This is a genomic window from Cohnella lubricantis, assembly GCF_014212015.1.
Lineage (GTDB): Bacteria > Bacillota > Bacilli > Paenibacillales > Paenibacillaceae > Cohnella > Cohnella lubricantis.
In genome coordinates, this window is record NZ_JACJVN010000080.1 from 1 (window position 1) to 46,915 (window position 46,915).

The 46,915-nt window shown below is 59.6% G+C and carries 42 protein-coding genes, 7 tRNA genes and 2 pseudogenes; 10 read left to right on the forward strand and 41 right to left on the reverse strand.

Translation table 11 applies throughout. The annotated features are described in order from the left end of the window. The 3 genes and pseudogenes from rnr to H4Q31_RS18695 all read right to left on the reverse strand — a co-directional run. A partial coding sequence (rnr, locus tag H4Q31_RS18685; protein ID WP_185180619.1) for a ribonuclease R occupies window positions 1-2,242 on the reverse strand: 2,242 nt, incomplete at its 3' end. A gap of 174 nt (window positions 2,243-2,416) precedes the next feature. Continuing rightward, complete coding sequence (secG, locus tag H4Q31_RS18690) at window positions 2,417-2,653, reverse strand: preprotein translocase subunit SecG (protein WP_185180583.1); 237 nt, start codon at window positions 2,651-2,653, stop codon at window positions 2,417-2,419. Between the two features lie 83 nt (window positions 2,654-2,736). Next, a pseudogene (locus H4Q31_RS18695) lies at window positions 2,737-3,725 on the reverse strand (helix-turn-helix transcriptional regulator). A gap of 99 nt (window positions 3,726-3,824) precedes the next feature. Between H4Q31_RS18695 and H4Q31_RS18700 the strand changes: the two are divergent. Further along, window positions 3,825-5,015 (forward strand): MFS transporter, encoded by a 1,191-nt coding sequence (locus H4Q31_RS18700; protein WP_185180584.1) that lies wholly within the window; start codon window positions 3,825-3,827, stop codon window positions 5,013-5,015. A 452-nt stretch (window positions 5,016-5,467) separates the two neighbouring features. On the opposite strand, the gene H4Q31_RS18705 is transcribed toward H4Q31_RS18700, so the two are convergent. Beyond that, window positions 5,468-6,229: a sugar phosphate isomerase/epimerase family protein gene (locus H4Q31_RS18705; protein WP_185180585.1), complete on the reverse strand. Its 762-nt coding sequence runs from the start codon at window positions 6,227-6,229 to the stop codon at window positions 5,468-5,470. Between the two features lie 205 nt (window positions 6,230-6,434). Between H4Q31_RS18705 and H4Q31_RS18710 the strand changes: the two genes are divergently transcribed. From H4Q31_RS18710 to H4Q31_RS18730, 5 genes are all read left to right on the forward strand, one after another. Next, window positions 6,435-7,109 (forward strand): response regulator transcription factor, encoded by a 675-nt coding sequence (locus tag H4Q31_RS18710; RefSeq protein ID WP_185180586.1) that lies wholly within the window; start codon window positions 6,435-6,437, stop codon window positions 7,107-7,109. Beyond that, on the forward strand, window positions 7,106-8,482 hold the full coding sequence (locus H4Q31_RS18715) for a HAMP domain-containing sensor histidine kinase (RefSeq protein ID WP_185180587.1): 1,377 nt from the start codon (window positions 7,106-7,108) through the stop codon (window positions 8,480-8,482). Before H4Q31_RS18710 ends, H4Q31_RS18715 begins: the two co-directional genes overlap by 4 nt. 184 nt (window positions 8,483-8,666) lie before the next feature. Then, on the forward strand, window positions 8,667-9,599 hold the full coding sequence (locus tag H4Q31_RS18720) for an ABC transporter ATP-binding protein (RefSeq protein ID WP_376698271.1): 933 nt from the start codon (window positions 8,667-8,669) through the stop codon (window positions 9,597-9,599). After that, a complete protein-coding gene (locus H4Q31_RS18725; RefSeq protein ID WP_185180588.1) occupies window positions 9,599-10,330 on the forward strand; it encodes an ABC transporter permease in 732 nt (243 codons plus the stop codon). The genes H4Q31_RS18720 and H4Q31_RS18725 overlap by 1 nt, the downstream gene beginning before the upstream one ends. Next, on the forward strand, window positions 10,331-11,056 hold the full coding sequence (locus tag H4Q31_RS18730) for an ABC transporter permease (protein ID WP_185180589.1): 726 nt from the start codon (window positions 10,331-10,333) through the stop codon (window positions 11,054-11,056). 36 nt (window positions 11,057-11,092) lie between these two features. Here H4Q31_RS18730 and H4Q31_RS18735 read toward each other — a convergent pair whose 3' ends face one another. The 7 genes from H4Q31_RS18735 to H4Q31_RS18765 form a co-directional block, all read right to left on the reverse strand. Next, window positions 11,093-11,701 (reverse strand): C40 family peptidase, encoded by a 609-nt coding sequence (locus H4Q31_RS18735; RefSeq protein ID WP_185180590.1) that lies wholly within the window; start codon window positions 11,699-11,701, stop codon window positions 11,093-11,095. Between the two features lie 243 nt (window positions 11,702-11,944). Continuing rightward, window positions 11,945-13,237 (reverse strand): phosphopyruvate hydratase, encoded by a 1,293-nt coding sequence (gene eno / locus H4Q31_RS18740; RefSeq protein ID WP_185180591.1) that lies wholly within the window; start codon window positions 13,235-13,237, stop codon window positions 11,945-11,947. 642 nt (window positions 13,238-13,879) lie between these two features. Next, entirely contained in the window at window positions 13,880-15,415 is a 1,536-nt protein-coding gene (gene gpmI, locus H4Q31_RS18745) for a 2,3-bisphosphoglycerate-independent phosphoglycerate mutase (RefSeq protein ID WP_185180592.1), read from the reverse strand. Between the two features lies 1 nt (window position 15,416). Further along, window positions 15,417-16,172: a triose-phosphate isomerase gene (gene tpiA / locus H4Q31_RS18750; protein ID WP_185180593.1), complete on the reverse strand. Its 756-nt coding sequence runs from the start codon at window positions 16,170-16,172 to the stop codon at window positions 15,417-15,419. Window positions 16,173-16,183: 11 nt separating this feature from the next. Further along, window positions 16,184-17,365 carry a phosphoglycerate kinase gene (locus tag H4Q31_RS18755; RefSeq protein ID WP_185180594.1) on the reverse strand — a complete coding sequence of 394 codons (1,182 nt, stop codon included), beginning with the start codon at window positions 17,363-17,365 and terminating at the stop codon, window positions 16,184-16,186. Between the two features lie 102 nt (window positions 17,366-17,467). Continuing rightward, window positions 17,468-18,475, reverse strand: coding sequence for a type I glyceraldehyde-3-phosphate dehydrogenase (gene gap / locus H4Q31_RS18760; protein WP_185180595.1), 1,008 nt, complete (start codon window positions 18,473-18,475; stop codon window positions 17,468-17,470). 130 nt (window positions 18,476-18,605) lie between these two features. Next, window positions 18,606-19,628: a sugar-binding transcriptional regulator gene (locus H4Q31_RS18765; protein WP_185180596.1), complete on the reverse strand. Its 1,023-nt coding sequence runs from the start codon at window positions 19,626-19,628 to the stop codon at window positions 18,606-18,608. A 294-nt stretch (window positions 19,629-19,922) separates the two neighbouring features. On the opposite strand from H4Q31_RS18765, the gene H4Q31_RS18770 reads away from it, so the two are divergent. The 4 genes and pseudogenes from H4Q31_RS18770 to H4Q31_RS18785 all read left to right on the forward strand — a co-directional run bounded on the left by H4Q31_RS18770 (window position 19,923) and on the right by H4Q31_RS18785 (window position 22,622). Next, a tRNA-Arg gene (locus H4Q31_RS18770) sits at window positions 19,923-19,997 on the forward strand. 122 nt (window positions 19,998-20,119) lie between these two features. Next, window positions 20,120-20,710 (forward strand): annotated as a pseudogene (gene clpP, locus H4Q31_RS18775) (ATP-dependent Clp endopeptidase proteolytic subunit ClpP); the annotation flags it as partial. A 217-nt stretch (window positions 20,711-20,927) separates the two neighbouring features. After that, complete coding sequence (sda, locus tag H4Q31_RS21695) at window positions 20,928-21,197, forward strand: sporulation histidine kinase inhibitor Sda (protein ID WP_245347488.1); 270 nt, start codon at window positions 20,928-20,930, stop codon at window positions 21,195-21,197. A gap of 171 nt (window positions 21,198-21,368) precedes the next feature. Next, window positions 21,369-22,622 carry an MDR family MFS transporter gene (locus tag H4Q31_RS18785; RefSeq protein WP_185180598.1) on the forward strand — a complete coding sequence of 418 codons (1,254 nt, stop codon included), beginning with the start codon at window positions 21,369-21,371 and terminating at the stop codon, window positions 22,620-22,622. Between the two features lie 94 nt (window positions 22,623-22,716). Here the strand turns inward: H4Q31_RS18785 and H4Q31_RS18790 are convergent, their stop codons facing one another. The 30 genes from H4Q31_RS18790 to H4Q31_RS18935 form a co-directional block, all read right to left on the reverse strand. Continuing rightward, window positions 22,717-23,484 carry an SIMPL domain-containing protein gene (locus H4Q31_RS18790; protein WP_185180599.1) on the reverse strand — a complete coding sequence of 256 codons (768 nt, stop codon included), beginning with the start codon at window positions 23,482-23,484 and terminating at the stop codon, window positions 22,717-22,719. Window positions 23,485-23,654: 170 nt separating this feature from the next. Continuing rightward, window positions 23,655-23,924 (reverse strand): HPr family phosphocarrier protein, encoded by a 270-nt coding sequence (locus H4Q31_RS18795; protein ID WP_027092613.1) that lies wholly within the window; start codon window positions 23,922-23,924, stop codon window positions 23,655-23,657. Window positions 23,925-24,027: 103 nt separating this feature from the next. Then, window positions 24,028-24,963 carry a DNA-binding protein WhiA gene (gene whiA, locus H4Q31_RS18800; protein WP_185180600.1) on the reverse strand — a complete coding sequence of 312 codons (936 nt, stop codon included), beginning with the start codon at window positions 24,961-24,963 and terminating at the stop codon, window positions 24,028-24,030. 6 nt (window positions 24,964-24,969) lie between these two features. After that, window positions 24,970-25,971, reverse strand: a complete 1,002-nt coding sequence (gene mgfK / locus H4Q31_RS18805) for a gluconeogenesis morphogenetic factor MgfK (protein WP_281064878.1) — start codon at window positions 25,969-25,971, stop codon at window positions 24,970-24,972. A gap of 9 nt (window positions 25,972-25,980) precedes the next feature. After that, window positions 25,981-26,871, reverse strand: coding sequence for an RNase adapter RapZ (gene rapZ / locus H4Q31_RS18810; protein ID WP_185180601.1), 891 nt, complete (start codon window positions 26,869-26,871; stop codon window positions 25,981-25,983). Window positions 26,872-26,973: 102 nt separating this feature from the next. After that, a complete protein-coding gene (locus tag H4Q31_RS18815) occupies window positions 26,974-27,924 on the reverse strand; it encodes an ROK family glucokinase (RefSeq protein ID WP_185180602.1) in 951 nt (316 codons plus the stop codon). 115 nt (window positions 27,925-28,039) lie between these two features. Beyond that, complete coding sequence (trxB, locus tag H4Q31_RS18820) at window positions 28,040-28,990, reverse strand: thioredoxin-disulfide reductase (RefSeq protein WP_185180603.1); 951 nt, start codon at window positions 28,988-28,990, stop codon at window positions 28,040-28,042. A 68-nt stretch (window positions 28,991-29,058) separates the two neighbouring features. Then, window positions 29,059-30,807 carry a tetratricopeptide repeat protein gene (locus H4Q31_RS18825; protein WP_185180604.1) on the reverse strand — a complete coding sequence of 583 codons (1,749 nt, stop codon included), beginning with the start codon at window positions 30,805-30,807 and terminating at the stop codon, window positions 29,059-29,061. A 158-nt stretch (window positions 30,808-30,965) separates the two neighbouring features. Continuing rightward, window positions 30,966-31,943, reverse strand: coding sequence for a ribose-phosphate diphosphokinase (locus H4Q31_RS18830; RefSeq protein WP_245347489.1), 978 nt, complete (start codon window positions 31,941-31,943; stop codon window positions 30,966-30,968). Between the two features lie 95 nt (window positions 31,944-32,038). Next, window positions 32,039-32,698 (reverse strand): bifunctional phosphoribosyl-AMP cyclohydrolase/phosphoribosyl-ATP diphosphatase HisIE, encoded by a 660-nt coding sequence (gene hisIE, locus H4Q31_RS18835; protein WP_185180605.1) that lies wholly within the window; start codon window positions 32,696-32,698, stop codon window positions 32,039-32,041. Beyond that, a complete protein-coding gene (hisF, locus tag H4Q31_RS18840) occupies window positions 32,695-33,453 on the reverse strand; it encodes an imidazole glycerol phosphate synthase subunit HisF (RefSeq protein WP_185180606.1) in 759 nt (252 codons plus the stop codon). The genes hisIE and hisF overlap by 4 nt, the downstream gene beginning before the upstream one ends. A 13-nt stretch (window positions 33,454-33,466) precedes the next feature. Further along, the gene (gene hisA, locus H4Q31_RS18845; protein ID WP_185180607.1) at window positions 33,467-34,234 is read right to left on the reverse strand and encodes a phosphoribosylformimino-5-aminoimidazole carboxamide ribotide isomerase; all 768 of its coding nucleotides are present in this window, start codon (window positions 34,232-34,234) and stop codon (window positions 33,467-33,469) included. A gap of 61 nt (window positions 34,235-34,295) precedes the next feature. Further along, the gene (gene hisH / locus H4Q31_RS18850) at window positions 34,296-34,919 is read right to left on the reverse strand and encodes an imidazole glycerol phosphate synthase subunit HisH (RefSeq protein ID WP_185180608.1); all 624 of its coding nucleotides are present in this window, start codon (window positions 34,917-34,919) and stop codon (window positions 34,296-34,298) included. A gap of 1 nt (window position 34,920) precedes the next feature. Continuing rightward, the gene (gene hisB, locus H4Q31_RS18855; RefSeq protein WP_185180609.1) at window positions 34,921-35,529 is read right to left on the reverse strand and encodes an imidazoleglycerol-phosphate dehydratase HisB; all 609 of its coding nucleotides are present in this window, start codon (window positions 35,527-35,529) and stop codon (window positions 34,921-34,923) included. Then, window positions 35,526-36,815 (reverse strand): histidinol dehydrogenase, encoded by a 1,290-nt coding sequence (gene hisD / locus H4Q31_RS18860; RefSeq protein WP_185180610.1) that lies wholly within the window; start codon window positions 36,813-36,815, stop codon window positions 35,526-35,528. The genes hisB and hisD overlap by 4 nt, the downstream gene beginning before the upstream one ends. A 230-nt stretch (window positions 36,816-37,045) precedes the next feature. Continuing rightward, on the reverse strand, window positions 37,046-37,714 hold the full coding sequence (hisG, locus tag H4Q31_RS18865) for an ATP phosphoribosyltransferase (protein WP_245347490.1): 669 nt from the start codon (window positions 37,712-37,714) through the stop codon (window positions 37,046-37,048). After that, window positions 37,711-38,937 carry an ATP phosphoribosyltransferase regulatory subunit gene (locus H4Q31_RS18870; protein ID WP_185180611.1) on the reverse strand — a complete coding sequence of 409 codons (1,227 nt, stop codon included), beginning with the start codon at window positions 38,935-38,937 and terminating at the stop codon, window positions 37,711-37,713. Before H4Q31_RS18870 ends, hisG begins: the two co-directional genes overlap by 4 nt. A 361-nt stretch (window positions 38,938-39,298) precedes the next feature. Further along, a complete protein-coding gene (locus tag H4Q31_RS18875) occupies window positions 39,299-39,781 on the reverse strand; it encodes an acyltransferase (protein ID WP_185180612.1) in 483 nt (160 codons plus the stop codon). Window positions 39,782-39,785: 4 nt separating this feature from the next. Beyond that, window positions 39,786-40,442 (reverse strand): pyrophosphatase PpaX, encoded by a 657-nt coding sequence (gene ppaX / locus H4Q31_RS18880; protein WP_185180613.1) that lies wholly within the window; start codon window positions 40,440-40,442, stop codon window positions 39,786-39,788. A gap of 45 nt (window positions 40,443-40,487) precedes the next feature. Then, the gene (gene lgt, locus H4Q31_RS18885) at window positions 40,488-41,504 is read right to left on the reverse strand and encodes a prolipoprotein diacylglyceryl transferase (RefSeq protein ID WP_185180614.1); all 1,017 of its coding nucleotides are present in this window, start codon (window positions 41,502-41,504) and stop codon (window positions 40,488-40,490) included. A gap of 51 nt (window positions 41,505-41,555) precedes the next feature. After that, complete coding sequence (gene hprK, locus H4Q31_RS18890; protein ID WP_185180615.1) at window positions 41,556-42,488, reverse strand: HPr(Ser) kinase/phosphatase; 933 nt, start codon at window positions 42,486-42,488, stop codon at window positions 41,556-41,558. Window positions 42,489-42,650: 162 nt separating this feature from the next. After that, entirely contained in the window at window positions 42,651-43,772 is a 1,122-nt protein-coding gene (locus H4Q31_RS18895; protein ID WP_185180616.1) for an ABC transporter ATP-binding protein, read from the reverse strand. A 90-nt stretch (window positions 43,773-43,862) separates the two neighbouring features. Next, window positions 43,863-44,957 (reverse strand): PucR family transcriptional regulator, encoded by a 1,095-nt coding sequence (locus H4Q31_RS18900; RefSeq protein WP_185180617.1) that lies wholly within the window; start codon window positions 44,955-44,957, stop codon window positions 43,863-43,865. Window positions 44,958-45,031: 74 nt separating this feature from the next. Then, window positions 45,032-45,979, reverse strand: a complete 948-nt coding sequence (locus H4Q31_RS18905; protein WP_185180618.1) for an MraY family glycosyltransferase — start codon at window positions 45,977-45,979, stop codon at window positions 45,032-45,034. Between the two features lie 152 nt (window positions 45,980-46,131). Continuing rightward, window positions 46,132-46,207 (reverse strand) — tRNA-Lys (locus H4Q31_RS18910). Between the two features lie 69 nt (window positions 46,208-46,276). Then, window positions 46,277-46,360, reverse strand: a tRNA-Tyr gene (locus H4Q31_RS18915). 57 nt (window positions 46,361-46,417) lie between these two features. Then, window positions 46,418-46,493: transfer RNA gene (locus tag H4Q31_RS18920), tRNA-Phe, on the reverse strand. 35 nt (window positions 46,494-46,528) lie between these two features. Then, window positions 46,529-46,605: transfer RNA gene (locus H4Q31_RS18925), tRNA-Asp, on the reverse strand. Between the two features lie 37 nt (window positions 46,606-46,642). Continuing rightward, window positions 46,643-46,718: transfer RNA gene (locus H4Q31_RS18930), tRNA-Val, on the reverse strand. Between the two features lie 20 nt (window positions 46,719-46,738). Beyond that, a tRNA-Met gene (locus H4Q31_RS18935) sits at window positions 46,739-46,815 on the reverse strand. Window positions 46,816-46,915 lie beyond the last annotated feature (100 nt).

Consider the following 46,915-nt stretch of genomic DNA (forward strand, 5'->3'; position numbering starts at 1 on the left):
CGGCCGCATCGCTGCGGCGCCCGCGCTTGCCGCGCCGCCCGCCGCCGCCTGCGGCGCCAAAGCCGCCGCGGCCCTCAAGCCACTTGACCGGCCCGGCTCCGCGCGGGCGCATGTCCACCATCTCGAAGTCGATGGCGTATTCCGCCATATTGACGCGCGCTACGCGGATGCGAACCTCGTCGCCGATCCGGTACACCTTCGACGTCCGTTCGCCGATGAGCGCCATATGCAGCTCGTGGAAATGGTAGTAGTCGTCCGACATATCGCTAAGCCGGATCAGCCCTTCCACCGTATTGTCCAATTCCACGAACATGCCGAAGCCCGTCACGCCGCTGATGATGCCGTCGAATTCCTCGCCGATCTTATCGAGCATGAACTCAGCCTTCTTCAGCTTCGTCGTGTCCCGCTCCGCGTCAACGGCGATGCGTTCGCGCTCCGATGACTGCTGGGCGATGTCCGGCATGCGCGCGCCCAGCGCTTCCATCCGCGCCTCCGGCAGCATGCCGCCGTTCTCCAGCACCTCCCGAATGACCCGGTGAATGACCAAGTCCGGGTAGCGGCGAATCGGCGACGTGAAGTGCGTGTAGAATTCCGCAGCCAAGCCGAAGTGGCCCAGGCTCTGCGAATCGTACTTCGCCTGCTTCATCGAGCGCAGCATCATCGTGCTGAGCACAGTCTCTTCCTTCGTGTCCTTGATCTCCTCGAGAAGCGTCTGCAGCGCCTGCGGATGCACCGAGTTGCCTTTGCCCTTGATCGCATACCCGAAGTTCGCCGCGAACTGCATGAACGTCATCAGCTTCTCGCTGCTCGGCTCCTCGTGAATCCGATACACGAACGGCACCTTCAGCCAGTGGAAGTGCTCTGCCACCGTCTCGTTCGCCGCCAGCATGAACTCCTCGATGATCTGCTCCGCGATGGACCGCTCCCGCTTCACAATATCGACCGGCTTGCCCTCGCTGTCCACGATGACCTTCGACTCCTGGAAGTCGAAGTCGATCGCGCCGCGGCGCATTCGCATGCTGCGAAGCCCCATCGCCAGATCGCGCATCTGCTGGAACGTCTCCACGAGCGGCGCATAGCGTTCCATCAGCTCGGGATCCTCTTCCGTGAGGATCTTCCGGACATTCGTGTAGGTCATTCGTTCCGTCGTCTTAATGACGCTGGTGAAAATGTCATAGCGAACCCGCCGCATCGACTGCGGTTCGAACTCCATCTCGCACGACAGCGTCAGCCGGTCCACCTGCGGATTCAGCGAGCAGATGCCGTTTGACAGCCGGTGCGGCAGCATCGGAATGACGCGGTCGACCAGATACACGCTGCAGCCGCGGTTGTAGGCTTCTTGGTCCAGCTGCGACTTCTCGCGCACGTAATACCCGACGTCCGCGATATGCACGCCCAAGAGGTAGTTGCCGTTCGGCAGCCGCTCCACGTTCACCGCGTCGTCCAGATCCTTCGCATCCTCGCCGTCGATCGTCACGATCGTCTTGCCCCGCAGATCTCGGCGGCCTTGGGCGGCGATCTCTTCCTCCGAGATCGAATCCGGCGCCGCTTCGGCTTCCGCCATCACTTCTTCGGGGAAGCTCTCCGGCAAGCCGTGCTTGCGGATAATGCTCAAGATGTCGACGCCGGGATCGTCTTTATGACCGAGAATCTCAATGATTTCGCCTTCGGCCGCCGAGCGGCCTTCCGGATAATGAATAATGCTCGCGACGACCTTCTGGCCGCTCACCGCTCCGAGGAAGTTCTCGCGCCGAATGAACAGATCCTTGTTGATTCGCTTGTCGTCCGGGATCACGAAGCCGTAGCTCTCGTGATTCTCGAACTGCCCGACGATCTGCGTCACCGCACGCTTCACGATGCGCACGATCTCGCCTTCCAGCTTGCCGCTCTCGCTCTTCGACGTGACGCGCCCGAGGACGATGTCCCCGTTCATGGCGCTCTTCAGGTCGTTCGCGTGAATGTACAAGTCCGGATGGTCCGGCTCGTCCGGGATGAGGAAAGCAAATCCCTTCGGATGCGCCTGCAGCCGGCCTCTCAGCAGATTCATCCGCTCCGGCACGCCGTAGCGCTCCGTGCGGGTTCGCATGATTTTCCCCTCTTGTTCCAGCTCCGTCAGAAGCTTCAGGAAGTCTTTAAATTCAACGGCACCTTCGATGCCGAAGTGCTTCTCCAGCTCTTGGTACGTCATCGGCTTGTACGCGTTCTCGCGCATGAAGCCCAGCAGCTCCTGCTCCGTACACAATGCCACCCGCATCACCTCAATCCTGCTTCTAGTATATACGCTTTTGCTGCGCGGCAACCGGGATACCCGTCATGGCCGGTTAGGGAACAATTGCCTATGCACATGAAAAATTATCCAATCAGTTGACGTAAAAAAAGCGGGAAGCCGCCGCCTCCCGCTCTCGGTATTCGCTTATTAAGATTTAACGACCCATGCGACCACGAGCGCCAGTACGAAGAACCCGACAGCCAATGCGATCGTCATGCGCTGCAGGAACAGGTCCATGCCGCGAGCTTTCTGCTTGCCGAACAAGTGCTCAGCGCCGCCGGAGATGGCACCCGACAGACCCGCGCTCTTGCCGCGCTGCAACAGGACAACGCCGATCAGACCGAGCGAGAAAATAATCAGCAAAATTTTCAAAGCGATTTCCATTGCTTCCACCCCCCACAATAAACCGCGAAACCTGCAAGAACAGTATTCCTATTGTACCATACCCGCCAATGGGTGACAACCTCTTACAATTCTGTTCCAGGCAAGCGATATCGCTCGGCTAGAACGGCCAATTGCCGGCGAATCTCGGCTGCGAGCTCGGGCGGACTTTCCAGCGAGGCTTCTTCGCCAAGGCCGATGAAGAATTTGGCATAGAACGGGATGTCCCGCTTCGGCCAGCGGCCCTCCAGCCGGCCGGTCCCGTCCGGCCGCATATGCAAGCTGGAAGCGAGCCAGATCTCGCCTTCGCAGCGCTGCACGCCTTCTCGCGTCAGCTCTGCCCGGATGAAGAAGGTGTCGTCACCCGCTTCCTCCGCATCGGCCTGCGCGAAGGAGCGCCAGTTGCCGAGGTGGACGATCCGATCCGCCGCCAGCGGCTCGGCCGCACCGCCTGTCTCGACCGCGCTCGCCTCCAGAACTCGGTCGCAGCGGAACACGCGGTAATCCTCGCGGCTGAAGCAGTAGGCAGGGCAGTACCACAGCCCGCCGTTCGCATAGATGCCGACCGGCCGAATCTGACGGCAGGTGCGCTCGCGGCCGATTCGTATTCGATGGCCAGCGTCTTCCCATAGATCGCCGCGTCCAGCAGCACGGGAAGGAGCGGCGCTTCCCGCTTCCAAGGCGGCGTGATGAAGTCGACCCGATCCTTCATCGAATCGATCCGGTCGCGCAGGTCTCCCGGCAGGTGCAGGTAGAACTTGTTCAGCGCCGAGGACGATTCCGTCTCGAACGGGAGCGACACGTAGTGCCGCAGCGCGTGCACCGCGAAGAACATCGCCACCGCCTCTTCCTCGGTGAAGGCGATCGGCGGCAGCACCCGCTCGCGCACGACTTGGTAGCCGCCGTGCGGGCCCGGCTCCGCGTAGAGCGGCACGCCAAGCTCGCTTAGCTCCTGCAGATCGCGCATGATCGTCCGCGCCGAGACGCCGAACTCGTCCGCCAGCTCGCGCACCTTGAACCGCCGCTTGCGATTGACGGTCAGCATAAGCTCCATCAGGCGCTTTGATTTGGACATCACGTTCCTTCAACCTCATTTCCGAATCTATGACAAGAGTTGTCACCAATATGCGCTACAGTCAGAGCATAAGACATCGAATGGAGGATATCAATTGTTATGGCAACCTTTCGACTGACTGCCGTGTTCTTCCTCATTATGTTCGTGATCGGAACGGATACGTTCCTGATCTCGCCGCTGATCCCGACGCTTCAGAACGAGCTGAACGTACCGACCGGGAGCGCCGGCTGGATGATCGGCGCGTATACGCTCGGCTCGACAGTGCTTGCGCTCGTCTCCGGGCCGCTGTCCGACGGCATGAACCGCAAGCGCGTGCTGATCGCCGGATTAACTTGCTTCGCCATCTCGACTGCCCTGTGCGGTATCGCGACCGACTTCTGGACGATGTGCCTGTTCCGCTTGCTGGCCGGGATCAGCGCCGCGTTCACGACGCCGCAGGTGTGGGCCGGCGTGCCGACGCTGTTCCCGCCGGCGAAGATTCCGCGCATGATGGGTGTTATCTTCGCCGGACTCGCGGCTTCTCAGGCGCTCGGCGTACCGATCGGCAGCTTGCTGGCGACCGTGCATTGGTCCTTCCCCTTCTTCGCCATCGGCTTCATCTCGCTGCTTCTGGCGGTCTGCGCCCTGTTCGCGGTTCCCGACATGAAGCCGAGACCGGCGTCGGGGCTGCCCGCCTTGCTATTGGGGCGTTACATCCCCCTTGTGAAGAGCGGCCGGGCGAGAGGCGGCTTCCTTGGCTACTTCCTCATCCATCTGGGGAGCGCTTCGGCGTTCGCCTTCCTGGGCAAATGGATGGCCGACCGCTTCGGCCTCTCGGTAGGGGAGACGGGCTACGTGATCATCGGCCTCGGCCTTGGCAATCTGCTGGGCAGCCTGCTGAGCGGCTATGTCGTCAAGAAGCTGAACCCGCTCCGGACGACGACGGCAGCGCTTCTCTTCCTCGCCGCACTGTATGCCGCACTGCCGCATGCCGCTTCAGCCGGCCTAGTGTCCGCGATCTTCTTCATCCTGTTCGCCGTGCTCGGTGTTCTGTTCCCGCTGGTCGTGGCCATGCTGAACTCGCTGAACGCCCAGGTCCGGGGGACGATCTCGAGCTTGTCCACCTCCATGATGAATGGGGCGACGACCGCAGGCGCATGGATCGCCGGTATGCTGTACGCCGGATTCGGCGGCTACGAGAGCATCGGCCTCTTCTCCGCCGGCTGCTTCCTTGCTTCGTTAATCACGCTAATCATTAGCGGCATGATGCGTCCCGAAGCCAAAGAACGCGCCGAAGTCCAAGCCACTTAGGTGATTGCGGCATCTCCCTCTCGGCCCGCGGAATCGCGGCATCTATCCCCTCCGTCGAGGCTGACGCTATTGTTATTTGTACACTTATTTTGAGCTCAGACGGGCGTTAGGCGGCATCTTGTTGCAAATCTGCAACAATTCAAGAGCACCCCCCCCAACACCGGCCCTCCTCGGAAAAATAAGTGTACCCCGTACAACTAGACCGCCGAATGGGTAAGATCCAGCCTAATTAGTTGTAGCAAATACAACTAGCAGGCGCTCATGCAACCCAGTGGACACACACGCACTACCAAAGCGGCCTCAGCCCATAAGCCCCCCGCTGAGGTATGGGGATAAGCCCGTAAAAGTGCCCGAACCAGGACATCTCCCTCCAGCCGCCCCCGCAACGCACGAAAGCCCGGGGCGGGTCTCCCGCCTCGGGCTTCTTATGCGCTCGCGCATCGCGCTGCCGATTAGATCCAGCCGCGCTCCTTGAACCAAGCATAGTTCAGCTTCGCGCTCTCGAGTGAGCCTACGTCATATTGCTCCTGCTCGATGATGACATATTCGGTGCCGGACGCTTCACAGGCGGCCAGCGCAGCATCCCAATCGACCGAACCGCTGCCGATCTCTGTGTCCTGGCCGTCTTCCTTGAAGTCCTTCGCGTGAACGACAGGCACCCGCCCCGCGTACTTCTTCACGTAGGCGGCCGGATCTTCGCCGCCGACCCTCACCCAGCCGAGATCGAATTCCATGAACATCAGCTCGGGGGAGATGCGCGAGAGCAGCAGGTCGATCGCCGGCGTGCCGTTTACTTTTTGGAACTCGAATGCATGGTTGTGATAGCCGAACGCGAGGCCCCCTTCGGTGACGATCCGAGCCGCCTCTTCCAGCCGATCCGCCATACGGGCTACATCGTCCTCCGTCGGGTTGTCGCCCAGCGGGTAATAAGGCACGATATATCGCTTCAGTCCGAGCTCCTGCGCATATTCGAGCTGCCGCTTCACTTGCTCCGCTACCGGCTCCTGCGCATTCAAGCCAATATGCGCAGAAGGCGCGTTAAGCCCCGCGTCCGCCAGCGCCGCCTTCAATTCGCGTGCCGATACGTCGTAATAGCCCGCCAATTCTACGTTGCGATAGCCGATGCCGGCGATCTGCCGGATCGTGCCCAGATAGTCTTGCGCGCACAAATCCCGCACGGAATACATTTGAATGCCTACTTGAGGTTTAGCCATCGATCATGCACCACCTTATCCGATATGGCAATACTTCCTTATTATATCGGAATCGCTTTCAAGCAGGCATGGCTGATTTTGCCTTGTTCTTATGGCATGTTGGTCGGTGCCCCCGAAGACGCTGTTTAAACGAAATTTAACTTCCCTTAAGCGGAAGCGTTCCTCTATCATGGGATAGAACAAGTTTTGGAAGCGAGGTGTCCCTATGGCCAGAAGGGTGCTATATATCGAAGACGATGCCGACATCGGCAAGTGGGTGAAGGAAGATCTGGAGCGCCGCGGTTACGAGGTTGACTGGCTCGTCTCGGGCGAAGAGGCGGCGGCACGGGTCGCGCAGGCCGACCTGGTCGTGCTTGACGTGATGCTGCCTGGGCTCGACGGCTTCACGGTCGGGCGGCGGCTGAAGAAGGAAGCGCCGAACGTTCCGATTCTAATGCTGTCCGCCCGCACGGCGGTGGACGACAAGCTTCAGGGGCTGCAATTCGCGGACGACTACCTGACGAAGCCGTTCCATCCGGACGAACTGGCCGCGAGGCTGGAGGTGCTGCAGCGGCGGGCCGGCCTGTCCTCGGGCGAGCCGCTCGTATGCGCGCATCTGCTCATTCATCCGGAGCAGCAGCGTGTCGTCGACAGCCGCACGGGGGAGGAGATCTCCCTGACGGCGAAGCAGCTGCAAATTCTGTTCTACTTCCTTCGCAATCGCGGACAGATTCTGACGAAGGAGCAAATCTATGAAGCCGTGTGGGGCGAGCCCTACATGGACGGCGACAAGACCGTCAACGTGCACATCCGTTACTTGCGGGAGCGCATTGAGCTCGACCCGAGCGATCCTCGCATCATCGAGACGATCCGCGGCATCGGCTACCGGGTGCGGCCATGAAGCAGAAGAGACGGCGGCTTAGCCTGCGCAACTCGCTGCTCACCAAGTACTTCTTAATCGTCTTATCCGCGATGCTGATTCTCCCGATCGGCTTTCCAGCCATTCTGGTCGTCATGACGCTGCAAGCTCATGGAGGAGATCGCCTGGCAGACGGCGTTTACAACTCCAGCGCGCTAGAGAAGATGTGGCACGCCGAAGCCGCCAAGCTTGCTGATGCCTCGCCGGAGTCGGTCGACGAGGCACTGCGCCGGTTGAAGGAGCAGTATCCCAAAGCCGCGATGTTCTGGGTCGATCAGACGGGCGCAACGCGGCTCAAGCTGCCGCAGACGCTCGAATTGCCCTCCGAATGGAGCGTCCCCTATACGATCCAGTTCATGAAGGAGGCGTCGAGCGGCAGCGGCAATTATTCGGTCGTAGCCTTCCTCGGCGACCAGCCGGAGACCGGCAGCTTCATGACGCTTCAGATTCCGCGGTCGGAGATGCCGAAGGCGGGATCGCCGTTTAACGCCCGCTCTACCGCGATTCTATACTCGAGCCTCCTGGCTGTGCTCGGCTTGTTCTTGTTCATCTCGCTGCTCTTCTTCTATCGTATTCGCAAGCGGCTGGTTCGTCTGGAGACCGCCATGACGACGCCAGCCGAGACAGGCATCCCGTCGCCGGTCGCCGCGCAGCGGCTGGACGAGATCGGGCGGCTCGAGCATGCGTTCAACGACATGATCGCGAAGCTCGAGCGCAGCCGCGAACGCGAAGCGCAGGAAGAGGCGCTGCGGCGCGATCTGATCGCCAAGCTGTCGCACGACCTGCGTACGCCGCTCACCGCCATTCGCGGACACGCCTTCGGCCTGCAGCAGGAGGCCTTGAGCGAGAAGGGCCGCGAATCGCTCGCCCTGATCGATCGGAAGATTGATTCCTTGGGCCGGCTCATCGACAATCTGTTCTCGTTCACGCTGCTTGCCTCCGGCCAGTATCCTTACAAGCCGCAGCGCGTAGACATCGTCCGGATGGCAAGGACGCAATTGGCCGGCTGGTACCCCGCCTTCGAGCAGGAAGGCTTCGAGATTGACTCCGACCTGCCGGAGGAGGCCGTCTATTGGGAGGTCGATACGCAATGGCTGGAGCGCGTGCTGGACAACTACTTGCAGAACGTGCTGCGCCATGCGAAGTCGGGACGCTGCGTCGCGCTTCGCGTATTCGCCGAGGCCGGCGGGAGGATCGTCGTCGCCGACCGCGGGCCGGGCATGAACGCCGAATCGATGGAGAAGGGCGCGGGCATCGGCCTCTCCATCGCCGCGCTTATGCTCAAGGACATGAAGCTGCGCAGCGTCGTGCGGAGCGGGCCTCTGGGCACGGAAGTGCATATCAGCCGGCTCTGATCGTCATGGCCCGGCCAGCATCCCCCAGATTAAGCCCCCGCACCGGGGCTTTTTCTTTTGTTCGCCCCCATACTTTTCAAGCCATTCCATTTGTTCGGCCCCATACTTTTTAAACCAATCTTAACCTTGCCCCTCCCCTTGCTTTAAACTTGGCATTCTAAGATGGAGTACGAGGTGAAGAGAGATGACATTGACAATGAACACGGAACTAATATTAGAGACGCAAGGCTTAACGAAGAGATTAGGCGGCAAGCCGGTCGTGAACGGCGTTAATCTTCAGATCGGGCGCGGGGACATCTACGGCTTCCTCGGCCCGAACGGCGCGGGCAAGACGACGACGATCCGCATGCTGCTCGGACTGGCCCGGCCGACGAACGGCGCGATCCGCATCTTCGGCAAGGATATCCGCAAGGAGCGGCTGGCGATTCTGCGCAAGGTCGGCTCGCTCGTCGAATATCCGTCTTATTACGGCCACCTGAACGCGGTCGAGAATCTAGAGGCCGTCCGCCGTCTCCTCCCCGGCGTGCCGAAGTCGCGGATCGACGAGGTGCTGTCGATCGTGCGCCTGACGAATGACGCGCGCCGCGCGGTCAAAGGCTACTCGCTCGGCATGAAGCAGCGCCTCGGCATCGCCACCGCGCTCCTCGGCGACCCGGAGCTGCTCATTCTGGACGAACCCACCAACGGCCTCGACCCAGCGGGCATTCAGGAGATTCGCGAGCTCATCAAGAGCCTGCCGAAGACGAGCGGCGTGACGATCCTCATCTCCAGCCACTTGCTCTCTGAAGTCGAGCAGATGGCCACGCGGGTGGGCATTATCGCCAAAGGCAATCTCATCTATCAAGACAGCATCGAACGGCTGCGCGAGCAGGCGCAGGGCCGCATACGGCTCGGCGTGAGCGATCCCGAATCGGCCTGGCAGATGCTGCTCTCCTACGGCTATCCGGCGGAATGGGACCGTTCGAAGCTGACCGTCGGGCAGACTGACGACCGCACCGTCGCCAGCATCGTGTCGCGGCTCGTCAACCATCATTTTCAAGTGTATCGGGTGGAGGAGGAGCATGCGTCGCTGGAGAGCATCTTCCTCGAGATGACCGGATCGGAGGGGAGCCTGTAATGCTGCTGCGCATTCTCTCCTCCGAATTGCTGAAGATCCGCCGCAAGCTCATCTGGTTCCTCGTCGTGCTCGGCCCGCTCGGCGCCGTCGGCCTGCAGATCGTTAACTACGGCCTGCGCTGGGACTATCTGGTGCGTCCGGAGAAAGCGTCCGAACTGTGGAGCGACGCCATTCAAAGCGTTGAGAGCCTCGCGCTCCCCGCGCTGCTGATCGGCCTCGCCATTATCGCCTCCATGACAGCGGGTATCGAACATCAGATGAACGCTTGGAAAATGACGCTGGCGCTCCCGGTCAAGAAGCGCCACGTCTTCGCCGGCAAGTTCCTGCTGACCTCGCTGCTGCTGCTCGTCTCCTGTGTGCTGCTGGCTATCTTCACCTATATATTCGGCTCCGTTCTCAACTCCATGATCGGCCTTCACGGACCCGTGCCGTTCGGCGAGCTGCTGCGCGCTTCCTTCTATCCGTATCTGGCCGCCATGCCGCTCATCGCGCTGCAATCCTGGCTGTCCGTCACGATGCACAACCAGGCCGTGCCGCTGACCGTCGGCATCGTCGGCATGATCGTTACGATGTTCGGCGCCTACCGGTTCCCTGACTGGGTTCCCTACAAGTGGCCGGCGCTCGTGAACACCTGGCCCCATCCGCTCTATGCTGTCGGCGCCGGCCTCGCGCTCGGATCTATCGTGCTCCTGCTCGGCATGGGCGAGTTCGTTCGAAAGGATGTGAAGTAGATGATTCGCATGTTCCGCTCGGAATGGCTGAAGATCCGCCGTTCCGTCCTCTGGCTGCTCGCGGTCGTCAGTCCGCTGCTCGCCGGCTTGTTCGGCCTGTTCGGCGCCGAGAACGAAGGCGACTTCCCATGGCAGGAGGCGCTGTCCCTCATGTCCGTGCTGCACGCCATGCTGTTCCTGCCGCTATTGACCGGCGTATTCGCGGCTGTCGTCTGCCGCTACGAGCATGGCGGCGGCGGCTGGAAAGCGATGCTTGCCATGCCCGTGAAGCGAACGCACGTCTTCTGCGCCAAGTTCGCCGTCGTCATGCTTCTGCTGGCCTTGACGCAGCTGCTGCTCCTGGCCGCGCTGCTCATCGTCGGCTTCGCGCACGGCTTCACGAGCCCGATCCCGTGGCACGATCTGCTCGTCTCCTTCGGCGGAGGCTGGGTCGCCTGCCTGCCGCTCGCCGCCCTGCAGCTGTTCGTGTCCATCGCGTTCCAGAGCTTTGCCGCGCCGCTGGCAGTCAACGTCATCCTGACGCTGCCGAACATCATGGTCTTGAACTCGGCGAAGTACGCCCCGTATGATCCATGGGCGCAGCCGATGCTCGCCATGCTTCCGCGGGGCAGCATGGCTGCCAGCGCGCTTAACCTGTCGCTGGAGACGCTCTACCTCGTCGTGCTCGGCAGCTTCTGCGTCTTCTTCGCGGCGGGATTGACGTACTTCAACCGCAGAGCGGCATGACAATAGAGCAGTCCGGTTCCCCCGGACTGCTCCAGTTTATGCGGTGATCAAGCAAGACGCCGCAACGACCGATGCTTTTCGATCGCCTAGCAATGGGTAGTCATACAGGCAGCCTTCATAGATCTTCTCGAACACCGGGTGGCGGAAGAAGTCGTCAGGCGTGACCAGCGCCGCCGGCCGTTCCCAGAGCGGCATGCCAGATTGTGCCAGCGCCTCGGCTACGAATTGGGAGCAGAAGTAGGCGTTCTTGCGCTTGAAGTCGAGCCCCACCAGCACGCCCAGCAATCCGAATAGGTTATACCGATAATCCTCCCGATTCCGCTGGAACAGCTGCAGCACCCGAATCGCCTCCGCCCGCTGCTGCTTCGACACCCGCATGCGGAGCAGCACGCAGCGCGTGTTCGGGTAGCAGCTGTAAGTCCCCTCATAGACGTCCTCTTCGACGAAGCCGGCATCCCATGCGTTCGTCGGGCGCTTGCGGCCGAAGCTGTACAGTTGGTTCAATCCGGCATCGAGCGCCAGCGACGCATGATTATACGGCGCGGACGTGAACCGCTTGATCAGCGTCGTGAACAAAGTGCCGGTGTCCGTCAGCAGCACGTATATGCTGTTATCCGCATCCTCTATAGACTGAATCCGAGTCATGTCAATCACCTCGAATTTAGCTTATCAGACGCCGCGGATGGCGAGACCAATCCTCGGTTCTGGTTCGGATTAGACTTTAGTCGGGGAATAGCGCCGGATCTGTCGCCTATAGCGCTGCAACGATATGGACAACTAATCGCTATGAGGCGCCAGTTGCTGACACAGCAACCAGAGAGGGCGGTCCCCCAGGTCCAAGACCTATGGGAACCGCCCTCTTCTATGCCTATATGCTAAACGCAGCCCTTACTTGAACTTGCGCAGGTTGTAGAACGCGGACTTGCCGGCGTAGATCGCCGTGGAGCCCAGACGGTCTTCCAGACGGAGCAGCTGATTGTACTTCGCCACGCGATCCGTACGGGACGGAGCGCCCGTCTTGATCTGGCCAGCGTTCGTCGCAACCGCGATGTCGGCGATCGTGCTGTCTTCAGATTCGCCGGAACGGTGAGAGATAACGGCCGTGTAGCCGGCACGCTTCGCCATCTCGATCGCGTCGAACGTCTCGGTCAAGGAACCGATCTGGTTCACCTTCACGAGGATCGAGTTCGCGATCCCCTTGTCGATGCCGGTGGACAGGCGCTCGGTGTTGGTGACGAACAGGTCGTCGCCGACGAGCTGCACTTTGCCGCCCAGACGCTCGGTCAGCAGCTTCCAGCCTTCCCAGTCGTCTTCGGAGCAGCCGTCTTCGATCGTGATCAGCGGGTACTTGTTCACCCAGCTCTCGAGCAGGTCAACGAACTCGGCGGAGGTGAAGGACTTGCCTTCGCCTTCGAGGTGGTACTTGCCGTCCTTGTAGAACTCGGTGGAAGCGACGTCCATGCCCAGGAACACGTCGACGCCCGGCTTGTAGCCGGCTTTCTCGATCGCTTCGATGATCGTGGAGAGCGCTTCTTCGTTGGAGCCGAAGTTCGGCGCGAAGCCGCCTTCGTCGCCGACAGCCGTATTCAGGCCTTTCGCCTTCAGAACGGACTTCAGCGAGTGGAAGATCTCAGCGCCGGTACGAAGAGCTTCCTTGAATGTAGGAGCGCCGACCGGCAGCACCATGAATTCTTGCACGTCGACGTTGTTGTCGGCGTGAGCGCCGCCATTGACGATGTTCATCATCGGTACCGGCAGCGTCTTGGCGTTGAAGCCGCCCAGGTAAGCGGACAGCGGCATGTCGAGCGCATTGGCTGCAGCGCGGGCGACGGCGATGGAGACCGCAAGGATCGCGTTAGCGCCCAGCTTGCCCTTGTTCGGCGTGCCGTCCAGTTCGATCATCTTGCGGTCGATCGCCACTTGGTCCAGCGCGTCGTAGCCGATGATCTCAGGCGCGATGATGGCGTTGACGTTCTCGACTGCCTTCTCAACGCCCTTGCCCAGGTAACGATTCTTGTCGCCGTCGCGAAGCTCTACCGCTTCGTATGCGCCGGTGGAAGCGCCGGAAGGAACGATAGCGCTGCCGAAGCCGCCGGACTCGAGGGTAACTTCTACTTCAACGGTCGGATTGCCGCGGGAGTCGAGCACTTCACGAGCATAGATATCAGAGATGATCGTCATAAGTATACACTCCTTAATTATTAATCTGATTGAACCTTCATACGGTGAAAAAGATGTTGTGCGCCGCCGCCAGCCTCATGCCTCGCCCGTAAGCCGGCGAGCTTCCGCCGCTCTGTAACCCGATATTTCCGGCTTACAGAGCTCTCGCGGCGCTTCCGCCGCTCTGTAACCCGATATTTCCGGCTTACAGTACTCTTGCGGCGCTTCCGCCGCTCTGTAACCCGACTTTTCCGGCTTACAGTGCTCTTGCGGCGCTTCCGCTCCTCTGTAACCCGATATTTCCGGCTTACAGTGCTCTTGCAGCGCTTCCGCTCCGCTGTAACCCGACTTTTCCGGCTTACAGTGCTCTCGCGGCGCTTCCGCTCCTCTGTAACCCGACTTTTCCGGCTTACAGTGCTCTCGCGGCGCTTCCGCCGCTCTGTAACCCGACTTTTCCGGCTTACAGTGCTCTTGCGGCGCTTCCGCCGCTCTGTAACCCGATATTTCCGGCTTACAGAGCTTTTGCGGCGCTTCCGCTCCTCTGTAACCCGACTTTTCCGGCTTACAGAGCTCTTGCAGCGCTTCCGCCGCTCTGTAACCCGACTTTTCCGGCTTACAGCAGCAGCGGCAGTGGGGAAGCAGCGGCGCCAGCTGGCCGACGCCCTACTGAACCAGCGTCTTGCCGGTCATTTCCTTCGGCTGCGGCAGCTCGAGCAGCGTCAGCATCGTCGGCGCTACGTCGGCGAGGATGCCGCCTTCGCGCAGCGTCACGCCTTGCTTCGTCACGATGCACGGCACCGGATTGGTCGTGTGCGCCGTGAACGGACGGCCTTGGTCGTCGATGACCATGTCGGCGTTGCCGTGGTCGGCGATGATGACGGCGACGCCGCCCTTCGCCACGATGGCATCGACGACGCGCCCGAGACACTCGTCCGTCGCTTCAACCGCCTTGATCGTCGGCTCCAGCATGCCGGAGTGCCCGACCATGTCCGGGTTCGCGAAGTTCAGGATGATCGCGTCGTGCTTCTCCGCCTCGATCTCCTTCACCGCCGCATCCGCCACTTCATACGCGCTCATCTCCGGCTGCAGGTCATAAGTAGCGACCTTCGGCGAATTGATGAGGATGCGCGTCTCGCCCGGGAGCTGCACGTCACGGCCGCCGCTGAAGAAGAAGGTGACGTGCGGGTACTTCTCCGTCTCGGCGATGCGAAGCTGCGTCTTGCCTTGCTGCACGAGCACTTCGCCGAGCGTGTTGTCGAGCTCCTTCGGCTTGTAGGCGACGAAGCCGCCGACCGATTCGGAGAACAGCGTCAAGCAGACGAAGTACAGGTTCTTCGGGAACTTGTCGCCGCGGTCGAAGCCGCGGAAGTCTTCGTTGGTGAACACGTTCGACAGCTGAATCGCACGGTCCGGACGGAAGTTGAAGAACACGACCGCATCCTCCGCTTCGACCAGCCCGACCGGTTTGCCGTCTTCGCCTACGATAACGGTCGGCATAACGAATTCGTCCATGACCGACTTCTCGTAAGACTCCTTAACCGCTTGGATCGGGTCCTGATAAGCCGGGCCTTCGCCATAGACCATGGCGCGGTACGACTTCTCCACGCGTTCCCACCGCTTGTCGCGGTCCATCGCGTAGTAGCGGCCTTGGACCGTTGCGATCCGGCCGATGCCAATCTCCTTGATTCTCTCCTGAAGCTGCGTCAGATAACCAACCGCGCTGTCCGGCGCCACATCGCGTCCGTCGAGGAACGCGTGGATGTACACTTCGGACAGCCCTTCCTTCTTCGCGAGCTCGAGCAGCGCGAAGCAGTGCGCGATGTGGCTGTGCACGCCGCCGTCGGAGAGCAGGCCGTACAGGTGCAGCTTCTTGCCGTTCTGCTTGGCGTGGCGAACCGCGCCAAGCAACGTTTCATTTTCATAAAAATCGCCTTCCCGAATCGACTTCGTAATCCGGGTCAGGTCTTGATACACGATGCGTCCCGCGCCGATGTTCAGGTGGCCGACTTCCGAGTTGCCCATCTGCCCTTCCGGCAGGCCGACCGCTTCCCCTTGCGCCGTCAATTGCGTATGGGGATAAGTCGACCATAGACGGTCGAAGTTCGGCTTCTTCGCTTGAGCAACGGCGTTGCCGTGCGTCTCCTCGCGAAGGCCGAAGCCATCAAGAATAATTAGCGCTACCGGTTTAGGTGCCGCCATCTTACTTTGCCCCCTCGACCAGGGCTGCATAGGAATCCGGCTCCAGGCTGGCGCCGCCCACGAGAGCGCCGTCGATGTCGGACTGGCCGAGGTACTCGGCCACATTGTTCGGCTTCACGCTGCCGCCGTACTGGATCCGTACCTTCGCCGCGACTTCCGCGCCGTACAAGCCGCTCACGACGCTGCGAATAGAAGCGATCGCTTCGTTCGCATCCGTCGCCGTCGACGACTTGCCGGTGCCGATCGCCCAGATCGGCTCGTACGCGATGACGACCTGCGCCGCTTGTTCGGCGGTCAGGCCCGCCAGAGCCGCTTCCGTCTGCACCCGGTTCACTTCATTGGTCTTGCCAGCCTCGCGTTCTTCCAGCTTCTCGCCGACGCATAGAATCGGAATCAAGCCATGCTTGAAGGCCGCGTGAAGCTTCTTATTAACTGTCTCGTCCGTCTCATTGAAATACTGACGGCGCTCGGAGTGCCCGACGATCACATAGGTCACGCCGAGATCCTTGAGCATGACGCCGCTGATCTCGCCCGTGAACGCGCCGTTGTCTTCATAATGAAGGTTCTGCGCGCCGACCTTCAGCGACGTCCCCTTCACCGCTTCCACTAGAGCCGGAAGCGCGGTGAACGGAGCGCAGATGACGCTCTCGACGCCGGCGACTTCCGCCTTGCCCTTCACGCCGTTCACGAAAGCGACTGCTTCGGAGACGGTTTTGAACATTTTCCAGTTGCCTGCGATTATCGGAGTTCTGCTCATCGGATTCGACCTCACTTATCGTTAAGTGCTACAACTCCCGGAAGGGCTTTGCCTTCCATGAATTCAAGCGATGCGCCGCCGCCGGTAGAGATGTGGTCCATCTCGCCCGCAAGCTTGAACTTCTCGGCTGCCGCCGCGGAGTCGCCGCCGCCGATAACCGTGTAAGCCGAAGTCTCGGCGCAGGCTTGCGCTACAGCGCGAGTGCCGTTCGAGAAGGCATCCACTTCGAATACGCCCATCGGTCCGTTCCAGACGACAAGCTTGGAATTCTTGATGACGTCCGCATAGATCTCGCGCGTCTTCGGCCCGATGTCGACGCCTTCCTTGTTCGCCGGAATGCCGTCAATGCCGACGACTTCCATGCCCACCGGCTCCTTGAAGCTCTCCGAGACGACGATGTCCGACGGCAGGTACAGCTTCTTGCCCATCTTCTTCGCCTTCTCCACGAATTCCTTCACCGTCTCCAGCTTGGAATCGTCGCACAGAGAGAGGCCGATCTCATGGCCTTGCGACTTGAAGAACGTATAGGAGATGCCGCCGCCGATGATGATGTTGTCCGCGATCTCGATCATCTTGTTGATGACGTCGATCTTGTCCTTCACCTTGGAGCCGCCGACGATCGCCGTGAACGGACGCTCCGGGTTGTTCAGCGCCTTGCCGAGCACGTCCAGCTCCTTCTCCATCAGGAGGCCGGAGACAGCCGGCAAGTGATGCGCGATGCCTTCGGTCGAAGCGTGTGCGCGGTGAGCGGCGCCGAAGGCGTCGTTGACGAAGATGTCCGCGAGGGACGCGAACGCCTTCGCCAGCTCCGGATCGTTCTTCTCTTCGCCTTCATAGAAGCGAACGTTCTCGAGCAGCAGCACGTCGCCCTCGTTCAGCGCATCCGCCTTCGCTTGCGCGTCCGGGCCGATCGCCTCGTTCGCTTTGGCTACCGGCTTGCCGAGCAGCTCGGACAAGCGAGCGGCTGCCGGCGTCAGGCGCAGCTCTTCCACGACTTGGCCCTTCGGGCGGCCGAGATGGCTCGCCAGGATGATCTTGGCGCCGCGCTCGATCAGATACTTGATCGTCGGCAGCGTCTCGCGGATCCGGGTATCGTCGGTGATCGCTCCGTTCTCGAGCGGTACGTTAAAGTCGACACGGACGAACACTTTCTTGCCAGTCACATCGATATCGCGAATGCTCTTCTTGTTCATGGTCAGCTCTCCTTCGGCAGGTTCTACTCTATCCTTAACGGACTTAAAGAGGAGCGCGTGGACTCCTCTTTAAATGGCCGTTCTGCGGAATATGCTCTAGTCTTACAGACCTTTGCTGGCGATGTACGAAGCCAGGTCGACGACGCGGTTCGAGTAGCCCCACTCGTTGTCGTACCAGGAGACGACTTTGACCATGTTGCCTTCCACGACCATCGTGGACAGCGCGTCGATCGTGGAGGAAGCCGGATCGCTGTTGTAGTCGCTCGAGACGAGCGGCTCGTCGGAGTAGTTCAGGATACCCTTCAGCGGGCCTTCGGAAGCAGCCTTCAGCGCGGCATTCACTTCTTCAGCCGTGACGGATACTTTCAGCTCGGCTACCAGGTCGGTAACGGAGACGTTCTTCGTCGGCACGCGCATCGACATGCCGTTCAGCTTGCCCTTCAGCTCCGGCAGAACCAGGCCGATTGCCTTGGCCGCGCCCGTGGAAGACGGGATGATGTTCTCGGCCGCAGCGCGAGCGCGGCGCAGATCCTTGTGCGGCAGGTCGAGCACTTGCTGGTCGTTCGTGTAGGAGTGAACGGTCGTCATCATGCCCTTGACGATACCGAACTTCTCATGCAGCACCTTGGTGAACGGAGCCAGGCAGTTCGTCGTGCAGGAAGCGTTGGAGATGATCGTGTGGGAAGCCGCGTCATACTTGTCTTCGTTAACGCCCATAACGATCGTGATGTCTTCGTTCGTCGCCGGAGCGGAGATGATAACCTTCTTCGCGCCGCCCTTCAGGTGGGCTTCGGCCTTCGACTTCTCAGTGAAGATACCCGTAGACTCAACGACGATCTCGGCGCCGACGGAAGCCCAAGGCAGGTTAGCCGGGTCGCGCTCCGCGAATACTTTGATCGTCTTGCCGTTCACGACCAGCGCGCCATCCGCTACTTCTACCGTTGCCTTCAGGCGGCCGTGCGTCGTGTCATATTTAAGCAAATGAGCGAGCGTATCGACGTTCGTCAAGTCATTGATTGCAACCACTTCTACGTTCGGGTTGTTCAAGGAAGCACGGAATACGTTGCGGCCGATTCGTCCAAATCCGTTGATACCGATCTTAACACTCATGAATGGTTCCTCCTTGGAAAATCCTTGTTTTAATTTGATCTATAAGAGGCGCATTAATGCGCCAAGACCACATGGATCGCATGCCAATTCTTCTTCGGTCTCGCGCGGGGACGCGCGCAAGGCCCATCGATTAAGCGCGGCGCAGCGCTTCCTCCGCCGCGGCTTCGTCCGTCACGAGCACGTCGTCGTGGCCGAATCGCATTACCGAGGCGATCGCTTCGCCCTTGCTTCGTCCGCCGGCCAATCCGATGACCGTGCCTGCGGCTTCGATATCCTCGAGCCGCAGACCCGCCGTTACCATCCGGTGAACGACTCGGCCCTCCCGGTCGAAGTAGTATCCGAACGCTTCCGCCAGCGCGCCGTCTCGGATCAACTCATCGATCGTCTCCTGGCTCAGCTTCCGCCGCCGGGCCATCGTTGCCGCATCGCCGATGCCGTGGACGACGATGCGGGCGGACCGGATCATGTCGACGACTTCCCGGACGTTCGGCTCCTGCATGATGCTCTGATAGGCATCTTCGCTGAGATGGTCCGGCACGTGCAGCATCCGATACCGTGCGCCCGTTCGCTTGGCGAGCTCCGAGGCGATGGTGTTCGCCTGATAGTCGACGCTCTCGCCCAGGCCGCCTCGGGCAGGCACGAACCAGTTGTCCTTCATCGGTGCGCTCACCTTGAGGTGGGCGGCCATCCGGGCCATCGTCGTGCCGCCCATGACAGCGACGATATCGCCTGGCTCCATCGATTGGGCGAGCACGCGGCTGCCCGCGCGCCCAATCTCCCGCTTCACGTCGTCGGATTCGTCCGAATCGCCGGCTACGATGACGACCTTGCGCAGACCGAACTTCAGGCGAACCGCCTCTTCGAGCTCGGACAAGCCGAACAGTTCCTTGACGAGCGGCTCCAGCTCTTCGAGCAGCCGCCGGCCGGCTTCGCTAAGCGTTACGCCGGATGTGCCGGCATCGAGAAGCCCCTGCTCCCTCAGCAGATCAAGCTCGGCCCGGAGCGTTCTCTCCGTCAGATCCAAGCTGGCGGCTAGGCTGCGCCGTCCCATCGTTCCTGCGACGAAGATGCGGTGGAGAATCTTGTACCGCTTCTCCATGACTTGCACTAGGTCGGGAACGAGCTTCTTCTGAATATGAAGGATGTCCCGCAAAAGTTAGGCCCCCCTTTGCCGGTTGGCCTCGGCATGTATGCAAGCGATAGCTGGACGCTTTATGTCCCGCCACACCCATTTAAGTCCCACAACCACATTTTAACGAAACCTCCCTTCTTATGCAAGGGACGCCTTCAAATATTTGCCCTCTTTTCATTTTCGGATTCGTATTGCTTTTTACACCTCGATCGCCTATAATAATTTTTGCTGTCCTTTAACACAGCAGTTACTGGCAACTAAGCAGTTACTGGCAACAGAGCAGTTAATGCCTGCATGCCATTGACAGCTATCCATGCGCCCGTGGTCCAACGGATATGACGCAGGCCTCCGGAGCCTGAGATTGGGGTTCGATTCCCTACGGGCGCGCCATATAATCGACACAGACGAAGCGATCGCTGATGCGGCCGCTTTTTTTTGATCTCGTCGGTTTGACTTTCTTTGACTTTTGTTTGCCAATCCTATAAAATGAGGAAACTAACCATTCGAAGGAGGGTTCCCGTATGAGTTTCGTCCCAATGGTCATTGAACAGAACAATCGCGGAGAACGGGCCTACGATATTTATTCCCGTCTACTGAAGGATCGCATCATCTTCCTGGGCACCGGCGTTAACGATGTCGTCGCCAACTCGATCATCGCCCAGATGCTGTTCCTGGCTGCCGATGACCCGGAGAAGGACATCAGCCTCTACATCAACTCCCCTGGGGGTTCGATCACGGCCGGCATGGCAATCTACGACACGATGCAATTCATTAAGCCCGATGTGTCGACGATCTGCGTGGGCATGGCCGCCTCCATGGGCGCCTTCCTGCTGGCTGCCGGAGCCAAAGGCAAGCGCTATGCGCTGCCGAACAGCGAAGTGATGATCCATCAGCCGCTCGGCGGGGCGGAGGGTCAAGCGAGCGACATCGAGATTCGCGCGCGCCGCATCCTCAAGCTGCGAGACAAGCTGAACCTTATTCTGTCCGAACGCACCGGCCAGCCGCTCGAGAAGATCGAGAAGGATACCGACCGAGACAACTTCATGGATGCCGAAGAAGCGAGAGCCTACGGACTCGTCGATAAGGTTATCGAGAAGCTGTAAGAGCCGCCAGCTATCCTATCCAAGAAGGCCCCTTCAAGCGCGTTCGCCGCTTGCCAAGGGGCCTTTACCACACTTATCTCATTCTGTCAACAGAAATTCAAAGCTCTGAATCCCCCCTCTTCGAAATCAACTACACATGGTATGCTACTAAGTGAACATTCCATAAACAACCATATCTAGCTGTGGTCTAGAAATACCGCAAAGGGGGGATCCCCGTATGAGTCGCTCATCCTATTCACTCCGGCTCGTCTCAAGCGAGAAGAAGGCTTCGAGGCCGTTATTCAGCGAACCGCAGGACGCAGACACATCATCGAATATGTTCTCCGCGCGCAGCCTCAGCGACAAGGCATTGCTGCTTCGTCCGCTTAAAGACGAACATCTGCTGGAAGTCTATCGCGAAGCCAAGAAGATGAATCTGTCTTCTGAATTCATCGAGCTTCTTGAAGAAGCGATTGAGATGCGTGAGTTGGGCCGTTTAAAGGCATAACAAGCACGAATTAGAGTACGAATGCGCATAAGCGCCTTCCTGACGGAGGGCGCTATTTTGTTTGTTCCGCATCCGGATTCGGCCGGCGATCAATCATCATTCTCCTTCTTGTATCTGAATAGAGGCGCGTTGTATGATGGATGAACACTTGCCTCTTGGAGCTAACATCTCATGAAATTTAAAGATTGGGACCTTAATCTTAAGATCCGGTTGGGCGGAGAAGCCGCCACTAACCTTCTGTTCTGGACGTTCTACCCGTTCTTGTCCATCTACTTCGCAGAGTCGTTCGGCAAGAGCTGGGCGGGCCTTCTGCTCGTCTTCTCGCAGATTCTCTCGGTGTTCGCCAACCTCATCGGCGGTTATTGCGCGGACCGCTTCGGCCGCAAGCGGATGATGGTGATCGCCACGGCCGGACAGAGCTTCGGCTACGGCCTCTTCGCGTTGGCGGCGACGCCTTGGATCGACTGGCCGGCGGCCAGCTTCGCCGGCTTCTCCATCTCGAGCCTGTTCGGTGCGATCTATTGGCCCGCCAGCCAGGCGATGGTGGCGGATGTCGTCCCGGAGAAGGAACAGTCCCATGTCTTCGCCATCTTCTATACGTCGACGAACATGGCCGTCGTTCTCGGCCCGCTGATCGGCACTCAGCTGTACGTGAATTATCCGTTCGCCGTGCTGGGAGCGGCAGCCGTCGTCTGCGCGCTGATCTCCATCGTCCTGGGCCACATGCTGACCGAGACTCGGCCTCGCGGCAAGGAGGCTGTCTCTTCCGCGAGCGTCAGCTGGCGGGGCGCCGTCTGGAACCAGCTGCGGCAATACCGCATCATCGCGTCCGACCGGGTGTTCCTGATGTATATCACGGGCGGAATCTTGGTGGCTCAGACCTTCATGCAGCTGGACCTGCTGTTCCCTGTCTATCTGGAGGATACCATTCGATCGGTCGCCTTCCTGAACTGGCAGCTGACCGGCGAAGGCCTGTTCGGCATTATCGTCTCGGAGAACGGCCTGATGGTCGTCCTGTTCACCGTTCTAGTCACCCGGATCATGAACGGGCTGCGAGACCGCTATGCGTTCATCGGAGGCTCTCTTATATTCGCGGCCGGCATCTACTTGTTCAGCCAAGCATCCGGCTTCTGGGGCTTCTTCGCCGTCATGGCTGTGTTCACGCTGGCCGAGCTAATGACCGCCGGGCTGCAGCAGACGTTCATCGCGCGGCTCGCGCCGGAGCATATGCGCGGCCAATACTACGCAGCGGCGAGCCTTCGTTACACGATCGGCCGCACGATCGCGCCGCTGTCGATTCCGCTCGGCGAGTGGATTGGCTACAAGCCGACCTTCCTCGCGCTGGCCGTGTTAGCGGTCCTATCCGCCGTCGTCTACAACCAGATGTTCAACTGGCACGAGCAGCCGGCGAGAAGCACATCATAGCATCATTGTTCGCGATACGCCAATTACGCCAAGCGGCCGTCCCGAGCCAGATCAGGTAGACCCGGCGGGACGGCCGCTTGCTTTTTCGACCCGATTACTTCATCTCATACTGCACAGTGACGCTCGTTCGAATCTCGATCTGCCCGCCCTGAACCGAAGTAGAGGCTGCCGAAGCGGCTGCATCGAACGACAGCTTGGCGCTCTCCGCGCGCACCAAGGACGGAATCTCCGCTGCGTCTCCCTGCACGATATTGAGAACCGCACCCAGCTGCCGCTTCGCCGAGGAAGCCAGCACGCCTGCCTTCGCGTCCGCGTTCTCCATCGCCTGCTTGAGCGCCTCCAGCTCGTATTGCTCCTGCTTCTCCGTCCCGAAGCTGACACCGTTCATCCGGTTCGCTCCCGCGGCCGACAGCGCATCCAGCAGCTTGCCGATCTCCTCCAGCTTCCGGTAAGCGACCTGCACCGTGTGATCGGCCACATAGCCCTTCAGCACTTGGCCTTCCTTCTCGGTGTAGTTATACTCCGGCTGCACGTTGAAGCTCGTCGTCTGCACGTCCTTCTTGTCCATAGCATACGTCTCATAGAGCGTCTTCTCCACAGCTGCGAATTGATCCGCGTTCGCCTGTTGAGCCTCTTGGGCCGTCTTGCCGCGCGTCTCCACCGTGAACGTCACATAGGCGACGTCCGGTTCGACCTTAATCGATCCCTCGGCGCCTACCGTAATGGTGTTCAAAGCCGAATTCGCGGTCTCTGCCGACACGGAAGCCGCCTCCCCTCTGTCGCCGAATCCGATCCAGCCTACCAGCATCGCAGCTGCGATAAGTGCCGCAATCGGCAATCCTCTTCTCCAGACCATCGCCATTCATCCCCTTCCAACGTTTGTCTTCTCGACGCCGCTCTTAGGCGAAAGGTTGCATGTACTATCCGATTCTATCCGAAAATCACTGCTTGCAAGCAATCCCGAATAGACTCGGTTAATACGCCCCGCAGAAACGCAAAAAGCTCCCTTCCGGGAGCTTCGAGCTTCAGTTCTTATTGGTTCTCGAGTTCTTCCTTGCTGACTAATTGGACTAAAGCGGTTACAGCTTGCTCGGCGTCCGAACCTTCCGCGCTGATGGACACCTCGGTGCCCGAGCTGATCGCCAAGCTCATGATGCCCATGATGCTCTTGGCGTTAACCTTCTTGTCGTCCTTCTCCACGAAGACGTCGGAGGAGAATTTATTGGCTTCTTGAACGAATAAAGCCGCCGGCCTGGCGTGAAGCCCCGTTTTTAGCCGAACAACCACGGGCTGTTTGGTCATGGAACGGATACCCCCTATCTTTGTTCATCAATCCCCTAATCGGGACTCGCCGTGCATGGTCTGCTTTCTATTATATCTTGTTGTCAAGCTTTTCGCCATACGCTTATGCGCCGCCGTTCCGGATTTTTTCTGCCCACTCGTCTATCTTCCGCAGACGATGGTTGACGCCGGACTTGCTGACTTGGCCCTTCAGCATGTCTCCGACCTCCTTCAGATTCAGATCCGGATGCTTCAATCGAATCTCAGCGACCTCCCGCAGCTTATCAGGCAAGTTCTCCAGACCGACTTCCTTCTCCAGCAGCTTAATGTTGTCGATCTGGCGTACGGCCGCTCCGATCGTCTTGTTCAAATTCGCGGTCTCGCAATTGACGATCCGGTTGACCGAATTGCGCATGTCCCGCATGATCCGGACGTCCTCGAACTTGAACAAGGCCTGGTGCGCGCCGATGATACTCAGGAATTCGATGATCTTCTCGCCTTCCTTGATGTAGAGAATGAACCCCTTCTTGCGTTCGATGAATCTAGCGTTCAACTGGAACTTGTTCGCCAGCTCGACGAGCGCCCGGCAGTGCTCCTCGTACATCGACGCAATCTCCAGATGATAGGAGGACCCTTCGGGATTGTTCACCGAGCCGCCAGCCAAGAATGCGCCTCTTAGATATGCCCGCTTGCAGCAAGGCTTGCGGATCAAGTCCTTGTCGATCGACGATTGGAACAGGAATCCCGTGCTCGTAATCTTAAGCTCCGCCAGCAGCTGCTCGACCCCGACCGGAACGCGCACAATGTATACATTGTTCTTCTTGAGCCGCATCTTCTTGCGGACGAGCAGCTCCGTCGGAACCGCATAATGCCGCTTGAGCAGCGTATACATCCGCCTTGCGATCGCGGCATTCTCGGTGGAGATGTCGAGAACAATCCGTTTGTTGGTCAGTTGCACGGAACCGTTCATGCGAATGAGCGCGGATAACTCCGCCTTCTCGCAGCACGGCTCCGCTTCGGCCATCGTCAACTCTTTCTTCGTTTGCGCCGCGAAGGACACCGCATCTTACCCCTTTCTTTGCACCCAATCCGTCACCAACTGGTAGATGTGCTGGCTAAGCTTGGAAGCGTCATGGCGAAGATAGGTTCTAAACAGCACCAACGTATCGGCGATAACCTTGTAGCCTCGCCTGGTTACCTCGTCCATGTCGACGAGCACCGCTTTGGAGCCCTTCTCCGCGTACATCGAGTGAACTTGCTCCGGAATCTCTCCGTCATTCACAATGACATAATCGAATATCGGATGCCCGATATGAGCTTGTATGGCATCCAGATGATTGCTGACGCTATAGTCGTCGGTCTCTCCAGGCTGTGTCATCACGTTGCATACGAAAATCTTGATCGCATCGCTGTTCACGATCGCTTCCGCCAATTTGGGCACGAGCAGATTGGGGATGATGCTCGTGTACAAGCTGCCCGGCCCCATCAGAATCGCATCTGCCTGTTCAATCGCCCCTACCGCTTCCGGCAGCGGATCCACATCTGGCGGCTCAATGAACACCCGCTTGATCGCCCCGCCGGCCTTCGGAATGGACGACTCACCTACGACGACGCTGCCGTCCGACATCTCCGCCTTCAGTACAATCGCTTGATTCGCCGCGGGAAGCACGCGGCCGCGGACGGCCAGAACCCGGCTCAGCTCGCGAATGCCTGTCACGAAGTCGCCCGAGATGTCGGTCATCGCCGCTATGATCAGGTTGCCCAGGCTGTGCCCGGCCAACCCTTTACCATTGTTGAAGCGATAGGAGAGCATCTCGGCGAGCAGCGGTTCGGCGTCGGCGAGCGCCGCCAGCACGCTGCGGATATCACCCGGGGGCGGCATCTGCAGCTCTTCTCGCAGAATGCCGGAGCTTCCGCCATCATCGGCGACCGTCACGATAGCCGTTATGTCGAGAGGCTGCTGCTTCAACCCTCGCAGCATGACCGATAGGCCGGTCCCTCCCCCGATGACGACAATGCGGGGCAATCTGCCCAATATATTCAAGGAAGCGCTTGGCTTCGGACTCATCCCTTCACCTCATCCATGACGATCGCGATCGGAGTCGCGGTGGCTGACTTTGACCGCCTCCGTCTCGCTCGCGCCGAGCATTCGCCCGAGGTACTCGGCGAGGGCGACCGAGCGATGCTTCCCTCCGGTACAGCCGATTCCGATAATCACCTGGCTCTTGCCTTCCTTGTGATAGAGCGGAATCAGATATTGCAGCATATCCAGCAGCTTGCCTAGGAACGTCTGCGTCTCTTGCCACTTCATCACGTAGTCGTACACTTCCGCATCCTGGCCTGTCTTCGGCCGAAGATGTTCTACGTAATGAGGATTGGGCAGGAACCGAACATCGAAGATCAGGTCCGCGTCGATCGGGACGCCATATTTGAACCCGAACGAGATGACGTTGATCGACATCGTGCTACGATCGAGGTTGGAGAATCGGGATACGATCCGCTCCTTAAGCTGGGCCGGCTTCAGGCTGCTCGTATCGATCACCTGCGTAGCCCAGCCCTTCAGATCTTCCAGCAGCTTACGCTCCGAATGAATGCCGTCCAGGAGGTTGCCGTCCGGGGCGAGCGGATGGCGCCGGCGGCTCTCCTTGTAGCGCTGCACCAAGACGCTGTCCGTCGCATCCAGGAACAGAATCTCGTAATGGATAGTGAAGTGCTCGCGCATATAGCCGAGCGATTCGGACAGCGCCGTGAAGAACTCCCTGCCGCGAAGATCGATGACGAGCGCCACCTTGCCGATTCGGCCCTGCGATTGATCGATCAACTCGGCGAACTTCGGAATGAGCACCGGCGGAAGATTATCGACGCAGAAGTAGCCGAGGTCTTCCATGCTCTGAACCGCTATCGTCTTGCCGGCTCCGGACATGCCTGTGATGATGACCAACGTCGGCTTGGTTATGATCGTATCCATGAGTCCGTCCTTCCTTTCTCAGATAAGCCTCCGATAGTCATAAATCCTTAAATAGAGAAGGCGCCCGAACACCGAGTCTCTCGGCGTAGCAGGCGCCAATGATCATGCGCGAAGGAACAGCCCCGCCGCGCCGACGACTCCCGCGTTGTTGCCCAATTCTGCCGCGACGATATCGACGCCTTCATGCGCTCTTTGCGGAGACAGCTTGCAGAAGACTTCCCGGATTTGTTCGAACAGGAATTCTCCTGCCTTGCTCACTCCGCCTCCTAGAATGAATCGCTGCGGATTGACGACAACAGCTACCGCCGCCATCGACTTGCCGAGATAGAAGGCCGCACGGGTGACGATACGGGCAGCCACTTCGTCGCCCGCCTTGGCTGCGTCGAATACTTCCTTCGCCATAATCTTCTCGACCGCGGCGAGAGAGGTTCTGTCACCGCGCGCTACCGCATCCTTCGCCATGCGGATAATACCCGTCGCGGAGGATACCGTCTCCAGGCAGCCGGATTGTCCGCAGTTGCATTGGATTGCTTCGAGATCCGGCACGACGGACATATGCCCGAGCTCGCCGGCCATGCCGCTGAAGCCTTCGATCAAGCGGCCTCCGACGATAATGCCGCCGCCGACGCCGGTGCCCAACGTGTAGCAGACGCAATCGCTCACACCTTTGCCAGCGCCGCCCCAAGCTTCGCCGAGTGCGGCTACATTGGCGTCGTTGTTGATCTTGACCGGTTTGCCGATCTTGTCTTCCATGATCTGCTTGACCGGGACGTCCCGGAACGGAAGATTCGCGCTGAAGTTAATGATTCCGTTCGGTATGTCAAGGAACCCTGCGATGCCGATGCCGACCCCTTGAACCTGCTCCCACTCCGGCGTACCGGGAGGAACAAGTTCCTTCACGTAAGCCGCAATGTTGTTCAGAACCGTCTCGCTTCCTCCGTCCGCTTGGGTCGGGCCCTCATGCGTGCGAAGGAGCTCGCCTTCGGCATTGCACAGCCCAACTTTAATAGCGGTACCGCCAAGATCTACGCCAATGTATAAAGCTTGAGACATAATGATGGACACCTCGAGATCGTAATGGGATTGCCTAAATCATGATGATAGATGAATCGTCTGAATAATTGTCCGTTCAACAAATCCGAGCTTAGCTATGCCATGCAGGCCAAGTTCAGTTAAGCGATACGCTCCAGTCCTGCGCAGCAGCCCCTTCGAGGAACTTCTCGCAATCCAGCGCAGCCATACAGCCGCTGCCGGCTGCCGTAATGGCTTGGCGATATTTCGTGTCTTGGACATCGCCGCAAGCGAAGACGCCAGGAATGTTCGTCTCCGTAGAACCTGGCTTCGTTAAGATATAACCATGCTCATCGGTCTCCACTTGCCCGCCGAGGAACTTCGTATTCGGCGTATGGCCGATCGCGATGAAGACCCCGTTCGCCTCGAGAATCTCTTCTTCGCCCGTCTCATTGTTCCGCACTTTGAGGCCGGTAACGCCCATCCCGTTCGCCACGACTTCCAGCGGCGTGCGGTTGAGGCCCCATTTGATCTTCTCGTTCTCCTTCGCGCGGTCCTGCATGATCTTGGAGGCGCGCAGCTCGTCGCGGCGGTGAACCAACGTCAATTCGGAAGCGAAGCGCGTCAGGAAGTTCGCTTCCTCCATCGCGGAGTCTCCGCCGCCGACGACGATAATCTTCTTCCCGCGGAAGAAGAAGCCGTCGCAGGTCGCGCACGTGCTGACGCCGCGGCCGACATTATCCTTCTCGCCCGGAATGCCCAAGTACTTAGCGGATGCACCCGTGGAGATGATGAGCGTCTCGGCTTCCAGCGTCTCGCCGCCTTCCAGCGACAGCTTGAACGGCCGCTTGGACAGCTCGACGGAATTGACCCAGCCAGTGCGGAATTGAGCGCCGAAGCGTTCTGCCTGCTTGCGCATGTTGTCCATGAGTTCAGGACCCATGATGCCGCCAGGGAAGCCAGGGAAGTTCTCGACCTCCGTCGTCGTCGTCAATTGGCCGCCCGGCTCCGGGCCTTCGATGACGAGCGGGTTCAGGTTCGCGCGCGCGAGATAGATTGCAGCCGTCAGTCCGGACGGGCCGGTTCCGATTACGATGGATTTGTACATGTTGTCAGTTCCTCCTCAAGCCTATATCATCGAAGTTCGCGTGTTTAACTACATTATCAACCTTGCGGTTAATTCTCCGGATACGCCGACAGCTTCATCGACAGCTCCAGCTTCTCGCGTATGCCGCATACTTCGTCGATCCGGTTCGCATATCGGCTGATGCTCGCCTGCGAAGCTTCGTACCGGCTCACCAAGTCGGCGTACGTAATGATTCGGCGATGCATCTTCGCCGTCCAATATTCGAGCGCAGCCGCCCATCCAGCTGCATTGTGAAGCTTCGGAACGTTCGGGTAGACGCGGGACAGATAATCGACCCACAGCGTCATCAAGTCATGCTGCTGCACGACGTCGTAACGTTCTGCCATCTGCTCCATCGCGATCTCCAGCACCGATTGCCAAGCGCTGTCCCAGACGGGCAGTCTGGCCGACTTGCGGCGCGGCTCCAGCGTCAGCATGCGTCCGCCGAACGCGACGTTCAGCGGATCCTGGATCCCGATCGAACGGAGCACGAGCACCGCCACCCGCTTCAGCTCGTCCTCCTCCTCCGGATCGGCGAGGAACCCTTTGAGCGCTTCGATGACTTCATCGTCTGCGACCAAGCCGAGCGCTTGAATCACCTGCATCTTCGTGCGGCGGTCGCCGTGGCGAAGCGCCCAGAAGAACGAAGAGCGAATGAGCGGATCCTGCTTCATCTCGCCCGGCACCAGCTCCGGCGATTGCTCCCACTTGCGGAACTGCTCGTCGAACGGCAAGTGGTAATGATAATGCGCAGGAGGAGAGCACTCGCCTTCTCTCATGAGCGCAAGCCTCTTCAGATAGAACGGCGGCACCTCCGACTGCGAATCCAACCGCTGCGCTTGAAGCCAATAGCGCTCAGCATCGTCGTAGCGCCCGATATTAGCGGCGGCCACGGCGGCGAAGTGGTGCAGGCTGGGCTCGCCAGACAGCTCGCCCGTGCGCAGCAGCCGGCGGAAGTGGCGGTACGCTCCCTCATGTTCGCCGACGATGCCGAGTGTCGTGGCCAGCTTGAAGACATGCTCCGGATGGAACGGGATCGTCTTCCGCAGCAGCTCGAGGAGCCCGTTGAGCTCCGGGGATTGATTGGAATGCTGGTAGAAGATCGCCAGATTGCACAGCGCGTGCAGGTTGCCCGGCTCCGCCTCGAGTACGGCGGAGATCGTCTGGATCGACTTATCGAACAGTCCCATATAGTAGTATGCCAATCCCAAATTGTTGCGCGCCGCGAGAAAGTCCGGCTGCCGCTCGATAATTTCTTCCAGAATGCGCACCGCCTCCGCGAATCGGCCCGCTTCCAGCAGCTCCCTTGCTTTGTCATGCGCGTAGACGTTCTCTTTGGACTTGATCGTCGACAGCTTCGTCGGCCGATTCAGCTCGTAATGGAGCAGATCGAGCAGTTCGTCCGCTTCGTCCAGGAATTGCCCTTCTGCATCCGTCTCGAGGTAGCGCACCAAGGCGTCCTCTGCCGCTTCGTACAATTCCATATTCGCGTAGTTGTTCGCCAGATAGTAATAGCATTCCGTCATCGCCGGATCAATCCGGTCCAGCACCGAACGGAGCACGTCGTTGGACTCCTCATAGCGGCCCATCTCCGACAGGATGCCGGCCATGTTGCAATGGTTCACCGGGTTGTCCGGTTCATACTCGACCGCGCGGCGGAAGTACTTCAGTGCCTTGTCGTAATGGAACCGATCCAGCGATTGGACAGCTCTCTCGAAGAAGAAAGTGGCGTCCAGCGAGAAAGGAATCACTTTCGGCCGTTTAGTGTTCGCCGCCTGCTTGCGCTTGCGCGGATTCATAGGCAAGGCACCTCCCCGGTTGTCGTCTCATTCCTTGTTCCTGCCTAAACTTCCGGCCTCTATGCCGGATACGTCAACCCGATTATACCACAGCGTTCGCAACCATAAAACAAAAACGCCGCTTGAGCGGCGTTCGCCTCAAGCGGCGCAGGGGACGTCTACACCCCTTTGTTCTTAAACAGCGTGCTGATCGATCCGCCTTCCATGATGATGCGGATCGCTTCCGCAAGCATCGGCGCGACGGACAGCAGCTTGAAGCGCGACGGCCGATCGCCCGGCAGCAGGATGGAGTCGGTCACGATAACCTCCCGAATGCTCGGATGGTCGAGCTTGCGCAGCGCATCCCCCGAGAAGAGAGGATGAGTCGCGCAGACGAACACGTCCTCCGCCCCTCGCTCCTTCAAGCTCTCGACGACATTCACGATCGTCGTGCCCGTATCGATCAGGTCTTCGATGATAATCGGCGTCTGCCCTTCCACGTCCCCGATCACATGCGTAATGACCGATTCGTTGTGCGCGGGCCGCTTCTTGATCATGATCGCGAACGGAGAATCGAGCTGGTTCGCCAGCTTCTCCGCCGTAGAGGCTCGTCCCGCGTCCGGCGAGACGACGACCGGATGGCGGATGTCCTTGGCCTTCAAGTAATCGCTGATCAGGTCCAGCGCTGTGAGGTGATCCACCGGAATGTTGAAGAATCCTTGAATCGCCGCGGCGTGCAGATCAATCGTCACGATCCGGTTCGCGCCGACCGTCGTCAGGACGTCCGCCACCATCTTCGCCGAGATCGGCTCTCGAGGCGCTGCCTTCCGCTCCTGCCGGGCATACCCGTAATACGGCAGCACGACGTTAATCGTTCGGGCGGAAGCCCGCTTCGCCGCATCGATCATGACCAGCAATTCGACGAAATACTCGTTGATCGGATGCGATAAAGATTGCACGAGGAACACGTCGCAATTGCGGATCGACTCCTCATAGTTAACGTACACTTCTCCGCTCTTGAAACGGGATAGATTAATCTTCCCGAGCGACACTCCGAGGTGATCGGCGATGTTCTCTGCCAACAACGGATTCGAGGATCCCGAGAAAATGCGAAGCTTGCTGCTGCTGTACATGCGCCCCTCCAATGGATCGGTCATTCTCGCCGGTTTACACCCTTTTTACACAATTCGACTTTATTATACATGAGATCAGCGCGTTTTCCAAAGCAAATCCAGTTCGGGACCGTGCCGGCTTATTTATCCTTCACGGGCTTCCGATGGCGGAATTCGAGCTCCTTCAGCACGTCGTCGAGCGGAATCTCTTGTTCGCGCAGCAGCACCATCAAGTGGAAGATCAGGTCGGCCGCCTCGCAGCGAATCTCCGCCTTGTCGCCGTTCTTCCCGCCGATGATGACCTCCGCCGATTCCTCGCCGATCTTCTTCAGAATCTTGTCTAGTCCCTTGTCGAAAAGGTACGTCGTATAAGAGCCCTCCGGGCGCTCGGCTTGGCGCTTCGCGATCGTCTCCTCGAGCGAGCTCAGCGGCGCGAAGCGGTCCGGCTGCGGCAGCTTATCCTGCGGCAGTTCGCCGTCCGCGTCGCGGTAGAAGCAGCTGTACGCGCCGGTATGGCAAGCCGCGCCGTTCTGCCGCACCTGCACGAGCAGCGTATCCCCGTCGCAATCGTAGCGCAGCGATTCGATCTGCTGCGTATGGCCGCTCGTCCCACCCTTGTGCCACAGCTCGCTCCGCGATCGGCTCCAGAACCACGTCTCGCCGCTCTCGAGCGACTTCTGCAGCGATTCCCGGTTCATATAGGCCAGCATCAGCACTTCCTTGCTGACCGCGTCTTGTACGATGGCGGGCACGAGCCCGTCGTCATTCCATTTGATTTGCTCCGCGATCGGTTGCGTCATCTTACGTTCACTCCTTGCTCTCTCAGCAGGTTCTTGACCTCCCGGATCGTCACTTCTTTGTAGTGGAAAATGCTTGCGGCAAGCGCCGCGTCGGCCTGGCCTTCACGGAACGCCTCGGCGAAATGCGCTGCATTGCCAGCGCCGCCCGATGCGATGACGGGAATGCCGACTGCGCTCGACACCGCGCGAGTCAGCGCGAGGTCGAAGCCGTCCTTCGTGCCGTCCGCGTCCATGCTCGTCAGCAGCAGCTCGCCCGCGCCGCGGCGCTCGGCTTCCTTCGCCCACTCCAGCGCCTTGATGCCCGTCGGGTTCCGGCCGCCGTGGGTGAACACTTCCCATTCGCCCCACTCGGCGTTGAACCGCGCGTCGATGGCGACGACGATGCACTGCGAGCCGAAGATCCGCGCCCCTTCCGTGATCAGGTCCGGATTCCGAATAGCCGCCGTATTAATGCCGGTCTTGTCCGCGCCCGCGCGCAACAGCCGCTTCATGTCGTCCGTGGACGAGATGCCCCCGCCGACGGTGAACGGGATCGTAATCTCGCCCGCCGTGCGCCGCACGACCTCGATCATCGTGGCGCGCCCCTCGACCGAAGCCGAGATGTCGAGGAACACGAGCTCGTCCGCCCCCTCGCGGTCATAGAGGGCGGCCAGCTCGACCGGATCGCCGGCGTCGCGCAGATTGACGAAGTTGACGCCCTTCACGACGCGGCCGTCCTTGACGTCCAGGCAGGGAATGACTCTTTTGGCTAACATATAGGTCCTCCTTCTATCGCGGCAGCGGCGGATTGCAATAGTCCACGACTTCGCGATAAGGCAGCGTTCCGCCGAAGATGTCGAGCGCGCTGCCGATCGTAATGTCCAGCTTGCCGCCGGTCAGCTCGCGGAACCGCGCCAAGTCGCCAATCGAGCGAGCGCCTCCCGCGTAGGTCGCCGGTATGCGCGCCCACTCGGCCAGCTTCGCCGCGAGCTTCTCCTGCACGCCTTCCCGCTTCCCCTCAACGTCGACCGCATGGATCAGGAACTCGTCGCAATATTGTTCGAGCTCCCGCACCGTGCGCTCGTTCACTTCCAGGTCGCTGAACGTCGTCCATTGGTTCGTCACGACGTACCACTTGCCGTCCCGCTCCTTGCAGCTCAGATCGAGCACAAGGCGCTCCTTGCCGGCTTCGGAGGCGATCCGCCGCAGATTATCCAGGTGCAGCTGCCCGTCGCGGAAGACGTACGATGTGACGATGACGTGCGACGCCCCTGCGCCCAGGTACTCCGCCGCGTTCTCGGCCGTGATGCCGCCGCCGATCTGCAAGCCTCCAGGGTATGCGCGAAGCGCGGACAGCGCCGCGTCCCGGTTGCCGCCGCCGAGCATGATGATGTGCCCGCCGGTCAGCCCGTCCTCCCGGTATAGGGAGGCGTAATAGGCTGCGTCGCGCTCGGAGACGAAGTTCTCTATAACTTTCGAGGCGTCCGCTTGCAGCGTCTCGCCGACGATCTGCTTCACTTTGCCTTGGTGAATATCGATGCAAGGTCTGAATCGCAAGGCTCTCAGCCCTTCTTCCATTTTCTAGTGAAGCCTGGCCATGGCAGCACGCTCCTCGTCTCTATGCGCGTGCCGCCGCCGCTTGATCCACCAATGCGGCGAAGCGGCCGAGAAGCGCCATGCCGAGCTCTCCGCTTTTCTCCGGGTGGAACTGCATGCCGTACACTGAGCCGCGCCCGACGATCGCCGTCACCGGACGGTGATAGTCCGTCGTCGCGAGCAGATCCTCGCGCCGCTCCGGCAGCGCGTGATAGGAATGCACGAAGTAGACGTGTCCCGGCTCAAGCCCTTCGAACAGCGGGCTTGGCTGCGTGAAGCTCAGCTCATTCCAGCCCATATGGGGCACCTTGAAGCTGCCTTGGAACCGCACGACGCGCCCCGGCAGCAGCCCGAGCCCTTCGTGCTTGCCATGCTCTTCGCTCTCGTCGAACAACAGCTGCATGCCCAGGCAGATGCCCAGCAGCGGCTTGCCCGACGCAGCGTACTGCTTCACGACGGCATCCAGCCCCGTGTCGCGCAGATTGCTCATCGCGTCCCCGAATGCGCCAACGCCCGGCAGGATCGCCCCGTCCGCCGCCAGAATCTCCTCCGGCTTCGACGTGACGGCCGCCTCGCAGCCGAGCCGCTCCAGCGCTTTGCCCACGCTGTGCAAGTTGCCCATGCCGTAATCGATGATCGCGATCATCTTACAGCACTCCCTTCGTGGAGGGCACGCCTTTCACGCGGGGGTCGATCGCCGTCGCCTCGTCAATCGCACGTCCAAGCGCTTTGAATACCGCCTCAATCATATGGTGCGTATTGCGCCCATAGTGCACGATGACGTGCAGCGTAATCCGCGCTTCGAGCGCGAACTTCCACAGGAACTCATGCACGAGCTCCGTGCTGAAGCTGCCGACCTGCGCCGACGGATACTCCGCCCGGTATTCGAAGTGCGGCCGGTTGCTCACGTCGATGACGACCTGCGCCAGCGCTTCGTCCATCGGCACGAACACGCTTGCGTAACGCTTGATGCCGGCCTTGTCGCCCAGCGCCTCGCGCAGCGTCTGGCCGAGACAGATGCCGATATCCTCCACCGTGTGGTGGTCGTCGATGTCCACGTCCCCGCGCGCTTCCACGGTCAGATCGAACTGTCCGTGCTTGGCGAACAGGTCCAGCATATGATTCAGGAAGGGTACATCCGTCTCGATGTTCACCGAGCCCGTACCGTCCAAGCCGAAGCTCAGCTTGATATCCGTCTCATTCGTCTTCCGGGCGACTTCGGCCATACGGCTGCCCGCGCCTGCTGCTTGCGTCATTGCGCTTCTCCACCTTCCAATCGGATCTCAACCGCTCTCGCGTGGGCCTCCAGCCCTTCGTGCCTAGCCAGCGTGGCGATACCCGCCGCGTCCCGCAGCAGCGCCTCCCGGCTGTACCGGATCAAGCTCGACTTCTTCAAGAAGTCGTCCACGTTCAGCGGCGAAGAGAACCGTGCAGTTCCATTCGTCGGCAAAATGTGGTTGGGTCCGGCGAAGTAATCGCCCACCGGTTCAGAGCTATACGCGCCGAGGAAGATGGCGCCCGCATTCTCGATGCCCCCGAGCAGCGCCAGCGGGTCCTCGGTGATCACTTCCAAGTGCTCCGGCGCGAGCTTATTCACGACCGACACGCCTTCGGCCAGGTCGGCTACCGTCAGAATCGCGCCGTACATCTCCAGCGACGCCCGCGCGATATCGACGCGCGGCAGCGTCGCCACTTGGCGCTCCAGCTCGGCTGCGACCGCTTGCGCCAGCTTGCGGGATGGCGTCACGAGCACCGCCGACGCCATCTCGTCATGCTCCGCCTGCGACAGCAGATCCGCGGCCACATAGCGCGGATCGGCGCTGTCGTCGGCGAGCACGACGATCTCGCTCGGCCCGGCGATGCTGTCGATGTCGACCGCGCCGAACACGGCGCGCTTCGCCAGAGCGACATAGATGTTGCCGGGCCCGCAGATCTTATCGACGGCGGGAATGCTCGCCGTCCCGTATGCCAGCGCGGCCACCGCCTGCGCGCCGCCGACCCGGTACATCTCGGTCACGCCCGCTTCCGCGGCCGCGACCAGGATGTACGGGTCGATGCCTTCCCGGCCGCCGGTAGACGGCGGCGTGACAAGCACAATCTCCGGCACGCCGGCGACCTTGGCCGGCAGCACGTTCATGAGCACCGACGACGGATACGCCGCCTTGCCGCCCGGCACATACAAGCCGACCCGCTTCAGCGGGCGGATCGCGATGCCAAGCATCGTCCCGTCGGGCTGCACATCCATCCAAGACGAACGCTTCTGCTTCTCATGGAATGTCGTGATGTTCGCCGCCGCCTGCCGCAGCGCCGTTAGAAAATCCGGCTCCACCCGATCGTAAGCCGCCGCAATCTCCTCCGGCGTTACGCGCAGCTGTGCCGGGCTCAGCTTCACCTTGTCGTGCTGCTCGGTGTACCGCAGAAGCGCCGCATCGCCTTCGCGGCGAACCGCTTCGACGATCTCCTTCACCGCCGCATTCTGCTCGGGGGAGCCGTATTCGCTCTCCCGCTCCAGCTTGAAGCCCGCTGCCGATCCTATATACATCTCCGCTTGACCTCCCTCGGCGACAGTTCCATCCTCACCGTACGCCTTTATCTCTCATGCAAACTGCTGCACCCGGTTCTTAATGAGACAAACCTTCAGCCTCGCTAATACCTCGACATGGCCATCCCGGTTACAGAGCCGCCTTAGCTGCCTCGCGACTCGTAACCCGACAATTCCGGTTTACGCAGCCGTCGTTATATGTTCATCGGGCGAACGATCATCCGCCCTAACTATCCCCGCGCCGCGATCCGCTGTCCCAGCCGGTCGCACAGCTCCTGAATCGCTTGGTTCTTCAGCCGGTAGCTGACGCGATTGGCGATCAAGCGGCTCGTCACTTGGAACAGCGTCTCCATCTCAACAAGCCCGTTCTCCTTCAGCGTCTGCCCCGTCTCGACCATATCCACGATCCGGTCGGCAAGGCCGATGAGCGGCGCCAGCTCGATCGAGCCGTTCAGCTTGATGACCTCCACCTGCTGACCGCCCTCGCGGAAGTACTGCGACGCCACGCTCGGGTACTTCGTCGCCACACGAGGATACATGACTGGCTTCCAGCCAGGCAAGCCGATCACGGACATACGGCACCTCGCGATGCCGAGATCGATGAGCTCATAGACGTCTTTGTTCTCCTCCATCAGCACATCCTTGCCAACGATGCCGATATCCGCTACACCGTATTCCACGTATGTCGGCACGTCCACCGGCTTCGCCATGATGAACTCCATGTTCGCTTCCGGCACCGGAATGATCAGCTTGCGCGAATCGTCGAAGTCCTCCGGAATCAGCAGTCCCGCCTCCCGGAACAGCTTGCTCGCTTGCTTATAGATACGCCCCTTGGGCATCGCTACCTTCAATACACTATCGCCAGCCGTCTTCTCCATCATGCGGTCATTCCCCGTCATGGCCGCGCCTCCTCTCCGACTCCGTACACGAGCAGGCTGTCGTAATCCGCTCCCCGGTGCTCGAACGTCTCGACGCGCGCAGCCCGCTCGCGAAGTCCGCCCCACTCCGGCGATGCCGCATCCAGCGCTTCCGTCACGACGAGCAGCCCTTCCGCGCGCAGCCGCTCTGCTTCCTGCAGCGCCTCCCGCCTTTGCTCATGCGTGTAGACGATTAGCGTCCGCCCGCCTTCTGCCGGCGTATCATCCTCCGCCACTTCCAGAATGCGCGTCGTCTTGAGCGCGAAGCCCGTCGCCGCAGCCGGGCGGCCGAACTGGCTCAGCAGGTTGTCGTAGCGCCCGCCGCTGCATACCGGGAACCCGAGATGGGACGCATAGCCTTCAAAGTTAATTCCCGTATAATAGGAGAAATCCCCGATCATCGTCAGATCGATCAGCACATGCTCCTGCACGCCGTAAGCGCCCAGCACATCCCATACTTCGCACAGCTGCCGGATCGCAGCCTGCGCTTCTCGGCTGGCGCTTAAGCCAAGCGCCTGCTCGCAGACCTCCGCTCCTCCGCGGAGACGAAGAATACCCTCCAGCTCCGAGCGCACTTGGTCATCCAGCGACAGCCGACTAAGCGTCTGCCGGTAGCCGACGTGATCCCGTTGAAGCAAGCACTCCTTCAACGCTTCCTGCTCCTCAGTCCGGCCGGGCAGCGCTTCTTGGAACAATCCGTTCAGGAACCCGACATGCCCGACCGCCACTTTGAACGCCGGAACACCGGCAGCCCGCAGCGAAGCGATCGCCAGCGCGATCACTTCGGCATCGGCTTCCGAAGAAGAATCCCCGATTAACTCCACACCCGTCTGGAAGAACTCCGCATCCCGTCCCGCCTCGTCCTCGAAGGCGCGGAACACGCCGGCGTGATAGCTGAGCCGCAACGGGAACGGCCGCTCCTTCAGCAGCGATGCCGCTACTCGCGCGATCGGCGAAGTCATCTCCGAGCGAAGCACGATGGTCGTGCCGCGCGGATCGAGCAGCTTGAACAGCTTCTGATCGGACGTGGAGCTGGCAACGCCGACCGTATCGTAATATTCCATCGTCGGGGTGATGATCTGCTCATAGCCCCAGCGCCGCATGCAGTCCAGCACATTCTGCTCGATGCGCCTAAGCTTGGCTACCGCGTTCGGCAGATAATCCCTGACCCCGATCGGCTTCTCAAATACTTTTGGCTTCGACACAACAATACCTCGATTCTGATCTATATCTTTAGTGCTTTAAAGTTCTAACATGTTACCATACTGCCAAAATAAAGGATACTATGTACTTTAGCACGATTGCCCCGGAGCGTCAACCCGACGGCGGTGCCTTGCATCCGGCTCTTCCCGCGATGGCGGGAACGTCCCGCGCTCCGCGCCGGCGATCTGCCCTAGCGAATCCGATGGCCCCTCTCATCACATTTCGCTTCCCCGAAGCCAAATAGCCGAGTTGGACCCCAAGCAGCTTGAACGCCCGGCCATGCGGCCGTTCGCCCTCCTCGCCTCTCATCCAACTCGGCTATCTATTCCCATCCTTGTCCCATCCAATGCCGCACGCGCCGCTTCAGTCCGACCCTAATTCGCGAAGCGGATTGCCGCCTACCCGCGCATTCGCCGGCACATCGCGGTGAACGACCGAACCGGCCGCTACGACCGCGCCGTCGCCGATCGTGACGCCCGGCAGAATCGTCACATTCGCCCCGATCATGACCCCGTCGCCGATATGAACATCGCCCAGACGATACTCTTGGATCAGATACTCATGCGTCAGAATCGTCGAATTGTAACCGATGATGCTGTTGCTTCCGACGGTAATCCGCTCGGGGAAGAACACGTCCACCATGACCATCAGCGCGAACGATGTCGTCTTACCGACTCTCATGCCCAGCACATGGCGGTAAATCCAATTTTTCACCCGAAGCTCCGGACAATACCGTGCCAATTGGATAAAAATAAAATTGCGGACCGCCTTCCAGCGGGATACCGTTCTGTACACTTGCCACAGCGAATTCGGCCCTTCCACCGGATACCGTTCCAGCCTTCTCACGCGTTCACTGCTCCGTTCCAATAAGGGTGAAAAGCTGCTTCATGTCGCGCAGTATATGCCTCGCTCCCGCATTCTTCAGCACCTCTTCGCCCTTCAGCGACCAGGCGACGCCGATCGGAACCGCTCCCGCACGAATCGCCGACTCGATGTCCGCCGTGCTGTCGCCGATCATCAGCGTCGCCGCGGGCTCCGAGCCAAGCGCCCGGATCGCCTTCAGCACCGGCTCTGGATGCGGCTTCGCGTGCTCGACGTCGTCCAGCGTCACGATGACGTCCATCGCGTCATAGACGCCTAGCAGCCTCAGCGCGCGCTCCGTCGAATCCCGCATCTTCGTCGTGACGACGCCAAGCTTCATCCCCTGTGCCCGAAGCTGCGGAATCGCTTCGGCGACGCCCGGGAAGAGCGATACCATCTCGTCATGCTTAGATAGATTGTAAGCGCGGTAGATCTTCATGAGATCATCGACCTCTTCGCGCCCCGAGAAGATCTGGAATTGCTGCTTCAGCGTGAGCCCCATCTTCGGGATGATGTCCTCGCGGCTGAACGTATCGGGGACGATTCCTTGCAGCGCGTGAAGGAACGACTCAATGATCAATTCGTTCGTGTCGATGATCGTGCCATCCAAATCAAACAGTACGGTTGTGATCTCTCTATTGCTCATGCCGGCATCCTATCCCCGTTCCTATATTTCTGCTCAGCCGACGCGTTAGACGCCAGCCTCTCCCGCTGCCCCGTCATCGGCGTTGCGGGCCTCGGTGTCCGCAGCTGCTGAGGAACCGCCGCCGTCCTTCGCAGACGGACCCTTCGTGCTGATGACCGGATCGGAATACCGCTCCTTGGCCATGCCCGTCTGGCGTCGAATGGCAATCACAATGAAGCTTGCAATGATGAAGACAATCGCCAGCAGCTGCGAGATGCGCACGTTGCCGTATGCCGGATCTAGATCGCCAAGCTCGAAGCCGAACCACTTCATCGGTGACCACAGCCAATTGACGAACGAGGCAAGCGTGTCCGAGCCTTTGAAGGCCAGGCTGTCCGTGCGAAGCGCTTCAATGAAGAAGCGGCCGATCGAATACCAGATCAAGTAGGCGAAGAACATCTCGCCGGCCCGCAGCCACCTCCACTGCCTGCGGATCACGAACAGGATGATGAGTCCGACCAAGCTCCACATCGACTCGTAGAAGAACGTCGGATGATGATACGTGCCGTCCACGTTCATCTGATTCACGATGAACGCGGGCAGATGAAGCGTGTGGCGCAGGAAGGACTCGTCCACCGGTCCGCCGTACGCTTCCTGATTGACATAATTGCCCCAGCGGCCGATCATCTGGCCGACCAGCAGGGACGGCGCGCAGATGTCGACGATCCGCCAGAACGAATATCCTTTATAACGAGAGTAGAAGTATCCGCAGATCAATGCGCCGAGAATGGCGCCGTAGATCGCGATGCCCCCGTTCCAGATCGCGATGATCTCTCCCGGATGCTGGCTGTAATAGTCCCATTTGAAGCCTACATAGTACAAGCGCGCGGCAATGATAGCGGAAGGCACGCCATACAGCATCAAATCCAGGAAGAAGTCAGACGTCAGCCCGAACCTCTTGCCCTCCCAGATTGCGAGCAGCAGCCCCAGCAGGGCTCCCGTTCCGATAATTAATCCGTACCAATGTACGGATATCGATCCTATCGAGAATGCGACAGGATCCAGCTTCAATAACGGCAACATCTTTATCCTCCGTCCTGCCGATCCCGGCTCTACCGAGCCGAGATCGGTCGATTATTCATAGTCTTCGTCCGCGATCGCTTCCGTCAGCTTGTTCGTGAATTGCAGCGCCGCGTTGTAGCCCATCCGCTTCAAGCGGAAGTTCATCGCAGCCACTTCCAGAATGACGGCCAAGTTCCGTCCCGGTCGAACCGGCACGGTCACGAGCGGCACTTCAGCTTCAATGATCTTCGTCGTCTCTTCATCCAGCCCGAGCCGATCGTACTGCTTCTCTTGCTGCCAGTTCTCCAGCTTGATAACGAGGCTGATCTGCTTCTGCGTCCGCACGGCGCCAGCGCCGAATAACGTCATGACGTTCAGAATCCCCAGGCCTCGAATCTCTAGCAGGTGCTGGATCAGCTCAGGCGCGCTGCCGTAGAGCAGGTTGTCCGCCGTCTGCCGAATCTCGACTGCATCGTCCGCGACGAGACGATGGCCGCGCTTCACGAGCTCCAGCGCCGTCTCGCTCTTGCCGATGCCGCTGCCGCCCGTGATCAGCATGCCGACGCCGTAAACATCGACCAATACGCCGTGAATGGTTGCAGTTGGCGCCAATTTCTTCTCGAGGAAGGTGGTGATGCGGCTGAGCAGAATCGTGGTAGCCACGGTGCTGCGCAGAACCGGGAAGCGGCGCTCATTCGCAACCTCGACCAGCTCTACAGGAACGTCCAATCCGCGTGTAATAATGATGCAAGGCGTCTCGTCCGTACAGAGCCGGGTCATACGATCCCGCCGTTCCGAAGGGGAGAGCGTCTCTAGGAACGCCAATTCCGTCTTGCCGAGAATTTGTGCCCGATCAACCGGATAATAGGCGAAATAACCCGCCACTTCTAACCCTGGACGGTTCAAGTCGTCCGTCTCGATCGTACGGCGCAGGCCATCGCCGCCAGCAACGACTTCGAGCTGGAACTGGTGAACAAGCTCGGATACTCTCACTTTTTTACCCATCACAAGGCTCCTTCCATAGTCCTATTCATCGTATCTAAAAAAAAGCAGGAAATCAACGATAACGCACCCAAGCCTCATCCGCGTCCCATCTGCACCTACCCGAGAGCGCCCAGCAATGAAAAACGCCCGGCCCAAGGCCGAGCGTCTTATAAAGGATAACGATTAGTTCTCGAGAATGTTAAGCTCCGTGTCCAAGTCGAAGACATGGATCTTGTTCATGTCGATCGCCAGCTTCACGTTCTGGCCTTCTTGCAGTCCGGAGCGGCCGTCTACGCGGGCGATGACGTTGTCTTTGCCCAGACCGTTCAGGTAGAGGAACATCTCGTGGCCGAGGTTCTCGGATACTTCGATGTTCGCATTGATGATCGACTTCGGAGAAGCTTCGATGAAGACCGGCTCTTCGTGAATGTCTTCCGGACGAACGCCCATGATGACCTCGCGGCCAACGTAGCCCTTCGCACGCAGCGCCTTCGCTTTGCCTTCCGGAACTTCAACGTCGACGCCGGTTGCCTTGAAGTGAACAGCGCCGCCAGCTTCAACCAGTTGGCCCGTAATGAAGTTCATCGCAGGAGCGCCGATGAATCCAGCTACGAACAGGTTGACCGGATGGTTGTAGAGCTCTTCCGGCGTAGCAGCTTGCTGAATGAAGCCGTCCTTCATGACGACAATGCGGTCGCCCATCGTCATAGCTTCCGTCTGGTCGTGGGTAACGTAGATGCAAGTCGTCTCCAAGCGCTTCATCAATTTGGAGATGTTAGCGCGCATTTGGGTACGCAGCTTGGCGTCCAAGTTGGAGAGCGGTTCGTCCATCAGGAACACTTGCGGTTCGCGGACGATCGCGCGGCCCAGGGCGACGCGCTGGCGCTGACCGCCGGACAGTGCCTTCGGCTTGCGGTCGAGCAGGTGCTCGATCTCGAGCGTGCGAGCCGCTTCGCGAACGCGGCGGTCGATCTCGTCCTTGCGGAATTTGCGAAGCTTAAGGCCGAATGCCATATTCTGATAAACGTTCATATGCGGATAAAGTGCGTAGGACTGGAAGACCATCGCGATGTCGCGGTCTTTCGGAGCGACGTCGTTCACGACACGGTCGCCGATGTACAGCTTGCCCTCGGAGATCTCTTCGAGACCTGCGATCATCCGGAGAGTCGTCGATTTGCCGCAGCCGGAAGGGCCTACGAGCACGAGGAACTCTTTGTCCTGAATGTCGAGGTTAAAGTCGGTAACCGAAGCTTTGTCGGCACCTGGATATTTTTTATAAACATGCTCTAAACGTACGCCTGCCATTGATATATCCCCCTAACGTTCCGTTTAAGGTACAGTGATATCTTACCGCAGAGGCATGTCGAATGACTATGCACAAAGCGTACAAAAAATTCATTTCCTTTTCGTGACTTTGTACAATAACAGCATGATTCGGACAAGAACCGCGTCGTTGAAGGAGCGAACGTCGAGCCCGGTCTCCTGCTTCAGCTTGTCCAGACGGTATAAGAGCGTGTTGCGGTGGATAAACAGCTTCTTGGCTGTCTCGCTCACGTTGCAGTCCATCGCGAAGAACGCATCCAGCGTCGAGATCGTCTCCGGCTCCGTGAACAGGTCCGGCCTTGCCGCCATCTCTTCCATGAAGCGAAGCCGCGTCCCTTCCGGTATACCGCTCAGCAGCCGCTCTAGATGGACCATCCAAGGGAGGTGAACGTGCAGCCCGGCATGGAACTTGCGTCCGAGATACATCGTGTCCCTTAGCGTCGCAACGGTCTGAACGAGGCTCTCGCTCGGAATCATCGGCAAGTCAACCGCCACATGGCACTCGCCGCCCCATTCCTCCGTCACCATCTGATGCAGCCCCGTCGCGAGTGAATGCAGCGCCTCCTTCGTCACGTCGTGGTCGACGATATCCTCCTCCGCCCCTTCAACCTCTGCCAGCAGACGGTCGGAACCAAGCACGAGCCATTCCCGCTCTCGAATCGGAATGAGCATCATCTCGTCGGAGATAAATGATCTCAGCACCTTCTCCAGCTCTGCATAGGAAGGTTCTCTCTCTTCGGCCTGCTGCTCGCTGTGAAGCAAGAACGGAATCATCCCATCAAACAATCGTCCGCCCAGTTCGAATCGCTCCGGGACCTCCGCCCTCATCTCCCCGAGCGAGAGGCTCTGATCGATCCATTCGCCTAGCCGTCTCGCCTGCCGCTCCGAATCGCTGGACCCGCCCTGCGGCCGTTGCTGGGACGGCTGAATTGCCCACTTCAGCAATTCCTGTTCAAGAGGCGTTAACGCGCTATGAATGCGGAGAACTTGCAATTCAGCCGCGCTTACGCGAACGACCAGCAGGCTCTCTTGCCGCAGCTCGATGCAGTCGCCGAGCACCGGATGCTTGGAGCCGCCGATCCGCTCCCAATCCGACAGCGTCATGGACTGGACTTCCGCGGGTGCGCCGGTCAGCAGCTGGATCCGCTGCAGTTGCGTTTTGTTCATCGCTGCACGCCCCCCATCCCTGTATTGTTATCCACATTGTAGCACAATTAGAGGATAGGAGGGGATGGCGCCCTTTAACGCAGCATCAGCAGGATGACGATAGACAGCAACGAGAACACCGCCGCAATTAGATAGAGGAAGGAGACGGTCTGAACCTGCGTGAGGCCCCATCTCATGAGGCTGTGATGCGTGTGGAGATTATCTGCCCGATGAAGCCCTTTCCCTTCAAGCAGACGGCGCGAGAACACAATAATGGTATCGAGAAAAGGAACCCCCAGCGCCAACACGGGAACGAGCAGCGAGAGGAACGTCGCTCCCTTCAGCGTACCGTTGATAGCCGTCACGGCGAGGGTGTAGCCGAGGAAGGTGGCGCCCGCGTCGCCCATGAAGATCCGCGCGGGATGGAAGTTATAGACAAGGAAGGCTAGACACGAGCCGGCCAGCGCGACGCCGATTAAGGCGGTCACATCCTGCTCGCCGATCAGAGAGGCGACGAACAGCGTGAAGGAGGAGATGACACTGACGCCGGAAGCGAGGCCGTCGATCCCGTCAATGAAGTTCAACATGTTAATCAGCGCGAATACCCATAGCAGCGTGAAGAAGGCAGCCCAGCCCGGCGAGAACAGAATCATCGCCGACCTCGAAGGCGCGGAGATGCCGGCGATCTGAATGCCGAAGGCGGATGGAATGAGCGACACCCCGATGTAGACGATCAGCCGAGGCCAGACCGGGAAGTCGCGGGCTCTCGATTTGAAGGAATCGTCGACCAAGCCGACCGCTACGAGCAGGCCCCCACCCAATGCCAGGACGCGAAGAATCGAACTGTCGCCTAGGAACAACCAAGTCGTGAGGATGACGCCCGCATAGATGGCGACGCCTCCGCTGAGCGGTATAGGCGACTGATGCACTTTGCGCTTCGTCGGACGGTCGACGAAGCCCAGCTTGAGCGCTGCGGCGCGCACGATCGGTACTATGAGGAACACAAGTACGAAGGAGAGCCCGAGCGCGTAGATGTAGATCATGGAAGATCCTCCCGGTGCAGCGGTTTGCTCCTTACTGTTCCCCAATAGATGAAAAATCACCCTGCTGACTGCAAATTGCTTCGGTTCAGCCGGGATGGTCCCAACGGACAGCAAAAAAGCGGACGCCTGCGCGTCCGCTGTCATGTCTAAACTGGTGAGCCATGAAGGACTCGAACCTTCGACACCCTGATTAAAAGTCAGGTGCTCTACCAACTGAGCTAATGGCTCGCAACAATCAGGGTCCCCGAATTGGGTTCGGTTTACACTTCAAAGCTGCGTATCATGTTGTGAAAAAAGTGGTGGAGGGTGATGGATTCGAACCACCGAACCCGAAGGAAGAGATTTACAGTCTCCCGCGTTTGGCCGCTTCGCTAACCCTCCACAGTACCCGCCGATAGGATGCTCGCGATTACGCTCGCCTATACCGGAAGAAACATATGGTGGCTCGGGACGGAATCGAACCGCCGACACGAGGATTTTCAGTCCTCTGCTCTACCAACTGAGCTACCGAGCCAAATATTATTCATGTTAATAGTTCGTGTAATGAAATGGCGGAGCCGACGGGATTCGAACCCGCGGTCTCCTGCGTGACAGGCAGGCATGTTAGGCCTCTACACCACGGCTCCGCGATATCATATAGGTTCTTCGATTATAAATCGAAGATGGTGGAGGCTGAGGGGATCGAACCCCCGACCCTCTGCTTGTAAGGCAGATGCTCTCCCAGCTGAGCTAAGCCTCCATAAGATGGACAGACGATATTGGTAGCGGCGGAGGGGATCGAACCCCCGACCTTTCGGGTATGAACCGAACGCTCTAGCCAGCTGAGCTACGCCGCCACAAACACAAGCTTGTCCAAGGAACAATCAAGGACTTGCGCCTTGATAACCGGATACGAAACGATTTGCGCTTGAAACGTTCTAACCTTACTGTGTGCTG

Bases quoted from the DNA above. Each gene is read 5' to 3' on its own strand.
- H4Q31_RS18830 (WP_245347489.1), bottom strand. From the start codon at position 31,943: ATGACCGATCCATTGGAGGGGCGCATGTACAGCAGCAGCAAGCTTCGC.
- hisD (WP_185180610.1), bottom strand. From the start codon at position 36,815: ATGTATATAGGATCGGCAGCGGGCTTCAAGCTGGAGCGGGAGAGCGAA.
- hisH (WP_185180608.1), bottom strand. From the start codon at position 34,919: ATGATCGCGATCATCGATTACGGCATGGGCAACTTGCACAGCGTGGGC.
- hprK (WP_185180615.1), bottom strand. From the start codon at position 42,488: ATGGGTAAAAAAGTGAGAGTATCCGAGCTTGTTCACCAGTTCCAGCTC.
- rapZ (WP_185180601.1), bottom strand. From the start codon at position 26,871: ATGGATACGATCATAACCAAGCCGACGTTGGTCATCATCACAGGCATG.
- H4Q31_RS18755 (WP_185180594.1), bottom strand. From the start codon at position 17,365: ATGAACAAGAAGAGCATTCGCGATATCGATGTGACTGGCAAGAAAGTG.
- lgt (WP_185180614.1), bottom strand. From the start codon at position 41,504: ATGTTGCCGTTATTGAAGCTGGATCCTGTCGCATTCTCGATAGGATCG.
- hisG (WP_245347490.1), bottom strand. From the start codon at position 37,714: ATGACGGGGAATGACCGCATGATGGAGAAGACGGCTGGCGATAGTGTA.
- mgfK (WP_281064878.1), bottom strand. From the start codon at position 25,971: ATGAGTCCGAAGCCAAGCGCTTCCTTGAATATATTGGGCAGATTGCCC.
- H4Q31_RS18705 (WP_185180585.1), bottom strand. From the start codon at position 6,229: ATGGCTAAACCTCAAGTAGGCATTCAAATGTATTCCGTGCGGGATTTG.
- secG (WP_185180583.1), bottom strand. From the start codon at position 2,653: ATGGAAATCGCTTTGAAAATTTTGCTGATTATTTTCTCGCTCGGTCTG.
- H4Q31_RS18795 (WP_027092613.1), bottom strand. From the start codon at position 23,924: ATGACCAAACAGCCCGTGGTTGTTCGGCTAAAAACGGGGCTTCACGCC.
- tpiA (WP_185180593.1), bottom strand. From the start codon at position 16,172: ATGAGCAGAACTCCGATAATCGCAGGCAACTGGAAAATGTTCAAAACC.
- eno (WP_185180591.1), bottom strand. From the start codon at position 13,237: ATGACGATCATCTCTGATATCTATGCTCGTGAAGTGCTCGACTCCCGC.
- H4Q31_RS18735 (WP_185180590.1), bottom strand. From the start codon at position 11,701: ATGACTCGGATTCAGTCTATAGAGGATGCGGATAACAGCATATACGTG.
- H4Q31_RS18900 (WP_185180617.1), bottom strand. From the start codon at position 44,957: ATGAACAAAACGCAACTGCAGCGGATCCAGCTGCTGACCGGCGCACCC.
- H4Q31_RS18815 (WP_185180602.1), bottom strand. From the start codon at position 27,924: ATGTCTCAAGCTTTATACATTGGCGTAGATCTTGGCGGTACCGCTATT.
- H4Q31_RS18715 (WP_185180587.1), top strand. From the start codon at position 7,106: ATGAAGCAGAAGAGACGGCGGCTTAGCCTGCGCAACTCGCTGCTCACC.
- H4Q31_RS18790 (WP_185180599.1), bottom strand. From the start codon at position 23,484: ATGGCGATGGTCTGGAGAAGAGGATTGCCGATTGCGGCACTTATCGCA.
- gpmI (WP_185180592.1), bottom strand. From the start codon at position 15,415: ATGGCGGCACCTAAACCGGTAGCGCTAATTATTCTTGATGGCTTCGGC.
- trxB (WP_185180603.1), bottom strand. From the start codon at position 28,990: ATGTACAAATCCATCGTAATCGGAACCGGCCCGTCCGGACTGACGGCT.
- H4Q31_RS18730 (WP_185180589.1), top strand. From the start codon at position 10,331: ATGATTCGCATGTTCCGCTCGGAATGGCTGAAGATCCGCCGTTCCGTC.
- H4Q31_RS18825 (WP_185180604.1), bottom strand. From the start codon at position 30,807: ATGAATCCGCGCAAGCGCAAGCAGGCGGCGAACACTAAACGGCCGAAA.
- H4Q31_RS18725 (WP_185180588.1), top strand. From the start codon at position 9,599: ATGCTGCTGCGCATTCTCTCCTCCGAATTGCTGAAGATCCGCCGCAAG.
- gap (WP_185180595.1), bottom strand. From the start codon at position 18,475: ATGAGTGTTAAGATCGGTATCAACGGATTTGGACGAATCGGCCGCAAC.
- hisIE (WP_185180605.1), bottom strand. From the start codon at position 32,698: ATGACGCAACCGATCGCGGAGCAAATCAAATGGAATGACGACGGGCTC.
- H4Q31_RS18710 (WP_185180586.1), top strand. From the start codon at position 6,435: ATGGCCAGAAGGGTGCTATATATCGAAGACGATGCCGACATCGGCAAG.
- H4Q31_RS18720 (WP_376698271.1), top strand. From the start codon at position 8,667: ATGACATTGACAATGAACACGGAACTAATATTAGAGACGCAAGGCTTA.
- hisB (WP_185180609.1), bottom strand. From the start codon at position 35,529: ATGACGCAAGCAGCAGGCGCGGGCAGCCGTATGGCCGAAGTCGCCCGG.
- H4Q31_RS18895 (WP_185180616.1), bottom strand. From the start codon at position 43,772: ATGGCAGGCGTACGTTTAGAGCATGTTTATAAAAAATATCCAGGTGCC.
- hisF (WP_185180606.1), bottom strand. From the start codon at position 33,453: ATGTTAGCCAAAAGAGTCATTCCCTGCCTGGACGTCAAGGACGGCCGC.
- sda (WP_245347488.1), top strand. From the start codon at position 20,928: ATGAGTCGCTCATCCTATTCACTCCGGCTCGTCTCAAGCGAGAAGAAG.
- H4Q31_RS18700 (WP_185180584.1), top strand. From the start codon at position 3,825: ATGGCAACCTTTCGACTGACTGCCGTGTTCTTCCTCATTATGTTCGTG.
- H4Q31_RS18905 (WP_185180618.1), bottom strand. From the start codon at position 45,979: ATGATCTACATCTACGCGCTCGGGCTCTCCTTCGTACTTGTGTTCCTC.
- H4Q31_RS18785 (WP_185180598.1), top strand. From the start codon at position 21,369: ATGAAATTTAAAGATTGGGACCTTAATCTTAAGATCCGGTTGGGCGGA.
- ppaX (WP_185180613.1), bottom strand. From the start codon at position 40,442: ATGAGCAATAGAGAGATCACAACCGTACTGTTTGATTTGGATGGCACG.